At 38.6% G+C, this 57671-nt stretch carries 50 protein-coding genes and 2 pseudogenes; 33 read left to right on the top strand and 19 right to left on the bottom strand.

Going from position 1 to position 57671, the window contains the following annotated elements:
• Window positions 1-211 precede the first annotated feature (211 nt).
• On the top strand, window positions 212-1303 hold the full coding sequence (serC, locus tag AB4140_RS12855) for a 3-phosphoserine/phosphohydroxythreonine transaminase (protein WP_372001199.1): 1092 nt from the start codon (window positions 212-214) through the stop codon (window positions 1301-1303).
• Window positions 1304-1412: 109 nt separating this feature from the next.
• Here the strand turns inward: serC and AB4140_RS12850 are convergent, their stop codons facing one another.
• Window positions 1413-2603 carry an amino acid aminotransferase gene (locus tag AB4140_RS12850; RefSeq protein WP_303412704.1) on the bottom strand — a complete coding sequence of 397 codons (1191 nt, stop codon included), beginning with the start codon at window positions 2601-2603 and terminating at the stop codon, window positions 1413-1415.
• A 423-nt stretch (window positions 2604-3026) separates the two neighbouring features.
• Here AB4140_RS12850 and aroA point away from each other — a divergent pair, with 423 nt between their 5' ends.
• From aroA to AB4140_RS12795, 11 genes are all read left to right on the top strand, one after another.
• Entirely contained in the window at window positions 3027-4307 is a 1281-nt protein-coding gene (gene aroA, locus AB4140_RS12845) for a 3-phosphoshikimate 1-carboxyvinyltransferase (protein ID WP_102439822.1), read from the top strand.
• Window positions 4308-4482: 175 nt separating this feature from the next.
• Window positions 4483-5160 (top strand): (d)CMP kinase, encoded by a 678-nt coding sequence (cmk, locus tag AB4140_RS12840; protein ID WP_102439823.1) that lies wholly within the window; start codon window positions 4483-4485, stop codon window positions 5158-5160.
• A 92-nt stretch (window positions 5161-5252) separates the two neighbouring features.
• Window positions 5253-6941: a 30S ribosomal protein S1 gene (gene rpsA, locus AB4140_RS12835; RefSeq protein WP_277869102.1), complete on the top strand. Its 1689-nt coding sequence runs from the start codon at window positions 5253-5255 to the stop codon at window positions 6939-6941.
• A 72-nt stretch (window positions 6942-7013) separates the two neighbouring features.
• The gene (gene ihfB, locus AB4140_RS12830) at window positions 7014-7301 is read left to right on the top strand and encodes an integration host factor subunit beta (RefSeq protein ID WP_076536501.1); all 288 of its coding nucleotides are present in this window, start codon (window positions 7014-7016) and stop codon (window positions 7299-7301) included.
• A gap of 122 nt (window positions 7302-7423) precedes the next feature.
• Window positions 7424-7723, top strand: coding sequence for a LapA family protein (locus tag AB4140_RS12825; RefSeq protein ID WP_102439825.1), 300 nt, complete (start codon window positions 7424-7426; stop codon window positions 7721-7723).
• Between the two features lies 1 nt (window position 7724).
• A complete protein-coding gene (gene lapB / locus AB4140_RS12820) occupies window positions 7725-8885 on the top strand; it encodes a lipopolysaccharide assembly protein LapB (protein ID WP_102476829.1) in 1161 nt (386 codons plus the stop codon).
• Between the two features lie 27 nt (window positions 8886-8912).
• Window positions 8913-9608, top strand: a complete 696-nt coding sequence (gene pyrF, locus AB4140_RS12815) for an orotidine-5'-phosphate decarboxylase (RefSeq protein ID WP_102439827.1) — start codon at window positions 8913-8915, stop codon at window positions 9606-9608.
• Between the two features lie 86 nt (window positions 9609-9694).
• Window positions 9695-10498: an SDR family oxidoreductase gene (locus AB4140_RS12810; protein WP_372001196.1), complete on the top strand. Its 804-nt coding sequence runs from the start codon at window positions 9695-9697 to the stop codon at window positions 10496-10498.
• Window positions 10499-10525: 27 nt separating this feature from the next.
• Window positions 10526-11077, top strand: a complete 552-nt coding sequence (locus AB4140_RS12805) for a DUF2058 domain-containing protein (protein WP_102439829.1) — start codon at window positions 10526-10528, stop codon at window positions 11075-11077.
• Window positions 11078-11189: 112 nt separating this feature from the next.
• On the top strand, window positions 11190-11990 hold the full coding sequence (locus AB4140_RS12800; RefSeq protein ID WP_102439830.1) for a CLCA_X family protein: 801 nt from the start codon (window positions 11190-11192) through the stop codon (window positions 11988-11990).
• A gap of 215 nt (window positions 11991-12205) precedes the next feature.
• The gene (locus tag AB4140_RS12795; protein ID WP_372001194.1) at window positions 12206-13963 is read left to right on the top strand and encodes an acyl-CoA dehydrogenase C-terminal domain-containing protein; all 1758 of its coding nucleotides are present in this window, start codon (window positions 12206-12208) and stop codon (window positions 13961-13963) included.
• Window positions 13964-14029: 66 nt separating this feature from the next.
• On the opposite strand, the gene dacB is transcribed toward AB4140_RS12795, so the two are convergent.
• On the bottom strand, window positions 14030-15481 hold the full coding sequence (dacB, locus tag AB4140_RS12790; RefSeq protein ID WP_303412719.1) for a D-alanyl-D-alanine carboxypeptidase/D-alanyl-D-alanine-endopeptidase: 1452 nt from the start codon (window positions 15479-15481) through the stop codon (window positions 14030-14032).
• Window positions 15482-15941: 460 nt separating this feature from the next.
• Between dacB and pssA the strand changes: the two genes are divergently transcribed.
• The 5 genes from pssA to AB4140_RS12765 all read left to right on the top strand — a co-directional run bounded on the left by pssA (window position 15942) and on the right by AB4140_RS12765 (window position 20937).
• Window positions 15942-17255: a CDP-diacylglycerol--serine O-phosphatidyltransferase gene (gene pssA, locus AB4140_RS12785; protein ID WP_372001192.1), complete on the top strand. Its 1314-nt coding sequence runs from the start codon at window positions 15942-15944 to the stop codon at window positions 17253-17255.
• Window positions 17256-17332: 77 nt separating this feature from the next.
• Window positions 17333-18103 (top strand): tRNA-uridine aminocarboxypropyltransferase, encoded by a 771-nt coding sequence (locus tag AB4140_RS12780; protein ID WP_372001240.1) that lies wholly within the window; start codon window positions 17333-17335, stop codon window positions 18101-18103.
• 44 nt (window positions 18104-18147) lie between these two features.
• Window positions 18148-18471 (top strand): hypothetical protein, encoded by a 324-nt coding sequence (locus AB4140_RS12775; RefSeq protein ID WP_102519894.1) that lies wholly within the window; start codon window positions 18148-18150, stop codon window positions 18469-18471.
• A 179-nt stretch (window positions 18472-18650) separates the two neighbouring features.
• The gene (locus tag AB4140_RS12770; RefSeq protein WP_372001190.1) at window positions 18651-20657 is read left to right on the top strand and encodes an ATP-dependent DNA helicase RecQ; all 2007 of its coding nucleotides are present in this window, start codon (window positions 18651-18653) and stop codon (window positions 20655-20657) included.
• Between the two features lies 1 nt (window position 20658).
• Window positions 20659-20937 carry a hypothetical protein gene (locus tag AB4140_RS12765; RefSeq protein WP_102439836.1) on the top strand — a complete coding sequence of 93 codons (279 nt, stop codon included), beginning with the start codon at window positions 20659-20661 and terminating at the stop codon, window positions 20935-20937.
• Between the two features lie 112 nt (window positions 20938-21049).
• Here AB4140_RS12765 and eco read toward each other — a convergent pair whose 3' ends face one another.
• A complete protein-coding gene (eco, locus tag AB4140_RS12760; protein ID WP_372001188.1) occupies window positions 21050-21613 on the bottom strand; it encodes a serine protease inhibitor ecotin in 564 nt (187 codons plus the stop codon).
• A 202-nt stretch (window positions 21614-21815) separates the two neighbouring features.
• On the opposite strand from eco, the gene AB4140_RS12755 reads away from it, so the two are divergent.
• Window positions 21816-22790: a GGDEF domain-containing protein gene (locus AB4140_RS12755; RefSeq protein ID WP_372001238.1), complete on the top strand. Its 975-nt coding sequence runs from the start codon at window positions 21816-21818 to the stop codon at window positions 22788-22790.
• Here the strand turns inward: AB4140_RS12755 and AB4140_RS12750 are convergent.
• Both AB4140_RS12750 and AB4140_RS12745 read right to left on the bottom strand, forming a co-directional pair.
• Complete coding sequence (locus AB4140_RS12750; protein WP_303412728.1) at window positions 22787-25531, bottom strand: bifunctional acetate--CoA ligase family protein/GNAT family N-acetyltransferase; 2745 nt, start codon at window positions 25529-25531, stop codon at window positions 22787-22789. The genes AB4140_RS12755 and AB4140_RS12750 overlap by 4 nt on opposite strands.
• Window positions 25532-25550: 19 nt before the next feature.
• Window positions 25551-26348 (bottom strand): LysR family transcriptional regulator, encoded by a 798-nt coding sequence (locus tag AB4140_RS12745; RefSeq protein ID WP_102439839.1) that lies wholly within the window; start codon window positions 26346-26348, stop codon window positions 25551-25553.
• 195 nt (window positions 26349-26543) lie between these two features.
• Here AB4140_RS12745 and AB4140_RS12740 point away from each other — a divergent pair, with 195 nt between their 5' ends.
• Together AB4140_RS12740 and AB4140_RS12735 are read left to right on the top strand one after the other, a co-directional pair.
• Complete coding sequence (locus AB4140_RS12740) at window positions 26544-27029, top strand: magnesium transporter (protein WP_102439840.1); 486 nt, start codon at window positions 26544-26546, stop codon at window positions 27027-27029.
• Complete coding sequence (locus tag AB4140_RS12735; RefSeq protein WP_102439841.1) at window positions 27026-28099, top strand: HlyD family secretion protein; 1074 nt, start codon at window positions 27026-27028, stop codon at window positions 28097-28099. Before AB4140_RS12740 ends, AB4140_RS12735 begins: the two co-directional genes overlap by 4 nt.
• A 138-nt stretch (window positions 28100-28237) precedes the next feature.
• Here the strand turns inward: AB4140_RS12735 and AB4140_RS12730 are convergent, their stop codons facing one another.
• The 3 genes from AB4140_RS12730 to AB4140_RS12720 all read right to left on the bottom strand — a co-directional run bounded on the left by AB4140_RS12730 (window position 28238) and on the right by AB4140_RS12720 (window position 30895).
• On the bottom strand, window positions 28238-28894 hold the full coding sequence (locus tag AB4140_RS12730; protein WP_241901023.1) for a YgjV family protein: 657 nt from the start codon (window positions 28892-28894) through the stop codon (window positions 28238-28240).
• Between the two features lie 296 nt (window positions 28895-29190).
• Window positions 29191-30447, bottom strand: coding sequence for a Y-family DNA polymerase (locus AB4140_RS12725; protein WP_102439842.1), 1257 nt, complete (start codon window positions 30445-30447; stop codon window positions 29191-29193).
• A gap of 40 nt (window positions 30448-30487) precedes the next feature.
• Window positions 30488-30895 carry a LexA family transcriptional regulator gene (locus AB4140_RS12720; RefSeq protein ID WP_102476820.1) on the bottom strand — a complete coding sequence of 136 codons (408 nt, stop codon included), beginning with the start codon at window positions 30893-30895 and terminating at the stop codon, window positions 30488-30490.
• A 407-nt stretch (window positions 30896-31302) separates the two neighbouring features.
• Between AB4140_RS12720 and AB4140_RS12715 the strand changes: the two genes are divergently transcribed.
• Window positions 31303-31707, top strand: coding sequence for a hypothetical protein (locus AB4140_RS12715; protein ID WP_102531371.1), 405 nt, complete (start codon window positions 31303-31305; stop codon window positions 31705-31707).
• Window positions 31708-31873: 166 nt separating this feature from the next.
• Window positions 31874-32686 carry a RecX family transcriptional regulator gene (locus AB4140_RS12710; protein WP_303461292.1) on the top strand — a complete coding sequence of 271 codons (813 nt, stop codon included), beginning with the start codon at window positions 31874-31876 and terminating at the stop codon, window positions 32684-32686.
• Window positions 32687-32720: 34 nt separating this feature from the next.
• Here the strand turns inward: AB4140_RS12710 and AB4140_RS12705 are convergent, their stop codons facing one another.
• Window positions 32721-32900: a DUF6435 family protein gene (locus AB4140_RS12705; RefSeq protein ID WP_102476817.1), complete on the bottom strand. Its 180-nt coding sequence runs from the start codon at window positions 32898-32900 to the stop codon at window positions 32721-32723.
• Window positions 32901-33181: 281 nt separating this feature from the next.
• Here AB4140_RS12705 and AB4140_RS12700 point away from each other — a divergent pair, with 281 nt between their 5' ends.
• The 3 genes from AB4140_RS12700 (at window position 33182) to AB4140_RS12690 (ending at window position 34917) form a co-directional block, all read left to right on the top strand.
• Entirely contained in the window at window positions 33182-34153 is a 972-nt protein-coding gene (locus AB4140_RS12700; protein ID WP_372001184.1) for a bile acid:sodium symporter family protein, read from the top strand.
• 35 nt (window positions 34154-34188) lie between these two features.
• Window positions 34189-34608, top strand: coding sequence for a DUF4937 domain-containing protein (locus AB4140_RS12695; protein ID WP_372001236.1), 420 nt, complete (start codon window positions 34189-34191; stop codon window positions 34606-34608).
• Between the two features lie 174 nt (window positions 34609-34782).
• Complete coding sequence (locus AB4140_RS12690) at window positions 34783-34917, top strand: hypothetical protein (RefSeq protein WP_372001182.1); 135 nt, start codon at window positions 34783-34785, stop codon at window positions 34915-34917.
• 51 nt (window positions 34918-34968) lie between these two features.
• Here the strand turns inward: AB4140_RS12690 and AB4140_RS12685 are convergent, their stop codons facing one another.
• Window positions 34969-35397 carry a hypothetical protein gene (locus tag AB4140_RS12685; protein WP_102438617.1) on the bottom strand — a complete coding sequence of 143 codons (429 nt, stop codon included), beginning with the start codon at window positions 35395-35397 and terminating at the stop codon, window positions 34969-34971.
• A 365-nt stretch (window positions 35398-35762) separates the two neighbouring features.
• On the opposite strand from AB4140_RS12685, the gene AB4140_RS12680 reads away from it, so the two are divergent.
• From AB4140_RS12680 to AB4140_RS12650, 7 genes are all read left to right on the top strand, one after another.
• A complete protein-coding gene (locus AB4140_RS12680; RefSeq protein ID WP_102438619.1) occupies window positions 35763-36515 on the top strand; it encodes a hypothetical protein in 753 nt (250 codons plus the stop codon).
• A gap of 43 nt (window positions 36516-36558) precedes the next feature.
• Complete coding sequence (locus AB4140_RS12675) at window positions 36559-37248, top strand: pseudouridine synthase (protein WP_102438621.1); 690 nt, start codon at window positions 36559-36561, stop codon at window positions 37246-37248.
• Window positions 37249-37447: 199 nt separating this feature from the next.
• A complete protein-coding gene (locus AB4140_RS12670) occupies window positions 37448-37750 on the top strand; it encodes a YkgJ family cysteine cluster protein (protein WP_102438623.1) in 303 nt (100 codons plus the stop codon).
• Window positions 37751-38053: 303 nt separating this feature from the next.
• Window positions 38054-38437 (top strand): STAS/SEC14 domain-containing protein, encoded by a 384-nt coding sequence (locus tag AB4140_RS12665; RefSeq protein WP_102476814.1) that lies wholly within the window; start codon window positions 38054-38056, stop codon window positions 38435-38437.
• 182 nt (window positions 38438-38619) lie between these two features.
• Entirely contained in the window at window positions 38620-39843 is a 1224-nt protein-coding gene (locus tag AB4140_RS12660) for an EAL domain-containing protein (protein WP_102531237.1), read from the top strand.
• On the top strand, window positions 39830-43216 hold the full coding sequence (locus AB4140_RS12655; protein ID WP_372001179.1) for a PAS domain S-box protein: 3387 nt from the start codon (window positions 39830-39832) through the stop codon (window positions 43214-43216). The genes AB4140_RS12660 and AB4140_RS12655 overlap by 14 nt, the downstream gene beginning before the upstream one ends.
• A 111-nt stretch (window positions 43217-43327) precedes the next feature.
• A complete protein-coding gene (locus AB4140_RS12650; protein ID WP_102476811.1) occupies window positions 43328-44617 on the top strand; it encodes a site-specific integrase in 1290 nt (429 codons plus the stop codon).
• Between the two features lie 518 nt (window positions 44618-45135).
• On the opposite strand, the gene AB4140_RS12645 is transcribed toward AB4140_RS12650, so the two are convergent.
• Together AB4140_RS12645 and AB4140_RS12640 are read right to left on the bottom strand one after the other, a co-directional pair.
• Window positions 45136-46284 carry a PcfJ domain-containing protein gene (locus AB4140_RS12645; protein ID WP_372001177.1) on the bottom strand — a complete coding sequence of 383 codons (1149 nt, stop codon included), beginning with the start codon at window positions 46282-46284 and terminating at the stop codon, window positions 45136-45138.
• A gap of 65 nt (window positions 46285-46349) precedes the next feature.
• Window positions 46350-46736, bottom strand: a pseudogene (locus AB4140_RS12640) (HNH endonuclease family protein); the annotation flags it as partial.
• 145 nt (window positions 46737-46881) lie between these two features.
• Here AB4140_RS12640 and AB4140_RS12635 point away from each other — a divergent pair.
• Window positions 46882-47019 (top strand): annotated as a pseudogene (locus tag AB4140_RS12635) (IS481 family transposase); the annotation flags it as partial.
• A gap of 118 nt (window positions 47020-47137) precedes the next feature.
• Here the strand turns inward: AB4140_RS12635 and AB4140_RS12630 are convergent.
• The 7 genes from AB4140_RS12630 to AB4140_RS12600 form a co-directional block, all read right to left on the bottom strand.
• Entirely contained in the window at window positions 47138-47716 is a 579-nt protein-coding gene (locus tag AB4140_RS12630; RefSeq protein WP_372001175.1) for a hypothetical protein, read from the bottom strand.
• Window positions 47717-48175: 459 nt separating this feature from the next.
• Window positions 48176-49332 (bottom strand): IS3 family transposase gene (locus AB4140_RS12625; protein ID WP_372001173.1). Its coding sequence is split into 2 segments (ribosomal slippage): window positions 48176-49074 and window positions 49074-49332, totalling 1158 coding nucleotides; the frame shifts between segments, so codons are not numbered across the junction.
• A 60-nt stretch (window positions 49333-49392) separates the two neighbouring features.
• Entirely contained in the window at window positions 49393-52869 is a 3477-nt protein-coding gene (locus AB4140_RS12620; RefSeq protein ID WP_372001171.1) for a TM0106 family RecB-like putative nuclease, read from the bottom strand.
• Between the two features lie 297 nt (window positions 52870-53166).
• On the bottom strand, window positions 53167-53679 hold the full coding sequence (locus AB4140_RS12615) for a hypothetical protein (RefSeq protein WP_372001169.1): 513 nt from the start codon (window positions 53677-53679) through the stop codon (window positions 53167-53169).
• A gap of 491 nt (window positions 53680-54170) precedes the next feature.
• Window positions 54171-54470, bottom strand: a complete 300-nt coding sequence (locus AB4140_RS12610) for a hypothetical protein (protein ID WP_372001167.1) — start codon at window positions 54468-54470, stop codon at window positions 54171-54173.
• 512 nt (window positions 54471-54982) lie between these two features.
• Window positions 54983-55774 carry a hypothetical protein gene (locus tag AB4140_RS12605; protein WP_372001165.1) on the bottom strand — a complete coding sequence of 264 codons (792 nt, stop codon included), beginning with the start codon at window positions 55772-55774 and terminating at the stop codon, window positions 54983-54985.
• A gap of 446 nt (window positions 55775-56220) precedes the next feature.
• Window positions 56221-57396: a WYL domain-containing protein gene (locus AB4140_RS12600; RefSeq protein ID WP_372001163.1), complete on the bottom strand. Its 1176-nt coding sequence runs from the start codon at window positions 57394-57396 to the stop codon at window positions 56221-56223.
• Between the last annotated feature and the right edge of the window lie 275 nt (window positions 57397-57671).

Below are 57671 nucleotides of genomic sequence, written 5' to 3'. Positions count from 1 at the left end.
TTGTTGTGTAATTTTTCTCACTTTACTAGTGATAAATAGCACTTAGTTTTTAAAATAGCGTTGTCGTTTATTGTCATTAACTAGCAATAAAGCTCGACAGAATCAGCATTGATGATTAATTTTCATTTTAGCTGCCAAACAGTTGCGATATACTGCTGAGAATTCGATACATTATGAATGTGTTAACTAAAAACGATATAAGGACAATGCTGTGAGCGCTATTTATAATTTCTGTGCTGGACCTGCCATGTTACCTCAAGCTGTGATGCAAAAAGCGCAGCAAGAATTAATTAACTGGAATGGCTTGGGTGTGTCCGTAATGGAAATTAGTCATCGTAGTAAAGAGTTTATGGCGTTAACCCAACATGCCGAGAAAACCTTACGTACCTTGATGGATATTCCAAAAAACTATCACGTTTTGTTTATGCATGGCGGCGGACGAGGTCAATTTACCAATGTTGTTAATAATTTCTTAGGTGACAACGGTAAAGCCTTGTATTTAGTTAATGGCCAATGGTCAACGGCTGCGGTAAAAGAAGCGATAAAACTGGTTGGTGAAAACAACATTGATCAAGTCAATATCATTGAAAATATCGATGGTTTAAATCAGGTGGTGCTGCCTGACTTTAGCGCGCATAGTGACGATTATCGTTATTTGCACTTTTGCGCCAATGAAACCGTTGATGGCATCGAAATTTTTGATGAAATTGAGTGTCCTTGGCCAGTCGTGGTTGATTTGTCTTCAACCATTATGTCGCGAAAAATCGATGTCAGTAAGTATGGTTTGATTTACGCTGGCGCTCAAAAAAATATCGGCCCTTCAGGCTTGTCTATCGTGATTGTCAGAGATGATATGTTGCAGCTACCCAGTTTGCCGCAGTCATCGATTATGGATTACCGTATCGCACAAGCCAATGACTCGATGTTCAATACGCCACCCACGTTCGCCTGGTACTTAGCTGCCGAAGTGTTTGACTGGTTAACATCAGTAGGCGGCGTAGCTGCAATGGAAGCATTAAATCAGCAAAAAGCGCAAAAGATGTATGACTGTATTGATAACAACCCGTTTTATACCAACGGTGTTTGTAAGCAAAACCGTTCACGGATGAATGTGACATTCCAATTAAGCGATAGTAGCTTAGATAGTGAGTTTTTAGCCCAAGCTGAGCAAGCAGGCTTGGTCGCCTTAAAAGGTCATAGAGTAGTAGGCGGCATGCGTGCCAGTATTTACAATGCTATGCCGTTAGCGGGTGTGCAGGCGCTGGTTGACTTTATGCAAGCTTTTGCTAAGCAGCATAGCTAAAGCGATACCAAGTTACATTGTTGAGCTTTAGTTCTACAGAATAAAAAGCGAATAATGAGCAGTCATTATTCGCTTTTTTAAACGCAATTATTGGCTTACAACCAGATAGTTAAAGAATTATTGCGATTGATTTTGCAAGGTAACCAACATTTGTTTCGCTTATACCCGCAATACTCATACGGCTTGAGCCGACCATATAAATGCTATGTTCTTTTTTAAGGGTTTCAACTTGCTCAGCATTAATCCCTAAGAAAGAGAACATGCCTTTTTGGTTAGCAATAAAGCTGAAATCTTGTTTAACCCCTTGTTCTATTAATTTGTTGACCAACATTTGTCGATTGCCATTAATGCGGTTGCGCATAACGGTTAACTCATCTAACCATTGCTGCTTTAATTGTGCGTCACCTAAAATGGTTTCAACAAGGGCAGCGCCATGAGCTGGCGGCATTGAGTAAATACAACGCACTACATACAAGAGTACAGAAAAAGCAATATTCGCCTTAGTACTATCTTTAGCCATAATGCTACAAGCACCAATTCGTTCACGGTATAAACCAAAGTTTTTAGAACATGAACTACATAAGATCATTTCTTCAACTTGAGCGGCCATTTGACGAACGCCGTAAGCATCTTCATCAACGCCATCACCAAACCCTTGATATGCCATATCAATTAATGGGGTAAAACCTTGCTTAGCGGTAATGCTAATGACTTCATCCCACTGGGCATTGGTTAAATCCATGCCGCTTGGGTTATGACAACATGCATGTAGTAGTACCACATCGTTACTACCGATCTTATTTAATGCCGCTTTCATTTCATCAAATTTTAGAGTTTTCGCATCGTAATCATAATATGGGTAAGTTTTTACAGTGATGCCAGCGGCTTCAAATAAGCCAGTATGGTTAGCCCAGGTTGGATCGCTCACCCATAACACGGCATTAGGATTACAGCTTTTAATAAATTCAGCAGCAACGCGCAGGGCACCGGTGCCACCAGGCGTTGATACCGTTCGGATACGGTCAGCAATTAATGCACTGTGAGCTTCGCCAAATGCTAGTTCTGTCATCAAAGTATTAAACTGAGGAGAACCAGTAGGGCCAATATAAACCTTAGTCGTTTCAGACTCAGTGCGCAGTCGCTCTGCTGTCTTTACACAATCAAGAATAGGCGTATTGCCGATTGGGTCTTTGTAAACACCAACCCCGAGGTCAATCTTCTGTGGGTGAGTGTCTTGGCGGTACTGAGTAAGTAAACCAAGAATGGGATCTGCAGGCATTGCAGTTAACGCGTTAAACATGGCCATTGACCTTATAGTATTAAAAATAAAAGTAGGGTTTTGTTTAGCATAACGTGGTTTAAATACTGATTGAAATGGCTATTTCTAGAAACTACCTAAAATAAAGATTTTACTTAGTTTAAAGTTTACACTTTTACCAAAAAAGTCATTTATTTGCTTAATGAAGTTGGCTGTTTGGGTCATATAAATGGCCGAGTTGCGCTTTTTTTACGCAAATAATTCAAGTTCAGCGTAAAACTGTCATTTAATTTCAGTTATCCCTTGAATCATTGGCTGCAATCAGTAAATTTGTATTCAAGAATAATTTATTAAGTTTATACCATCTAATTCGTATAGATAAATTGACAAAGACGTCATTTTCTCTTTAGCCCATACACATTTATTCTTCCGTAGCAGGGAGAAGACATTTAAGAAGAACTTGTAATGAAACAATTGCGTCTTGATCCGATCCAAAAAGTAAATGGCGTTGTCAATATTCCTGGCTCTAAGAGTATTTCGAATAGAGCGCTGTTATTAGCAACCTTAGCCGAAGGCAGAACCACGCTAACAAATCTGCTTGATTCAGATGATATTCGCTATATGTTGGCATCATTAAAGCAATTAGGCGTTGATTACCAATTATCTGAAAATAACACCGTATGTGAGCTACAAGGCTTAGGTAAGCCTATTACGGCGGAACAAGCGCAAAGCTTATTTTTAGGTAATGCGGGGACAGCAATGCGGCCTTTATGCGCGGCATTGACACTGGGCAGTGGCGAGTTCACCTTAACGGGCGAACCACGTATGGAAGAGCGTCCTATTGGCGATCTTGTTGATGCACTACGTCAACTCGGTGCTGAAGTGAGCTATCTTAAAAATGATGGTTTTCCACCGCTGACGATTAATGCCAATGGTTTAAATGGCGGTGATGTTGAGATAGCGGGGGATTTATCCAGTCAGTTCCTCACAGCTTTGTTAATGGTAGCGCCATTAACCAAAGACACGGTTAATATCACCATTAAAGGTGAGTTAGTGTCTAAACCATATATTGATATCACTATCGCACTAATGGCCCGTTTTGGTGTTGAAGTGATCAATCATGACTACCGCCGTTTTGAAATACCTACAGGTCAGAAATATGTTTCCCCAGGTAAAGTGCTAGTTGAAGGCGATGCATCCTCTGCTTCATACTTTCTTGCTGCTGGCGCAATTCAAGGCGGTGAAGTCAAAGTGACCGGTGTCGGTAAACTCAGTATTCAAGGCGATGTTAAATTTGCTGATGTACTCGAAAAAATGGGCGCAGACATCGAGTGGGGCGACGATTTTATTATCGCGCGCCAAGCAAAATTAACCGCGGTTGATTTAGACATGAATCACATTCCAGATGCGGCAATGACCATTGCAACTGCGGCATTATTTGCCGAAGGCACCACACGTATCACAAACATTTACAACTGGCGCATTAAAGAAACCGATCGTCTTGCAGCAATGGCCACTGAATTACGTAAAGTCGGTGCAACCGTTGACGAGGGTCATGACTATATTACCGTTACGCCACCAGCTGTTTTAAATACAGCAGCAATTGACACTTACAACGATCACCGAATGGCGATGTGTTTTTCAATGCTGGCTTTTGCTGATTGCGGTATTACCATTAATGATCCAGATTGCACCTCTAAAACCTTCCCAGCCTATTTTACTGAATTTGCACGTATCGGTGAGTAAAGCGCTTGGTTTAAGTCTTAAATATGACGGCAGTCAATATACTGCCGTCATTTGATCTTGATTGAATATCGTAAATTTTCTCCAGTATTTTGCTGTAAATTGTTGTACAATGCCGCCCGCTCATTTTGATGAACCTTTTTATATTCATGGAAGATTGTTTTTTTCGGAGGAATTTATGTCTGAACGTGCTCCAGTAGTCACAATCGACGGACCAAGCGGTGCAGGAAAAGGGACCATATGCCAACTCGTCGCTGAGCGACTTGAATGGCACTTACTAGATAGCGGCGCTATCTATCGTGTTTTAGCCCTTGCAGCCATTCATCACGATGTTGAATTAGAAAATGAAGAGGCGATCACCTTACTTGCTTCTCATTTAGACGTGCAGTTCTTAGCGGGCAGTGACCTTGTAAAAGTCATTTTAGAAGGTGAAGACGTTTCAACCAGTATTCGTACTCAAGAATGTGGTAATGCAGCATCTAAAATCGCTGCTTTACCTCGCGTAAGAGAAGCATTACTGAGACGACAACGCGCTTTTTGTACTGAACCGGGTTTAGTCGCCGATGGGCGTGACATGGGAACAGTGGTTTTTCCTAACGCACCCGCAAAAATATTCCTAACTGCATCCGCAGAGGAAAGGGCGCAGCGACGCTATAAACAGTTGCAGGACAAAGGCTTCGATGTTAATATCGATCGCCTTTTATCTGAAATCATTGAGCGTGATGAGCGCGATATTAATCGCTCTGTCTCACCTTTAGTGCCTGCAGATGACGCGCTAGTTATTGATACTAGTGGCATAGGTATTAATGAAGTGCTTGAGCTTGTGCTTGAACACATCAATAAAAACTTAAGGTAATTTCTTAATTCTGAGAATTTATCAAACAACATTTATATCACGGAAGATGTAAATCAATTAATTGACTCCACATCTAGGATGGATGGTGGTTTATAAAAGAAAGTAATCATAAAATGACTGAATCTTTTGCTGATCTATTTGAACAATCCCTAAATGAACTTGAGTTCCGTCCTGGTTCTATCGTACGTGGCGTAGTAGTACGCATCGAAAACGGTACTGTACTTGTTGACGCTGGTCTTAAGTCTGAAAGCCCTATCTCTGCTGACGAATTCAAAAACGCTCAAGGTGTTTTAGAAATCGCTGTTGGCGATGAAGTTGATGTTGCACTTGACTCTGTTGAAGACGGTTTCGGTGAAACTCAATTATCTCGTGAAAAAGCTAAGCGTCACGAAGCTTGGATTGTTCTAGAAAAAGCGTATGAAGATGCTGAAACTGTAATCGGTATCATCAATGGTAAAGTTAAAGGTGGTTTCACTGTTGAATTAAACGGTATCCGTGCCTTCTTACCAGGTTCTCTAGTAGACGTTCGCCCAGTTCGCGATACTGCTCACCTAGAGTACAAAGAATTAGAATTCAAAGTTATCAAACTTGACCAGAAGCGTAACAACGTTGTTGTTTCACGTCGTGCTGTTATCGAATCAGAAAGCAGTGCCGAGCGTGATGCTCTTCTTGAGAACCTTCAAGAAGGTCAAGCAGTTAAAGGTATCGTTAAGAACCTTACTGACTACGGTGCATTCGTAGACTTAGGTGGCGTTGACGGTCTTCTACATATCACTGATATGGCTTGGAAGCGCGTTAAGCACCCATCTGAAATCGTTAATGTTGGTGACGAAATCAACGTTAAAGTTCTTAAGTATGACCGTGAGCGTACACGCGTATCACTAGGTCTTAAGCAACTTGGCGAAGATCCATGGTTAGAAATCAGCAAGCGCTACCCAGAAAGCACACGCTTAACTGGTCGCGTAACTAACCTAACTGACTACGGTTGTTTCGTTGAAATCGAAGAAGGCGTTGAAGGTCTTGTTCACGTTTCTGAAATGGATTGGACTAATAAGAACATTCACCCATCTAAAGTTGTTAACTTAGGTGATGAAGTTGAAGTTCTAGTATTAGACATCGATGAAGAACGTCGTCGTATTTCTCTAGGTCTTAAGCAATGTAAGACTAATCCATGGGATGATTTCGCTACTCGTTTCAACAAGGGCGATAAAGTTTCTGGTAAGATCAAGTCTATCACTGACTTCGGTATCTTCATTGGTCTTGACGGTGGCATCGATGGTCTTGTTCACCTTTCTGACATTTCTTGGAACGGAACTGGCGAAGACGCTGTTTCTGAGTACAAGAAAGGCGACGAAATCCATGCAGTAGTACTTTCAGTTGACCCTGAGCGCGAGCGTATCAGCTTAGGCGTTAAGCAAACTGAAGACGATCCTTTCAATGCCTACTTGGCAGATAAGAAGAAAGGTACTATTGTAAATGGTGTAGTTACTGCTGTTGACGCTAAAGGCGTTACAATTGAACTAGCTGAAACTGTTGAAGGTTACCTTCGCGTTGCAGATATCTCTCGCGAGCGTATCGAAGACGCATCTACAGTATTCGCTGTAGGTGACAAAGTTGAATCTAAGTTCATGGGCGTAGATCGCAAGAATCGTTCTATCAGCTTATCTATCAAAGCGAAAGATGAAGCAGATGAGAAAGAAGCTATGGCAACTATTAACAAGCAAGAAGATGCTGTTATTAGTAATGCAATGGCTGAAGCGTTCAAGGCAGCTCGTAAGTAATATATCGCCTGTTGTTTGGGGAGTTCGCTCCCCATTAGGCGACTGTTTTGGCTTGATTATAGAGGGTAAAGGATGACTAAATCCGAACTGATCGAAAAGCTTGCCACTGGGCAGTCGCAGTTGTCGGCTAAAGAAGTGGAAAGTGCTATTAAAGAAATGTTGGAGCAAATGGCAACAACATTAGAAGGCGGGGATCGTATTGAAATCCGTGGCTTTGGTAGTTTTTCTCTTCATTATCGTGCACCACGTGTTGGTCGTAATCCAAAAACTGGAACCTCAGTTGACTTGGAAGGCAAATATGTACCGCACTTTAAGCCAGGCAAAGAACTGCGTGAACGTGTCGATGCGGTTAATGTTTAATTAACGCTTGATTAAAAAGCCTCCTTTTGGAGGCTTTTTTGTATCTATTGCACTGCAAAGCTGGTTACTTTAGCAAATATCTTGGATAATCAATTATATTGCGACGTTGAATGGAGACTCACGTGAAATCATTTATTGCCATTGTTATTGTTGGTTTATTCTTTGTCCTAGCTTTACTTTTTGGTGCTAAGAATGAACAAATTGTCACTGTAAGTTATTTTATTGCAGAAGGTCAGTATCGTTTACCCGTCGTACTCGCTGTTGTTTTTTTCAGTGGTTTTGTCATAAGCTGGTTATTTGCTGCTTATTATATTTTAAAATTCAAAATCATATTAAGAAAAAACAAAAAGCAAATTGCCCAATTAACAGAGCAACTGTTAGAACAACAATCTCAACCAATGTCACAGGATACTGTAGCGTAATATGCTTGAAATCCTCTTTCTGTTATTACCTATCGCGGCCGGCTATGGCTGGTATATGGGTCGAAGAAGTATAAGACAGAATCAAAAACAACAAAGTAAAAAACTAAGCCGTGATTATTTTACAGGGCTTAATTTTTTGTTGTCTAATGAATCAGATAAAGCGGTTGATTTGTTCATTACCATGCTAGATGTTGACGATGAAACCATAGATACCCATTTATCTTTAGGTTCATTATTTAGAAAGCGCGGTGAAGTAGACCGCTCCATTAGAATACATCAAAACCTCATCGCTAGACCAAGCCTGACCACAGAGCAACGCGATATTGCCATGATGGAGTTAGGTAAAGACTATTTAGCCGCCGGCTTTTACGATAGAGCTGAAGAAATCTTTATTAATCTTGTTAGTCAAGATGATCACAGCGAAGAAGCTGAAACTGCATTAATATCAATTTATCAAGTCACTAAAGAATGGCAAAACGCCATTAATATTACTAAACGCCTAAGTCGCAAACGCCAGCAAGTTTTAAAACATGTAACCGCTCATTTTTATTGTCAACTCGCTGATGAAGAATCTGGAAACGCTGAAAAAATCAAATATCTCCAACAAGCCATTAAATTAGATGATAAATGTGGCCGTGCCTGGTTAACGCTAGCGAAGATATATCTTGATGCTAACCAAGTAAGCCTATGTAAAAAAAGCTTAGTCGAGTTAAAACTTGCCGATATAGAGTTATTTGCTGATGCCATTGGTATTGCTAAGCAAGTCTACCGCGACAGTAACGATCTTGAAGGTTACCAAACCTTGCTTCAGCAAGCTTTACAAGAAGGCGCTAGCGCGTCAGTAATTATTGCGTTAGCTCAGCATAAAATTCAGCAAGGCTTTAGTGAAAATGCCGAAAAAATGGTGCTCGATCATTTGTATCGACATCCAACAATGAAAGGTTTCCAACATTTAATGCAATTGCATATCAAGCAAGCTGAAGATGGCCAAGCGAAACAAAGTCTTTCAATGCTTGAAAAGTTAGTAGAACAACAAATTAAATTTCGTCCTAGTTATCGTTGTAGCTCATGCGGTTTCCCTGCACACAGCCTTTACTGGCATTGTCCATCATGTAAAGAGTGGGGAAGTATAAAACGCGTAAAAGGGCTAGATGGCGAATAACTGATTTTTTATATTACTGGAGTGAACATGGCAGATAAACCGATTGTAGTGGCCTTAGATTATGACAATAAAAATGAGGCGCTTGCTTTAATCGATAAACTTGATCCTACTATGTGTCGTTTAAAAGTAGGCAAAGAGATGTTTACTTTATTCGGCCCACAACTGGTTAAAGATATCCATGACCGTGATTTTGATTTATTTCTGGATTTAAAATTCCATGATATCCCTAACACTGTGGCTAAAGCGGTATCAGCAGCTGCCGATCTCGGTGTTTGGATGACCAATGTCCATGCAAGCGGCGGTTTAGCCATGATGCAAGCTGCTAAAACGGCATTAGGGAATTATGGTAAAGATGCGCCATTATTAATCGCCGTGACAGTGCTGACTTCTATGAGTGATGAAGACCTCGCGCTATTAGGGATCAATGTGCCAGCTTCAGAACATGTTAAACGCCTAGCAGCGCTAACACAGCAAGCAGGCCTAGATGGTGTAGTGTGCTCAGCTCAAGAAGCAACTATGCTAAAACAAACATTTGGCGGAGACTTTAATTTAGTCACTCCCGGCATTCGCCCCGTTGGCGCTGATGTTGGTGATCAGCACCGTGTTATGACGCCACCAAAAGCAATTGCGGCTGGTTCAGATTATTTAGTAATCGGTAGACCCATTACTAAAGCGACAGATCCATTAGCGTCGTTACAGGCAATCGTTAACTCGCTTAAATAGCAGTTAATAGCGAACATTTTCGCCAGCACTAGCCTATAGCAGCGCAACTTTTAAACTGATTAATAACACACATGCAGGAGCATAAAATGTTTAATTATCAAGGAAAGAATGTCGTTGTTGTAGGTGGCACCAATGGTATCAATTTAGGTATAGCGTGTGCTTTTGCTAAAGTGGGGGCCAATGTGGCTGTTGCCAGTCGTAACATGGATAAAGTCAATACTGCGCTAGCTTTACTGCAGCAAACCAATCCCAAAGGTAAGCATATTGGGGTCAGTTTTGATGTCAGAGATTCAGACGCAGTTGCATCTGGTTTCAATAGCATCGCTGATCAATATAACACTATTGATATACTCATCAGCGGCGCTGCGGGTAATTTCCCTTCAAGGGCAAAAGATCTCTCCGTTAATGGTTTTAAATCAGTGATGGATATTGATTTATTAGGTAGCTTTCAAGTCATTAAGCAAGCTTACCCTTTGTTGACTAAAGGCAATGCGAGCGTGATACAAATCTCTGCACCTCAGGCTTACGTGCCAATGGCTTTGCAAGTGCACGTATGCGCTGCTAAAGCCGGCGTTGATATGTTAACTCGCACTTTAGCAATGGAGTGGGGCGTTGAAGGGATACGGGTAAACTCGATTGTACCTGGCCCAATCGAAGAGACAGAAGGTTTTGATCGCTTAGCGCCCAGTAAAGCTTTAAAATCAATGATAGCAGACAGTGTGCCATTAAAGCGCAATGGTCAAAAACAAGATATTGCCAATGCAGCGTTATTTTTAGCTTCTGACATGGCCAGCTACATCACAGGCACCATTTTGCCCGTCGATGGCGGTTGGTCTTTAGGTGGCGCAGGCGCTGCAATGGATGCATTAGCAAAACATTTACCACAGTAATATGAACAATTTTTATAGGTGATTTAAATGGCAAACGCATTACAAGAGCAGCTGCTAAAAGCAGGACTTGCCAGTAAGCAAAAAGCGCGCGATGTGAAAACACAAAAGCGTAAACAAAAGAAAGCGAAAATTGATGATGGCAGTGCAGCGTTAAAGCAACAAATTGCCCAGCAAAAACTTGAACAAGCAGCGAAGGACAAAGCCTTAAACGAGCAGCGCTTTGCTGAAGCGTCAGAAAAAGGTCAGGTACGTGGTTTAATCACTGAATTTACTAAGTTTGCGATTAAAGCACCTGCAGGCGGCGAGATAAAATTTAACTTTACAGTTGAGAATAAAATTTTATCTGTTTATGTGGATGAAAAACTACAAGGCCAATTACAAACGGGTGTTGTTGGTATCGTGCGTTTTGAAGACAAAAGTTATATTGTGCCCCATAAACTTGCTGAACGAGTTAACTTGTTGGTACCTGAGTGGTGTGGGTATTTATGGCAAGAATCTGCTGATAATCAAGTTGAACAGGCCAGTGAAGAAAACGATCCTTATGCTGATTACGCTATTCCTGATGATTTAATGTGGTAAGGTTTTTTAACCCAAGCTAATGCCTGGGATAAAACAGAAATAAATGCCTCATGAAGAGGCATTTTTTATTGCAGATATTTACATAGCTGTAGAATAAATTTTGAGGTGATGTTTGTTAAAAACAGCCCGCTATTTTCGAAATGGAGCCGATTACCGCTCTGGTGAACAAGCTAATTTTATTGATATCAAACAGTGTTTTGGCCTCAATCATATCAGTGTGGGTAAATGGGTAACCAAAGAAGAATCTGATCTTGCCGCTAATTTAGTATTTGATTCAATGGCAGATTTATCGCAAATACTGCAAGTACCCACAGAGCTTATTGGCCTTCGTAAAACGCTAAATTTGTTATTCGGTCGTGGTGGTCAAAAAGGTGTGCAGGCCCATTATTCTCCGCTAACTCGCGAGTTAGCTCTTGCTAAAAATGCGGGCGCGGGGGCTTTAGCCCATGAGTTTTGGCATGCATTTGATCATTATATTGTCGATAAGGCTTTTGATGTATCACCCCGGTTTTCATTTAAAAAATATCAATGCGCCAGTGACTTGTGGCTAAATGATTCACTATTAAAGTCTCATAAGCTTAATGACAATTTATCTGCTTTGTTTAAAGTGGTGTTGTTGTCTGATGATGGCGAACAGCCCAGTGAGTATGTCACTAATGCAATCAAACTTGATAAGCAGCAAGGCTATTATTATTTTTCTAAGCCCACAGAACTGATGGCACGGGCATTTGAATCGGCGATTGAAGCTTGTAGTGATATACAAAACAATTACTTAGTCTCTGGTACATTAAAAAAGGATTTGGCGACACAATTGATGTATCCAGCAGCGCAGCACAGATCGCAAATATTCTCAGCGATGATCGATTATTTTGCTTTATTAGGCGCAGCCTTTGAGCGCAAGCTTAATAATTAAATCGCTTATTTGTAAGATCCAAATCTTTGCCTATAAATTGTACTCTTTGTAGGCGTTCTTTATACTAAGTTACTTATTTATCAGTATTTAATATGCTTTTATGTTTGTTCTATCACTAGAAATTAATCAATAACAATACTAGATTCATCTTGTATTTAGTGCGGTTTTTGTATAAATTGAAACAACTGTTTTAATTATCTGTTTAAGAGCATTCTATGAACCCTTACCAAGCCCCTTTAAAGGACATGCAGTTTTTGTTAGAAAACGTATTCGATGCGACGAATACTTGGCAGTCGATGCCAAATATCGCTGAGATGGTTGATATGGACACTGCTGTTGCTATTTTAGATGAAGCAAGCAAGATTAGTCGTGATTTGATTCATCCTATAAATAGAAGTGGTGATGAGCAAGGGGTTAGGCACCAAGATGATAAGGTCATCACACCAGATGGCTTTAAAGAAGTTTACCAGCAGTTTTCAGAAGGCGGTTGGGTAGGTTTATGTGGCGAACCTGATTTTGGTGGCATGGGAATGCCAAAAATGTTAGGTGTTTTGGTTGATGAAATGAATTACAGCGCATGTAACTCATTTACCCTGTATAGCTCATTAACTGCTGGTGCTGCGCTGTGTATTAATGCACACGCGACAGATGAATTAAAAGCTAAATATTTACCTAACTTGTATTCAGGTCAGTGGTCTGGTGCCATGGACATGACAGAGCCGCAAGCAGGTTCTGATTTACGCAATATTCGCACCAAAGCCGAACCACAAGATGATGGTAGTTACTCGATTACTGGTAGCAAAATTTTCATCACAGGTGGTGACCATGATCTTACTGAAAACGTTATCCACTTAGTGTTAGCGAAACTTCCTAACTCTAAAGGTATTTCATTATTTCTAGTACCAAAAATCACGGTTAACGATGATGGTAGCTTAGGTGGGGCTAATGGTGTGACGGTCGGCTCTATTGAACACAAAATGGGCTTAAAAGCATCAGCGACGTGTGTAATGAACTATGATGGTGCCAAAGGCTTCCTCGTTGGACGTCCTGATCGCGGCCTGGTTTGCATGTTTACCATGATGAACTACGAACGTTTAGCTATTGGTATCCAAGGCCTTGGTAGTGCTCAAGGTGCTTATCAGATGGCTGCTGATTATGCTAAAGAACGTGTGCAAGGTATTGCAGCAGGTGGTTCGCCAACAGGCAGTGCGGCTGACCCCATTATTGTTCATGGCGATGTGCGCCGCATGTTATTAACCATCAAGTCGGTTACCGATGCTGGCCGTGCGTTATCAGTATTTACCGGTAAACAATTGGATTTAGCAAAGCATGCTGAAGGTGATGTTCAGGCAAAAGCAGCCAAGTATGTGGGCTTACTGACACCGGTTTCAAAAGCGTTTCTAACTGACCGCGGATTAGACGCCACTATCATGGCGCAACAAGTATTTGGTGGGCATGGTTATATTCGTGAAACTGGTATTGAGCAGTTTGTGCGTGATACCCGTATTGCACAAATTTATGAAGGTACGAACGGTATCCAAGCAATTGATTTCTTAGGCCGTAAAGTCACTGGTGATAACCTTGCTACTTTGAATGCGTTTGTGGAAGATATCAATGCTGATTTAGCGGGCTTTGAGCATGTTTCTGAAGCTGACAGAAAAGCTATCAGTTCACGCTTTGATAATTTGCTGACATTAGCAAACTACATCAATGACAACAAGCTTACTCAAGCAGCATTAATCAACGCCAGTGCGGTAGATTTCTTAGATGCCTTTGGTTATATCCTATATGGCTATTACTCATTGCTCATGGCAGAGCGTGCAGTTGGTCATGATGACAGCAGCTTTAGTGAGCAAAAGCGTTATGTGGCTAAATTCTATATGGATAAAATTTTGCCAAAAGCAGATTTTCATATTGCTCAAGTCAGTCAAGGTGATGATGCAATAATGGCTATGCCAGCAGAGTTATTTTAAACACCAATTGGTTCAATTTTCTGCTTGAGAAAGAGAGTTAAAGCGCATAGTTTACAATGCGCTTTTTTATGGCTGTAAATCATATAATCTTCGCAGTAATAGCGCGCTAAAAGGGGCTAGTCTTGTTTGTTTTGCATCAGGAGTGAGTCCATTTTCTATAATCACAAAGGCATAGTGTTTACCATTTTTTGCCTGAATAAATCCCGCTAAGTTTTCAACCCCTAGCATGGTGCCTGTTTTTGCTGATATTGCCGCTTTCAAAGGCGGTTTATTGAAATGTTGTTGGTACTTTAAGGTGCCGCTTTTACCAGATATAGGTAAAAACTCAGTTAGGTATTGAAAACGTGTATCGCTGTCGATGAGTTGCAGCACAGATAACATTTGTGCTGAAGTCAATAAGTTATAACGAGACAAGCCTGAGCCATCAACGAGATTGGCATCATTAAATGGTAAGTTCAATTCGATTAAAATCGATTGTAATGCTTTAGCGCCCATAGTAAAGCCGTTAATATCAAGACCCTCTATGTTATCGCTGTTAAACGTTTGCCGGTAAAAATCTTGGCCAATGTTTTTTAATAAGCTATCGGCAATTAAATTATCTGACTTTTCCAGCATGATCTTTAATAATTTGGGTAACTTTTCAGACTGATGCGTGGCTAACAACTGCGCGCTAGGCGGGATGCTTTGCTTACTTATGATCAAATTAGCGTAATTGACTTGCTTGTCATTGAGTATGGCTTTGACCACATCTTTGGCATAGCGAGACGGATCATTAACAGCAACGGCTAAACTTATAGTTTGATTGCCTGGGTAACAACCTGAAATTCGATAGCGATTGCCGTCAAAGCGTTGCATGTGTAACTCGCAAAATTGCGCCTTAGCTTGAGTAACGTCTATATTAGGTTTAAAAACCGCCTTGGTGCTGATTTCAACTGGGTATTGTGCATCTATTATGATTTCAGATGCGTTATCTGCTAGTGGACTTAGGCTTGCTCTGACACAGTTTTTATCAATAATAAAATCGGACACTGGCGCTGCGTAACAAATACCGAGGTCATCCCATACCCAGCCAGGTGCTCTAAGACTTTCACTGGTCGGTGATACTAAGATCACATTGCCATTTATATGTTGTATATCCTTAGTTTTAAGTGTGGTGAGTAGTTGTTTTAGTTGTTCACGAGTAAAGCTAGGATCACCACTAAATTTAATATACACATCACCATTGAGTTGCTGCTGTACTACAACTCCATCAATATATACTTGGGTTTCATAATAAAAATCAGTACCTAATTGCTTTGTAGCTGCAACGGCAGTAAGTAGCTTTTGGATGCTCGCGGGTTGCATTAATGTCTGCTCATTAATGCTGTAAACACTGCTGTTTTTTTCAATATCCCATATGTTTATAGCCAGTTGTGATTGAGGAGGCGCAATATGTTGCATCACATTGGCTAAGTATTCATCGGCCCACACAGGTAAGCTAAATAAAGAAACAATTAATATACGTATTAGTAAATACATAACTAGCCAGTAGTAAAAGTTTGAGTCTCTCTAAAATACGTGATCTAACGGATTATTACAGTGATGAAGCGATAAAAATTGATGTTAGACCTTAGCGTCAGTTTTTGTGTTTGTTTTTTGCTCAACATAATTGATTTTTATTTATTCAAACAAGATAGCGTAGGTTGTTTTTTCCACAGGCCTTAACAATCACTTTAAAAGTTTGATCCAAAATCGTTCACTTGAGCCTCATAAACCCATCAAATAGGGCTATAACATCAGAAAAGCCTTGCTCATAAGCCGCTAAGTCGGTAATTTCTATCTCCTAATATTTTTTGTTATTCAGTTTAAACGATGACAAAGTATAAATTTTAAGTGACAGTATTTATTATTCAAAATTAGAAACAAACGATAAATACTTACCTAGTCAATTTATATCGACGTTAATAGCATTTAACTGTTTAAGTTCAAGGAGGTTGCCTTGCTGGATAAGCTTGGTGGTATCGCATTACAAAATGAATCGTTAAAGTGGTTATTAACCCCGGTTCAATTTAAACAAGAATTGTTAACTCGCATCGCGAATGCTACGAATGCGATATATATTGCTGCGCTTTATTTAGAAGATGATGAAGCGGGCCGAGAAGTTCTTGAGGCGTTACTTGCAGCTAAAGCTGCTAACCCAGAGTTAAAAATAGTTGTCCTAGTGGACTACCATAGAGCTAGGCGTGGCCTAATTGGCCATAAAGGTGATAGTGGTAATTACATCATGTACCGCAAAGCCATGGCTGCTGCGAAGGCACCTTTTGACATCTTAGGTGTACCAGTTAAGTCTCGCGAGTTTTTAGGGGTATTACACCTTAAAGGCTTCATCATTGATGATGCAGTAATATTCAGCGGCGCTAGCATTAATAACATTTACTTTAAACAAAACGATAAGTACCGTTTTGATCGTTATCATGTGCTGGAATCTGCTGAGCTTGCTCGCAGTATGGGTGAGTTCATTGAGCAACATCTAATTAGCGATCCGGCTGTTTGTCCGTTGACTCAAGACAGCAGCGAGGAAAAATGCCCTGATAAAAATGACATGCGCACCTTTAAAACTCGCTTATCACGTTCAGATTATCAGTTTGAAAGTACCCGTATTGGCAATCGTGTTACGCCGCTTGTAGGCTTAGGCCGCAAGAAGAATAAGTTAAACGAAGTGGTGATAAAATTGGTTGATGAATCAACCGAGTCACTGTTTATCTGTACGCCGTATTTTAACCCACCAAACTCTTTAGTGAGAGCGTTGACGCGTCATTTACGTAATGGAAAGAGTATTGATATCGTGGTGGGTGATAAAACCGCCAATGATTTTTATATCCCACCAGAGAAAGATTTTTCTACCATTGGTGCATTGCCTTACATGTACGAACAAACCTTACGTAAGTTTGTAAAACGTCAGCAATGGGCGATTGAAAACGGTCAGTTACGGATCCACTTATGGAAAGACGGTATCAATAGTTATCATTTAAAAGGGATTAGTGCTGATGGCAAAAAGCATCTCATCACTGGTTCTAATTTAAACCCAAGAGCGTGGGCGTTGGATTTAGAAAATGGTTTGTTATTGCATGATGACAGTGGTGTGTGGAAGCAAAGTTTTGAGGCGGAACAAGAATTTATTCTGCAGCATACCGAAAAACTGTTCCATTATAGTCAAATTGAAACCGTGCAAAAGTATCCGGCTCCTGTGAAAAAGATTATGACCAGGATAAAGCGCTTAAAAGCTGACCTTTTACTAAAAAGAATTCTATAGTAACTTCATCACCCAATTGGGTGATGAATTTTTTTGAACGTTATAAACTATAACGTGTAACCGAGAATAATCCCATGTTGGCGTTACCTCCTGAGCAGCAACACGCAGTTCATCGTTTGTATCAATACCGAAAATCTATTTCAACTAAACCATTTGCTGCCAGAGGGAAAAAACTCATTCGCTGCCAGTGGTGTTTATTAGGAGAAATTTTCTGTACCTGTCAACATAGACAATATATCAATACTGAAGCCCACTTCATGCTAGTCATGTATGATGATGAAGTGCTAAAGCCAACCAACAGTGGCCGTTTAATTGCTGATTTAGTCCCTAATACTAGCGCTTATTTATGGTCTCGTACTGAGCCCAATAAACAAATGATTGAAGCGATCAACGACCCCAAATATCAGCCAATGCTGATATTTCCTGAGCAGTATGCCCAAGAAGGGCAAATGGTGGTTAGTCATCCTAGTCAATGTGACAATGCCGCCACTGGTAAAATACCGCTGTTAATTTTATTAGATGGTAGCTGGCGTCAAGCGATCAAAATGTTTCGTAAAAGCCTTTATTTACATAGATTACCATTGTTTTCTTTTAGTCCTGAAACCTTAGCTAATTACGAATTAAGAAAAGGCAGCCATGATTTTCAGCTATCAACTGCTGAAGTGGCAGCTCTGGCTCTTGAAGCCATCGACGAGCCATTAAACTCCAAAGCATTGAGCTCGTGGTTTAATTTATTTGTTGAGTCGTCGTTACTGGGTAGAAATCGTCGTTTAAAAGAAGATATCATTCCGATTGAAAGTTATATTCAGCAGTTTGAACAAGCAATGCTAAACGCAGCGGCTAAATAGCGTTTAAATACCATCATAAAAGCAGCGGATGCGAGTGTTACTCTATGTTAGAAAGTAAGTTGATTGTGTTATATCGTCTAGAGCCCGGTTGTTTGGGCCCCGATGGTATGGAGCACATACAAATATTTTGTGATTTAGCACAGCAAATGCTGGCAAGCCTTGATACTGCAACATGTCAATGGTTTTTAGAGCCACGTTACAACAAACAACTCGATGAAATGGCGTACTGTCTAGCCAATAACATGTTATCTCGTGAGCAAGCCACTAAATTTATGGTTCGCTTTGGCGATGATTTAGAGCAAGCTCAAGAAGCCTTCGAAGACAAATTAACCTTGTTAATCAATCAATACCTATCACGTAAAGGCTAACCGACCTTGTTTATTTCAACTTTATGCTCCGATATTACTGTTCATTCTTTTGATGAATAAAGCCGTGTTCACCTCGGGTAAGTATTTTATAAGTTATTGTTTTATAAGCTTCAGAGTTTCAATTTTATTCGTGTTAGCGTATAATTGCCTTCGCTTTAATCATCAATCTAGGCTCCAGTATGCAAACTCCATCGTTTGATAGTCCTTCGCCATTACTACATGACAACGCAGATTTAATTCAAAAGCTCGAGCAGCAATTTGGATTTAATCAGTTTAGAGAAGGGCAAATTGATGTAATTAAACATATTTTGTCAGGAGCATCTTCTTTAGCCATTTTTCCTACAGGCTCAGGTAAATCACTGTGCTATCAATTTAGCGCCTTACAACTGGCTAATGTCACCTTAGTGGTATCGCCATTGCTTGCGTTAATGAAAGATCAAATCGCTTTTTTAAATGCTAAGGGAATAAATGCCGCCAGCATAGATTCAAGCTTAACCTTTGAGCAAACACAGCAGGTTATGCGTGATGTTCGCCGCGGGCATACAAAAATTTTAATGGTGTCAGTTGAGCGTTTTAAAAATGAACGTTTTAGGCAGTTTCTTAGCAGTATTGATATTTCATTATTAGTCGTTGATGAAGCTCATTGTATCTCTGAATGGGGCCATAACTTCAGGCCTGATTATTTAAAAATCCCATCTTATGTGCAGCAATTTAGTATTGCCCAAGTGTTGTTATTAACCGCCACAGCCACTGAAAAGGTAAAGCTGGATATGGCCAACCGTTTTGCTATTTTGCCTGAGCAAGTGGTACAAACGGGTTTTTATCGCAGTAATTTAGATATCAGTATCAAACCTGTTGTTGAAGCCGTTAAGCAATCGGAATTAGTCAACACAGTATCGCAATGCACAGGTGCTGGGATTATCTACGTGACCTTGCAAAAAACGGCAGAAGATATCGCGGCTTTTTTAAGTGCTAACAATATTCAAGCCACCGCTTATCATGCAGGACTTGATTCAGAGCTCAGAAATCGCATCCAACAGCAATTTATGGAAGGCCAAATCAACGTAATTGTTGCCACAATTGCCTTTGGTATGGGAATAGATAAAAGCAATATCCGTTTTGTGGTTCATTACGATTTACCGAAATCTATCGAAAACTACAGCCAAGAAATCGGCCGTGCAGGCCGAGATGGGCAATTATCTCATTGTATTACGCTAGCTAACAAAGATGGCTTAAATACCATTGAAAACTTTGTTTATGGCGATACGCCAGAACCCTCAGCGATTACCAACTTAATAGAACATATTAGCGCTGAAGTTGAACATGGCCGCTGGGAAATGCAAGAGTATGCGATTTCAACTAGCTGTAACATTAAACAGTTGCCGTTAAAAACCCTGTTAGTTCAACTTGAATTAGCCAACGTGGTGCAACCAAGCTTTGCTTATTTTGCTGAGTTTAAGTATCAATTTTTGATTGATAAACAGCAGTTGCTGGCCAGTTTTGATCCCCAGCGCCAAGCGTTTCTTCAGCAAATATTTGAGCATACTCGTTTTAAGAAAATATGGGGGCAACTAGATTTCGATAGCTTATATCAGCAATATGGTGCAGACAGGCAACGGGTAGTGGCGGCGTTAGACTACCTAGCAGACAAACAATATATCCAGTTAGAAACCAAAAAAATAACCCAAGTGTTTAATGTTGATATCAATGCTTTAAGTAATCCAAATCTTATTGCAAGTTTGTCTGATTATTTCCAAAGTAACGAAGTCAAAGAGATAAAACGTTTAAATCAGCTCATTAGTTTTTTTGAATCAACTGAGTGTATTACTGCTAAGTTGGCGCATTATTTTGATGATCAGCAAGCACCTAGTCATTGTGGCCATTGTAGTGTCTGTCGTGGGCAGATAGCATTGTTGCCGCAACAGGTATTAGCGCCAATCACTCAATTAGCGTCATTGCAGCAGTATCTTAATGAGTTTTGCACTCATATGAACGCAAAAGGCATTATGCTGATATCTGTAGCGGTTCAAACTAAATTTTTAGCGGGTATTAGTGTGCCGATTTTTACCCGCAACAAAGTAAAGCAACTGTCAGGTTTTGGTTATTGCAGTCAGTATCGATATCAAGACATCGTTGATTATATCAATCACATAAACGGTAATAACTCAGATATGGGACCAGGTTAATATGAAGAAGAAAGCCGTAGATGCATTACTTAAAAAGCATGAAAAACTTAACCATATTGAAGGGGTTAAAGTTGTTTCCCATACTCAGCGTGAAAAAGAAGAGTGGGTTTACCATACCTTGATGTTAGCGGGTTACGATGTAGCATTTAAATTTAAGCGTACTAAAAAATATAAGAGCTTGCAGGATCAACTTGTGAGTTTAGTGTATTACCCTGAAGAGCATACTGTGGCTGGATTTAGCGTAGAGATTATGCAGGTTGTTCGGGTTAAACGTTGTTAAATTATTACCTTGGATCCAGTTAAATATTAAACAGCGTTAGCAGATGAACCATGGTTATTTGGGTTATCTGCTGACGCTTTGTTATAACGCTGTTTAGCCATGGTCCCACACATTAATTTGAATAGTGGTAATCACCTTTAGCTTGCCAAATACGGTATCTTAACGTTGCATCTTCAGGTAGGTAAAATATTTTTGGTAAACGGCTATCATAATTGATGCTCAAGCTTTGTCCCATTGGCACAAATTTAGCCGTTTTAGGTTCATTACACATCATCATCGTACTTGGCCCTACCGTTATACTATCGACGCTATAAAACGGATATCCCCAGCCTGATAAATTCTGCTCGACCAATTTGCCACTTAGTCTATGGTGATTACAATCTACCAGCTTATTTTGGCCAATTTGAATTTCAATTTTATAACTCGCCTCATCATCACGCTGTGCTAATTCAAGTATATGTTGCACTTGCTTAGTCGCTGGCTTTGGAAACATCTTTATATTGTCAATTAGCTGATAATTTTCATGAGTATTTTTATGCATGGTTATCATTGCGGGTTGACTAAATTGGTTAGGCACAGGGCTAGTGGCATAAGCGGGTACTATTACTGTCGCCGATACGCTTAATAACGTTGCCATAGGTATTTTATTTAATTGGTTTTTTAGTAAAATTTTCATATGGTTTCTCTTATGTAAAATGTTATTGTTATGCTTGTTATTGTTTTAAACGTATCAAATGCGTAAAAGGGTTATATTTTTTTAAATTTAATTTTTTAGCATTTAAGTATAGCGTCACCTTTGCTGGGCTTACATTGACTTATATAAATCATAGGACGTGAAATTGAAGACGAGTTTAGAAAATTCTGCACAAATACTAAGAATGGCAGTGCCGAAAATGTCCGCGCTGCATATACCGGTTACCCCAGAAAATTATGCCATTTGGTATCAGTATTATGCGGAAACAAATTTAGACTTAAAACGTGCGATCGATGGTTTAATTGCCAATAAAGTTGAGTTTACCGCCGCGGTCAATCAAGGCCTTTATAACAACTTTATTCAAGAGCAGTCTCCAGAAGTCATTGATAATGTTCAAATTGAAACCAAATTACTCATCAATAGCTTATACAGTAAGATCAGTCAGCTTTCTTCTGGTACTAGTGACTTTTCATCGAGCTTACATTCTTTAAACGAGGAACTGCAGTCAAATCCAAGTCCACAATTACTTAACGAGTTAATCGTCAATATTAGTTTTGAAGTGGAGAAGGTGCTATTAAACAACGATTTAATGAAAGCCGACATAGACTCTCTGGGTAATGAATTAACGACTTTAAAAGATGAAATGACCAGTTTAAGTAAAGTGGCAATGACCGATGAATTAACCTCGTTAAATAATCGCCGTGCCTATGAGGTGTTTGCTTTAGAGCAAGTCAGTTTGTTTAGCCATAGCAATATACCTTGTTGCCTATTAATGATAGATATCGATTTCTTTAAAAAATTCAATGATACTTATGGTCATCTAGTTGGCGATAAAGTGCTGGCATTTGTGGCTTTTGCATTAAAACAAACGGTAAAAGGTAATGATTTCGTTGCCCGCTATGGCGGTGAAGAGTTTGTGATTTTATTGCCTAATACTGAGCTACAAGATGCCTTAACGGTGGCTGAGCAAATTAAAAATCGTATTGCAGATAAGCAGCTCACCATTGGTAAAGAAAAAAAGCAGCATTTAGGCAATATCACAGTATCGATAGGGGCTGCTGAAATCCACCCTGGAGATGATAGTGATACCTGGTTAAGTCGCGCTGATGAAATGCTGTATCAAGCGAAATCATCAGGTCGCAACTGTGTTAAAGGCTAATGTTTATCGGCAGAGTCTATACCCGCTTTAGCTTGCGGGTTAGCTTCACATTGGGGCAAGTCCATATGCATCTTAATCAGGTGCTCATCCATATCAAAAGATACCGTAAAGCCAAGCCCTTTGGCGAGGTTTGCCATACTGCGGTTTTCAAACATGGTAAAGCCCGCTAACACAGGAGTATTAGTGGTTTTATAATAGTTAATCAGTTTTTCTAATAGCATTTTACCTAAACCAATTCCTTGATAGTCGCCGCGCACCGCCATAGCAAATTCTGCTTCTGTATTATCAGGATCAGTCGATGCTCGCACCGCACCTAAGGTGATTGCCTCACCATTTTCATCTTCTGCAGTGGCGATAAATGCCATTTCTCTGGCGTAATCTATTTGTGTTAAAACCGCCATTTCCTCATGGGTCATTTTCGAACGAACGCCAAAGTAGCGTTTATAGCGATCTTCATCACTGAGTGAGTTATCAAAGGCTAAATGCTTTGGCTCATCCTCAGGAAGAATGGGCCTGAGCATGACCTTCAAGCCATTTTTCAAGGTGGCCTTTTGTTCTAACTCTTTTGGGTATGGCATGATCGCTAAGCGCGCTTTGGGATCAATATCTGTACAATTTAGCTTCATGTTAACGTCAAGCAGGGTAATGATTTCACCTGCGGCGAGCACTGGGTTAAGGTCTAAAGAAGCGATTTCAGGGCAATCGATAATCAGGTGCGATATTTGGGTTAGCATCACACACAGTGCGTTCATGTCTAAACCAAGGGGTAAATGTCTGTCTCTAAGTTTGTGAGTTTTCAACGCCTGAATGACCATATAGCGCGCCAGTGCCATATTAAGTGGCGGTAGGGCAACTGCAGCATCACGTGTCGGGTCCCATTCTGAGCCGCCTTCACCAAGGCAAATTGCAGGGCCAAAAACAGGATCATTAATCACAGAGACCCGCACTTCTTGAGCGCCAGCGGTTAATGCCATTTTTTGCACTATCATGCCATTGATTTCAGCGTCAGGGTTGGTGTCCTTAACTCTGGAAGTAATGGATAGCGCTGCCTGATACACTTCTTCAGCATTATTGAGGTTTAGTACCACACCGTGCACATCAGATTTGTACATCAAGTCAGGGGATTGGACTTTTAGTGCCACAGGAAAGCCCAACTTGGTGGCGATATTAACGGCTTGCTCTGCGCTACTGGCAAACTCTGTATCTATGGTATTTAAACCGTAAGCTTTTAAAATGTCACTGGCTTCATGGGTTTCGAGAATAAAACGATTATTGGCTTGGGCTTTTTGTAATAAATTCCGCGCTGTATTAGTGTCAGTGGGAATATTATCTGGAATAGATTGCGGCACTTCTTGCAATAGTTTTTGATTACGGCGGTATTCGACCATATGCATAAAGGCTTTTACTGCGCCTTCAGGGGTTCGATAAGTCGGAATCCCGGCTTTACTAAATCGCTTTCTTGCGGTGTAGGCTGAATCCTCACCACTCCAATTGGTTAAAATATTTAACTTGTTTCGATTTGGATGGCCCTTGATGACATCAATTAAACTCTGGGCGATTTGGTCACTTTCTTCTAATGCTGATGGTGAATGCAGCACTAAAATAGCGTCCATTTCTTGGCTATCCATCAATATAGTTAGTGCTTGGCTATAACGTTTACTGTCAGCATCACCGACAATATCTATTGGATTTTGACCAGACCAGGTTGTTGGCAATATGCGATTTAATTGAGTGATGGTGTCATCTGACAACTGTGCCAGTTTACCGCCTTTAATAATGAGTTCATCAGCGGCCAATACTGCAGGGCCGCCGCCATTACTGATTATGGCGACTCGCTCACCTTTTAATGGCGTGGAGTGGGCCAAACTTTCAACTGCGGCAAACAGTTCAATTAAGTCATGCACCCGCAACATACCACCACGCTTAAAGGCGGCATCGTAGACGGCATCATTGCCGCCTTTACCGCCTGTGTGCAACATAGCGGCCTTAACGCCTTCAGCACTGCGACCCGATTTAATCACAAATATGGGTTTATTACGGGCTGCTGCGCGCGCTGCGGATAAAAAATGACGCTTTTCACTAATAGAATCAATATAAAGCATAATGGCGCTGGTGCGGCTATCACGACCTAAATAATCGAGCAATTCATCAAAATTTATATCAGATGCATCACCTAAAGATATAAACGATGAAAAGCCGATGTCTTTATTATTAGCCCAATCCAGCACCGTAGTACAAATGGCGGCAGATTGTGACACAAACGCAATTTTGCCTTTTTTAGCGCCGGTATGCGCTAGGCTCGCATTAAGACCAATGGTGGGAATAATCATCCCTAAACTATTTGATCCCAATATTCGCATGCCGTAACGTTTTGCATTTTGCAGCGTTTGAGTTAACAGGCTAACACCATGTTCATCAAACTCATCAGCCATGCCTGAGGCCATAATTATCGCGATTTTACAGCCAAACTGCGCCAATGTTTCGACGATATCAGGTACACGACTGGCGCGAGTACATATCACGGCTAAATCGGGTTTAATGGGCAGCGATTCAATATTGGGATAAGCCAATACGCCCATAACGGCGGAATATTTAGGGGTTACGGGCATAATGGGCCCTGAAAAGCCGCTGGCCAATAAGTTTTTCATCAACACGCGCCCCGCGCGCTTTTCACTATTTGAGGCACCAATAACGGCGATGGAAGTGGGTTTAAATAATGTGTGAATACTTCTTTGGCTCATAATACCCTCAGCATAATCATTAACGCGTGGTAATTGCTTGTAATAAGACGTTTTTACATATCTCTGATAGCCATACTATTTTAGCTTCATGGCGCCGCGATGAACTACAAATAATCGCCATGTCTATGGCGACTTCTTTTTTGTGCAATTCAGCATCGATTTTAAAATTATAGGAGTAATGATCGGCCAGTAATTGGCGATGTAAACTATAGTTGTCGGTAATGATTGTCGGATTATGGTTTTCATTTAATTCACGAAAATATTCAACATGTTCATTTAAATCATCAACTAATAGCTTTACAAATTCCCCTTGCTCATTGCCCACTTTAGTAACATAACCAGAAGCCACTTTTTTCTGATACAGCTGCTGCGGTCTGTCTCGCAATGATTGCACGCCGATATCAATGGAGCCATCGATCAAGCCATCATTACTGGATTTTCGCCATTGTCTTAACTCTATGGTGGCATTGGTTTGTTTGCGTAATTCATTGATTAGGCTTTTACCCATTAATACCATCAAGGGTTCGCCTAAGTGCACCGAAATGAACTGCAGGTTTTTAGGGTCAAAGTATTCTGGTTCTAGGGCTAAGCTAATTTGCTCGATAGAACTTTGGATTTGCGGGGCGATTTTATCGGCATAACTGGTGGGTTGTAGGCCATTAGCGGTGCGAATAAATAACGGGTCGCTTAGTTCTTCACGTAATTGAGCCAATACTTTTGAGACAAATGATTGTGAGCGGCCCAGTTGCTTGGCGGCTTTTTGGGTCGATCCTGATCTATACAGGGTGACAAACACATTCAGTGCATTCAAATCCATGAGATACCGATAAATAAGTGCAATTTAACAATATATTACACTATAAATTCGAATCGTACATTGGGACTAAAGTAAATAGTTCATTTGGAATATCGGTTATTCCGTTATCACAGTGAGTTATTGCTAGTATTCAGCTCATATACAGCGAGACATTGTTACTCTCCCTGTTAAATATCTCATGTTTTTAGGATCTTTATGACTGAATTACCTGATATCGACACGGTTCAACCATCATTGAGCAATAAGTTATCTTTCTATGTGCGAAAAATGACCACATTTATTTTATCGTTATCGGTTATCGGACTTTTAAGTTATGGCTTCTCATTACTCACTCAAATACACGGTAAGCAATTACCTGAAGGCTACTTTGTTAATGGCTACCCCAGCATTTTAACCCTATTAGATTCTGAATTTTTTATGGGCTTTGTGTTTGTGGTCACCATTTTGATCATTTGCTATGTACTGCTGTTATTTTGGAAATTACATGAAGTTGCAGTTCATAAGGCAGAAGCCATGTCGAGTGCCCATACCCAAATTGTGTTTGCTTTATCTTTATGTGGTTTGTTTATTGATAAGACCTGGTGGGTACTGGCGATAATCATTGCTTTTGGGCGCTGGGATGTCCTATCTAAACGGTTATCAAGCATCATTAGTAATGGCATCAAAGGAGTTAAATCATGAAAGAGATCATGTTGCCTTATGTGTTAATTATATGGCTCTTAGTCAAATTAGGGGTCATTCAATGGAACCTTACTAATGCGGTACGCACCATTGGTTTAGGAATGTTTATTGCTTTTTCATTGTTTACTGGCCATCGCTTTTGGTCACCCGCTGATTTAACCGATAGCTCAACCATTAAAGCGCCTCATGCAGTGCTAAGTCCACTCATTGGTCAGGAAGTTGAAAACGTCTATGTGACTCATAACCAAATCGTTAAAAAAGGGGACTTGATTTACACCTTAGTATCAGTGGATAGCACGGAACAAATCAAAGCCCTTGAAGCCAGTAAAAATGCAGTACAAGCGCAGCACGCTGCCGCAATCCAACAAATTAACGCTTTAAATGTCAGTATCAATAATGATGAGCGTAATTTAGCGCGTCTAACGGCCTTAAAAGAGCATGCAAGTCAGGTGGACCGCGATAATTTACAAGCGCAGATTGATGCCAATCGTGCCCAAGTGGCTGCCAATATTGCCCAGTTGGGCGCGCAAACAGCGCAAATGCAAGCTATTGAGGCTGATATTGAATCGGCTAAATGGACAGATTCACGTCGTGAAATACGGGCTCAATATGATGGGCAGCTTGCCATTACCAATGTAACTGAAGGCACCCGCTTGGGTAATATGCACTTGTTTGATACCAGTAAGAAATTTTTAGAAATGCGCATTGCCGATCAATCATATCGCTATATAAAACCTGGGCAGTTTGCCGAGTTCTATGTGGATGCTTATCCGGGAGAAATCTTTAGAGGCAGAGTGCACAGCATTACTTCAGGTACGGGCGAAGCCATGATTAACCCCATGAGTGGCAGTCAACATGTGCGCCAGCATGTGGGTAACAATGGCGGCTCTCATGGTCGTACAGTCGTTATTGAGTTTGAAGAACCTGAAGGTTATTCATTACCGATTGGGGCAACCGGCTCAGCTTGGATTTCTGCTGAGAAACCCCATCCAGCATTGGGCTTTATGGATATCATTGGCGCGGCGACTGTTAGGCTTAAAGCGTTAAAGTCGTACCTTAATGCGCTTTAGTGAATGCGTTCTAGTGAATGTGCTTTCGTTGCGAGTCATTGGTATTAGCATTAGCAGAGTGAGTAATATGACTCGCTCTTAATTGCTTATTACCACAGGGTTTACTCATCCTAACTGAATTGATTCAAGCTAATTACTTTAACCTTTAGACAGTGCCACTTGTGTTTCATTACAGCTTTCAAGGGCACTATTTTGCTCAAAGTTTTGGTTGAGCTGGTCGTTATAGTAGTCGCTAAATTCGCGCATAAGCCCTAGTGCCAATATTGCTATTGTCATTACTTGGTAGAGTATTCCTGACCATGACATCAAATATATTGAAAGCATCAGGTTTAATCCATTACTGGCAACCATAGCTAACCTTAGTTGACTGCCCGCTAAGAAGAATAAACTAAAGCTCATTACGACTGCAGCGATGACCGCACACCATTCACTCCAATGCTCAGCCCACAGAAAACCCTGCGTCATGGCAATAATACTAAAGCTGAGTGACATGGCTAAAGGCGATGTTAACCAGGCAGTCGATGCAAGATTTTGCTGGTTATTGCTATTCAAACTTTGACATAAACGAAAGCGAATAACATTAACTAGTTGGTTGGCCATGCCGAGAAAGCTGCCTAATAAGCCTAAATGGATTGCGGTAAGTACTGACGCTATCATATTGCCATGAATAAATTTGCAGTCTTGTTGTTGGCTATTTGCCCACCAGCCAATGGCCATTGAGACAAAGCCAATAAGCTGAAAGTAAAATAGGGGCTCGGCAATAAACTGAAAATCAAATGCGGAAAAATCTAACACAGGCAAGCACAATCCAAGAAAATTAAGGATGCGTATTGTCGTTTTTTTCAGCAATAACACAATGGCTAAAATCGCATAATAGCCTCGCTCATGTGATTAGATATAAAACTGTGAACTGGAGAGTGTTTTTTGAACAGCTAGAGTTGACTAAGTTGTATTTTTGTTGAGCTTAAGATCGATTAATGTACTGTTTGGGTTTGATATTAGTTATCCATTTTACGCTAATTTAAAGCCACAACTAAACCTGAACCAAGTCAGAATAAAAACCAGCACACGCAAATCAATTTATCACCAATTTAGCCACAGTGGATTTGCGGAATATCTTGCCAACAGCTGGTGTATTGCGGGGTTAATAGCTCACGGCGCATATGCCATTTACCTCCAATACCTTGGGCGGCGACAAATATTGCATCACTACCGTAGCGTTGATTTAACTTATCAAAAACCTGCATCAAGGCAGGATCTTTTACTGGGGCAAACAAGTCTGTTTGCAAATGTTTGACCGGTGATAAATCTAACAATCCAATCCCGATTTTATAGTAGCGAGTATTGGGGTTATAAAGCTTACGGGCAATTTCTGCTGCGTAACTGATGATTTCACGGTTGTCATTAGTTGGATATGCACAGCGGTAATGATATTTAAAGCCATTAGGCTGTTCATCATAAGGGGAGTTACTGGCAAAGATCAGTATGGTGCTAGCCACAGAGCCTTGCTTTCTGGCTTTGGCTGCCGCGATACCAGCATGCTTACTGAGCGCCTGTAATAATGAGTCTATATCGCTAATACGTTCACCGACACTACGAGTTGAAAAGATCTGCTGTTTATCTGCTCTGGCGCTATCCCAGCCTTTACAAGCCTCGCCATTGAGCTCTCTGACTGTACGCTCGATTTCAATACTAAATTGGCTACGAGCAATGCCTGGTTGTAATTTAGCCAGATCCAGTGCGGTGGTGATCCCCATGGCATGTAATTTGTTACCGATCCGCGAACCGATCCCCCACACATCGGTGACTTTCATTGTCGCTAAAATGGCATTTCTTTGCTCAATGGATTGGATATAACATACCCCGTTATAGCCCTGGAGCTTTTTAGCGGCATGATTGGCCACTTTGGCAAGGGTTAAGGTGGCAGCAATACCGACACACACAGGTAAGCGGGTTTCTTTCCATACCGCACGGCGGATCATAGCGGCATGGCTTAATAAACACGGGATCGCAGGGTAACAATGTTTAAATGACAGAAATGACTCATCAATAGAGTAAATATGTTGCTCAGGTGCAAAGCGGCCAATCACTTCCATCATAGAGTGAGACAAAGAGGCATAAAGCTCATAATTGGAGGAAAGCGCAATCACGCCTGCTTTTTCACAAAAATCGCGCACTTCAAAGTAAGGACCAAATTTACCCACTCCTAATGCTTTTGCCTGGCGGTTAGCCGCCACAATGCAACCATCGTTATTGGACAGCACCACGATAGGACGGCCACGCCACTCTGGGCGAAACACTTGCTCGGCGCTGCAATAAAAAGAGTTGGCATCAACGAGTGCATACATAATTTAACTGTCCGTTAGTCGTTAGTTTAATCAGCTAACATTAGTTATTAACTAATATAGGGCTTTGGCGATGACAACGGATTGAACGGATCACCACGCCTTCAACACTGAAGTTGTCATACTCTTGTATCGTGACACTCTGGTGAAGATCATTTGCCGATAATAATAATCGCCGCTTGATATCAATGAGCTTACAGACAAAGTTGCCGTTATAGTTTGCCACTATCACATCATGGTTTTCGACACTGACATGGCGATCCACAATGAGAATATCCTTATCAAAAATGCCGATTTTCTCCATAGAGTCGCCGCTAGCTTGGCCAATAAAAGTGGCACTGGGATGTTCAATCAATAGCTCATCTAAACTTAATGGCAGTTGCCGATATTCAGCAGCAGGACTTTCAAAACCAGTAATACCGGCACAAGCAAAAATAGGAATAACCTTCATAACAATCGACACTCAACGGTACTGTATGTTTATACAGTATTATAGCTGTCCCCGTAAAATTGGCAATAAATTCCGTAAGGTTGTCGAATAAGTGTGCGAATTGTTGGTTATTTAATCTGTTATGGGCATTGAGGGAATGCTTTGCTGAGTGAGCTGAACTAAACAGCATTGCTAAGTACTAAATTATGAGCAAGGTAAGCGTGAGTGTTTAAGATTGAATGGCGACTATTATCGAGCTGCTGTCGAACCATTAGCCGAAAATAACCTAATAAGCATTCTTTAAGGAAAAACGTTAAAAGTTAATTGTTTGTTCAGCTTACGTTTAGCTTACGTAGGTAAAATAGAGGCAAGTTTAAAGCTTATTATCAGTATCAGAATTCAGTTGTTCATCAACGGGAGTAAACATAATGAAAAAAGTATTTATCATTTCAATGTTAGCAATATTATCTTTTGGCGCGAGCGCTAGCCCATCGACTCAAAAGCCCGTTGTCATTCAAATTCAGGATTCATTCACGCAAATCAATAGTGCTTTAAGCTGCTCAATTGTATATGCCCACACTCCGATGACTTCACAGGCCGATTATTATAAAGGAGTAGTCTACGAACGCTATTCAGATCTTGTTGAACAACTCGTGTTATCAGGCCAGTCAGAAGAGGGCGCAAGACAAACAGCGATTGAAAAAATTGTCATGCAAACACAAACCATTGAACAACAAATCAATGATACTAAAAGCGGTGGAAAAACAGAGTTAAAACAACTGCTGCAACAAACGGCTAAAAAGAATGATTGTGTCCACTACGCAAATAATTAAGATGTACGGTCACAATTAAGATGTACGGGCATAGTTAATATTCATAAAGCGATTAATATTTACCACGAATAAAGCAGACATTTTACCGTGGCAAGAACTTCTAGTTCTGAACAGAGTAGTGGTCTGCTAAACTGCCTTTGTCATTTCTAATCAATTAAAATTTTTTATGCAAAGTAAGCCACTTCGTCAAGCCAAAACAATCGAGAATGTTTTCAACAGTGCCTATTGGCACCTTGGTCAGCAAGATTTTACTATCAATGAAATTCGCACCAAGCTTGAGCGTAAAACCGATAACCAGCAATGGATTGACACTGTTCTCGCTAGACTCATTGAAAGTGGCTATTTGAAAAATGATTTTGATTTTGCCGTTCGCTATTGCGAACTGGCCTTTAGTCATGAGACGGCTAAAGGCGCTATCAAACGTAAATTACAATTAAGAGGCGTATCAGTTGCTGAAATTGATACCGCAATTGAACAAGTCATGCATGAGCAAAATGTCGATTCATTTGAAATGGCGACAGCACGATTGCAAAACAAATTTGAACACTTTCATGGCACTAATAAAGAAAAAGTTTATTCACAGATGACCACCAAAGGGTTTTCTCGCGCTGAAATTGATTACGCACTATCACAACACCCTCAAGTTGACACCCTGCGCAGTAAATTAGCCATAAAAGCAGACAAGGCTGACCTGAAGTCTGAAATTATCAAGTTGTATAATAAAGGCAAAGGCAAAACGCTGATCTTGCAAGAATTAAAACAGCGGCTTCTTGATGTCAGTGATTTCGAAGAGCTGATATACCAACTAAGCCTAACAGAAGAGTTAGACTTTTATCTCAGTTGTAAAAGTCAGCTGGCTAAAAAGCGTTATGACTTATCCGACTATAAAGAAAAGTCCAAAGCCTATGCTTACTTATCTCGAAAAGGCTTTGATAGTGATGAAATAAAAGAGGCCATGACTTTAGATGATGATGCATAGCTTCTGTCTATTTAAACTATTTGGAGTTTTAAAGCTACTTACTAGCTTGTCGTTGTGCTAATTCAATCTGTTGCCAAATACTCTCTGCTGCAGAGGAAAGGCTAGCATAACTTTTTATATCCCCCTTTCTTTGTGCCTGCATGGCTTGTTCTTGCGTTAAATCATATTGCTTGCGTAAGTTTTTAATGGGATCTCGTTTGAATATGCCAAACATAGGTGAATCCTGTTAGAAAGAAGATGCATAGTTATACGCCTCAACGAGGAAATAGTTTATAAAAGTGCAATTTTAATGGTCGTAAGTTTATATATTGGCTGTTAAATTAAATTGCTGTTGGTCATGCTTGCTAACAGTGTTTGAGCCCCTAGGTTCGCTTTTCATTCGGCACATCAAAAAGTCGTGAAAAAAATTCAACCTAAGAATCATTGCAGTAAAGAGATTTTTTAATAAGTTTACGTTTTTAAGTTGTTAAGGTTAAATTTTTTGATATGAATATAATGAGTAAATTAAAACAAGAATGGTTTTTAGTCGCTATGGTTGCAGCGATTGCATTGGCTATGGTGTCAGCTGATGTGGGCAAGTCTGGCGGGATATTACAGCTTGATCAAGTTACGGCTATTGGTATTGCCATGGTGTTTTTTTTACATGGGCTTAACCTGTCACCTAAGGCAATAAAAGCGGGCGTTACTAACTGGCGACTACACCTTTATATTCAATCGGCCACTTTTATTGCTTACCCGATCCTGTGGCTACTTTTTGGGGATTCACTTTTAGCCTTTATGCCTGCAGCGCTAGCGTTTGGTTTTTGCTATTTATTCGTATTGCCAAGTACCATATCTTCTTCAGTAGCAATGACAAGCGTAGCCAAAGGCAACATACCTGCGGCAATTTTCAATGCATCGCTTTCAAGTATTATAGGCGTTTTTATAACGCCATTATTTATTCAGCTGTTTATGAATCTCGATGGCGCTGAATTAAACCTGATGGATTCGGTGTTTTCTATCGCCAAACTATTATTAATTCCAATGATTGTTGGCCAGCTTTTAAGGCCGTTATTACTGCGCTTTATAGAGATACATAAATCCGTGATAAACAAAGTAGACAAAATCGTCATCATCTTAATTGTTTACAATGCCTTTTGTGATTCGGTTATTAATGGTATTTGGAGTGAATTTTCAGCTTGGTTACTGCTGTATTGTATTGCCATTTGTACCCTAGTGCTGTTGTTGATGGTGCATGGGGTCCAATGGGGCGCTAAGCGATGTCAATTTAATAAGGAAGATGAAATCGCCGCGGTGTTTTGCGGCACTAAAAAAACCTTGGCAGCTGGAGTACCGATGGCGCAGGTTATTTTTGGATCTGATCCCGCATTGGGAATGATTTTGTTACCCATCATGCTGTATCACCCAATACAGATTTTTTATTGTGCACTGTTAGCTAATCGCTATGCAAAGCGATTAGCAAAATAATGTAACTGATTAAATTCAATGCATAAGGATGGGTAATCACAATTTTAAAACTAATTAGCTGCACTGTAGATGATGATAATGTTGCCGCTTTTACAGCAAGCCAATGTGCTTGGCAGCAATTAGAAAATTGTAGCGGATTTTTAGCACAAGCGGGTGGCTGGCGCGCTGATTTAAATAAACTACCTTTGCAAAATTATGCTGCACCGTTGCATGATAAAAACATAAATACCGCCGTGGTTTTCGGGTTTTGGCAGTCAGTTGAAGATGTTACTGCCTTCATGCAAACTACGCACGATCAAATATTTACCACTAATCATCAGGGTAAAACCTACCAAACCTGCCAGGTTAAGTATTTTGAAATGTTGCCAACATCGTCAAACTTAGTTGTGGCTCACCTCAACTCAGAGATTATCAGCATTAGTCATTATGTGGCTGATTTAGCGCAAATGGCGTAACTGCAGCAACTTTACTTTGACAACTACTCATCAAAGGGGTTGATTGATTGCCAGCTTTTAAGGCTTAGTCGCTCACTTAAGTCACAAGCTAGTGCCCAAGAAGATACAAACGTAGAAGCAAAAGTTGAGTTCATGCTGGTTTGCTGGTGGAGCAATCAACAAAAAGTTGTTTTAATGCAAAATAAAATCCAGCCAAAGCAAGAACAACAAGGGCAGTTAACAGCGTTATCTGAACAGGTTATTAAGCTAGAGGCGAAATGGAATGTGCAAGCAAGAGCTATTGAAATAGCTAAGGATATAGCAGACTGATATTCAACAGCCTGCCTAATTTTAATAAAAAGTCACCGGTAAATAAAAAGTCTATTTGTATTCAATAATACGAGCGATATAGCTAAATTTACCAGAGTCATTGCGATAGTTTCGGTACAAATCAACTGAGAATGCCTTTGGTTTATCTTGATCAATTTTTACGGCAATTTTATCACTTAACTTATCTATATTAGATTCATTATAAACATAGAATTTGTTCACTTTTTCAAGCCCAAGCTGTTTAGCTTTGTGGCTTGTGGTATAAATTTCGCTATAAACGTCTTTGACAAATCCTTGATAGGTAACGCGTTCAAAATTAGCATTTTTATCAACAGTGATAAGAATATCAGTTTGCTCATCTAATGTTATTAACTGCTCCATTGCTGAGTCTAATTTATGATGGGCTGCTTCGTTCAATGTTTCTGCAGAAACACCTGCAGATAGTGAAATAAGTAACGCTGCAACCAATGTCTTTTTCATTCTATTACCCTAAATTTTTAATTCGTAAAATATGTTTAAAATCACCTAAAATTAGGCCGATAACTACTGTTTTAAGTTTTTACGATGATTTGTTTAAATACATCATAATCAATCATTAACGCTGTGCTGAATGCCATATGAAGGATTGAATCCTACATATATAGGCTGTGTTTAATGAGCTGGTTGATATTTAGACCATAGGAATTAAACGTTAATGATGTTGGAGCTGAAATAACCATGAATGTTGACTTAATTTTAAAGCTTTGAAAGCAAGCATGATGAAGCTAAGGTTTTACTATTTAACCTATAAAAACAATGCTATCGTGTCAAAATGAGGTGATATTAGATATTGGAGTAGTAGTTAAATGGATTCAAAAATTAAGCTCGTTGCTTTTAGCGTGTTGTGTTTGAACCTTGGCGGTTGTGATCTCATCGACGGTATTTTACATCCCGGAGACGATGATGAAGACTCAAAAATAGATAAAAACTTTAGCAGTAATGCTCAACAACTAGGTTTATCAGAGACAACGGTTAAACGTTTATGTAATGCTACCGACAACATAAGCATTCATTGTGTCAGCAATTACAATGACGAAAGTGCCCTTGAACTAAGAGTAGAATACACGTTTAATGATGTGTTATTAAAAAATAGTTATGCCAAAAGTACCAATGCTAGCCGAGTAATTTTTCATTTGCCTGCTGATGGTGCTATAGCAAAAATCGAGTTTGAAAATAGTCGAATTTATGATTTTGATAGTGGTTATAGCTACACATGGTCTGAGCCTGAAGATTATAAAATCGCAAACTTAGCAGACTCAAGTGAAGATTCAGTACTTGCCTTAGACAATGCCACAAGTATAGAAGAAGTTTCAGATTCAGAGCTATCGATTTTGTCTAATGCCGCATTCTCTAATGATGAGTATTCACTAACGGAAGCACAAGATATCGTAATCAAATCTAAAACGATGTTGTTTCCAACTTTAAATGTTGATGTAACGAGCACAGGTATTGTAGAACCTATAGATGCTTCTTTTGCCATGTTTACCGCTGGCCACACTGCAATTTTATCAAGTTACTCTTCTGCGTTATCGACCGCAATTGAACAAAGCTGGAATTAAACGAGTTATTTGAAGCGATTATTGGCAATTGTATTAGGACCTTATGCGTTTAGATAAATTTGTATTAAGAAGTACTGCACTGACTAAAACTCAGGTGATAACCGCAATTGAAGCAGGGCAAGTTTGTGTCAATCATGGGGTTATCAAGGATGTAAAACACCAAGTCCATGAGAATAACCTCATACAGTTAAATAGTCAGACGTTAACTCCAAGGCCATTTCGATATCTACTTTTGCATAAATCGGCAGACAAGATTTGTTCAAATGTCGATGGACATTATCCTTCATTGTTTAACGATATTGATATCGATAATAAAGACGAATTACATATTGTTGGCAGGCTTGATGCAGATACAACGGGCTTAGTGCTCATTACTGATGATGGCAGATGGTCTTTTAATATTACTCGCCCTGAAATGAGCTGCGCGAAACTATACCGGGTACATTTAGCTAAATCGCTATCAACTCAAGCGATTAAACAGTTAGAGCAGGGGATTTTACTGGACGGTGAAACCAAACCGACATTGCCAGCTAAAATCACAACAGTAAACGAAAGCCAGGTACTACTAAGTATTACTGAAGGTCGCTACCATCAAGTTAAACGTATGTTTTTTGCTGTGGGCAATAAAGTAACCCAGCTTCATCGTGAGCAAATAGGTGAGATAAAATTAAATACTTCCAGTAATCAATGGCGTTACCTTACTGAAGCTGAGGTCAATTCGTTCAATAGCTGATGGATGTTTCATCACCTTGGCTTGTCAATGATAAAACATCACTAAATTGAGTCTTTAAATGACAATTGCGATAGTGAATAACACTTCGTTAAGCTATTATCCGCTGTATATTTAGGTTTAACACTCTATGCTTTACCAAAACGTAAAACATAACCTCAAAAGCCACTTCAAACTTGCCATTACTTATAAGCTGTAAATTATGACTATTGATATCACGACCATTGTTGATCCAGAAATCACCTGTTCAAGTTGCCAAGCATGCTGCTGCAAACTTGAAGTGATGATTATTTCTGACACCGGTGTACCAGAGCAATACATCAGTGAAGACAGCTGGGGTAGCCAAACCATGAAACGATTAGATGATGGATGGTGCGCTGCAGTAGATAGAGAAACGTTAATGTGTACTATTTATGAAAATAGACCGTGGATTTGCCGTGAGTTTGAAATGGGGTCTTATGAGTGTGAACAAGAAAGAACCCATATTGTTAAGCTAGACAAATAACTTAATTATAGCTTACGAGGCGGCCACAGCCTCAATGAGTGGGGTTGATTATATAAAAAGACAATACTTTTCAATGAGTAACCCGAAGTTCTTCTATATTTCTAACTTGCCTTAAAAATGATATAACCCTTAACAACAATCACAGATTTTATTGTTACAGCTGCTAGATTTTTACAAGTGTTAAAGTCAGTTCTTAAAATAAACCTCTATCAATCAGGTGCTCATTAAAAGCTAACAAAAGCTTTAATTATGCTTAAAAGCTGCTAAATTTAATTATACCCACAATAAACTAAGGGGTTTATTATGTCATCTGTAAAAACACATGGATTGAGTATTGGTATAGAACGGGTTAACGACGATGTGTACTTATCATTAAAGGCGACTGGCACTTTAACTCATAACGACTATTTAGTCATAACGCCATTACTCGATGCGGCGTTAGCTGAGGTAAAACACCCGAAAGTAAACGTGTTTATTGATGGAACTGAACTTGATGGCTGGGAACTTCGAGCAGCCTGGGATGATTTAAAACTTGGCCTGCAACATAATAATGAATTTAAAAAAGTGGCTATTTGGGGTAATAAAAATTGGCAAAATTATAGTGCTAAAGTTGCAGCTTGGTTTATGAGTGGTGAGGTACAGTTTTTTGAAGAAAAAGCAAAGGCGTTAGCATGGTTAGAAAAATAAATATTTAATAACATGCAGTTATTAATAATGATTATTTAAAATTCGTTAATTAATTTAAAGAATACTCGGGTATGTTTGCTGCCTGTAAAATACTAAAAATATAGAAATTAGTTTATCTACCTGTTTTGTTTAAGTGGTCTATACTCATAGTAAGAAATGGACATTCGATAGGTGAAATCTGAGTGAAAAAGCACATTAACTCAATTTTAGTAGTAGATGACCAGCCAATAGTTAGACGAATTTTCACAAGAAGTCTAGAACAACTAGGGACTTATGAAATTATCGAGGCGGCTGATGGATTAGAAGCATTTAATTTAATCAAACAAAAACATTTTGATTTGATATTTTGTGACTTAAATATGCCCGTAAAAGACGGATTATATTTACTTCAACGACTCATAGAAATTCAATATACCAGTGCTATTGTATTATTCAGCGGAGAAGGTGAAACTTTACTTAATTCTGCTAAAGTATTAGCCACTTATTATCATCTTAATATTCTTGGTGTAGTTCGTAAACCCATCACCGCAACAATGCTGAGTGAGTTTTTGGTTAAAGCCACTAATGCTGATAGCATGCCTCAAACACAAGTCATAGCAACCCTCACATCTAAACAATTAGAGTATCACTTAAATAAAGGTAATGTTCGCGCTTACTTACAACCACAATATAATCTTGACACCATGCAAATTTGTGGCTTTGAAGCATTAGCTAGAATAGTTGATGGTGATAAAGTGATTTCGCCTTCTCAATTTATACATGCAGCAGAAGAAAATAAATTTATTCTACGTATTACCAAAGCTGTTGTTGAAGATGCCATAAAAAACTTTGCTAAATTGGATGTAAAATATCGTTCGTTGAGTTTATCAATTAACATCTCAGGTAAAGTGCTTGATGAAGAGGACTTACCTTTTTGGTTAGAAGAAGTAACCAGTAAAAATAAAATATCTTGCAATTCGATTACTTGCGAGCTAACTGAAACTGCAATCCCTTCAAACCCATCAGTGATGATTGTAGCTTTACTGAGATTACGCATGATGAAATTTAAACTATCAATCGATGACTTTGGTACAGGCTTTGCCTCACTAGAACAATTACATATGTTACCTTTTCATGAACTGAAAATAGACAGATGCTTTGTTGAAAATATTGTTACAAATACTAAGTCTCAAGCTTTGTTTACACGAAGTATTTTACTTGCCAATGATCTTAAAATGACAGCGATTGCAGAAGGTGTTGAATCAAAAGAAACTGTAGATGTAATTAAGAAACTGGGGTGCAATATTGCTCAAGGATTCTATTTCTGTAAACCTTTTCCAGCCAATAAAATAATAACGGTTATTAATAAGGAGGGGCTTGATTACGGGGTAAAATTTCAAAGGGAATTAACATGTGAACGGACTTAAAAGGGTTGGTTCCATTTTTATAATATATGGGGTTTTGTTACTTGCTGCTATTGTTGTTTTAGCTGGCCATATGATAACACTCACTTTTTTCGCTACATGTTGGCTGCTAATCCTTTATCTACATTTAAGTAAATTGAATAAGCATGAGCTAGCTATTATCGAAACTCCAACTACCCATTGTAGGAAAGAAGTCATTCCTGAAAAACTGAATAACGACCTAATAGAGAAAATATTTTATGTTTTTAATAAAAATGTTTTATCACAATTAAGTAAAGACGGTTATATTCTAATAGACAAAGACGGTGTTATTTTGAATGTTAGTGAACGAGTGGAAAGGATTTTGGTCTGTTGTAAAGACGACATAATAACAAGCCATTTATCACTATTTTTGTTTTTTACGGAACCTACTCATCAAAAATCAACTGACAATATGATTGAGCGGATTAAAAAATTAGTGAGTAAACCTGAAAAGTTATATTTTTTAAATAAAGTTGGATTATATATCCCTATAGAAATTTCAATTAGTAAACTACCACATAAAAATGAAACATTGTACCTCGCACTAATAAGAGATATCACCGCGGAACAAGAACAGTTACAACGCGAAATAGATTTGTATGTAAAACTATTTAATAAAGAAATGATTTACAAATCAGCTTTTAATCAAGCTGCAATTGGTATCGCAAGAGTAAATGTTGATTCATACATTGTTGAAGTTAACCCAATGCTATGCAAAATTTTTGGTTACAGCGAGAAAGAGTTTTGTAAGTTATCAATAAAAGACTTGACTGTTGATACTGATATAGAAAAATCAGAGATGCTAATTAGGCAACTGCTTCGTAAAGAAATTTATTTTTTTAACCTAGATAAACAGTATGTTAGGAAAGATAAAAGTGAGTTTTGGGCTAACATATCAGTATCATTAGTGTGTGATAATGTCACAAACCAACCTATTTATATGATCGCTGTAATTGAAGATATATCAGATAGAAAAAATATAGAAACAGCGCTAATAAATATAAGTAAAGAAAGAGAAGAGCTATTAGCCGGACTCACTATCGCATCAGAGGCAGGAGGTGTAAATAATTGGTCGTTAGATTTAGTTACGAATAAATTAAAGTGGGATGAAGGTACGCGACTGCTATATGGGATCAATTTAGACCAACAGCTTGTTTACCAAGATTGGCTTAATGCTGTTCACCCAGAAGACGTTGAAGAAATTAAACATCATATCTTAGCTGCTATTCATAACATCTGCTCTTTTAAAATTGAGTTTAGAGTTTTTAACCTTGAAACCAATGAGTTAGTTTGGGTTCGGTGCGCGGCGAATGTATCTTGTAATGAAAATAATAAACCCACAATGATGTTTGGCATCAATATTGATATTACCCATGAAAAATTAATTCAAATCGAGTTAGAAAAAGAAACCCAAGCGGCAAAACATGCTAACGAAGCCAAATCTAGATTTCTAGCAACTATGAGTCATGAGATCAGAACACCAATGAATGGTGTAATCGGTATGATTGATTTACTCAGACAAACTCACTTAGATACAGAACAAAAGCGTATGACGGCAACCATAAAGGATTCTTCGTTTTCGTTATTAGATATTATTAATGACATTTTAGATTTTTCAAAAATTGAATCGGGACAAATTGAACTAGAACTGACATCAGTAAGCATTCTTTCTTTAATAGAAAGAGCTGTAGATGCACTCTGTATCAATGCAAATAATAAAAATATACAGCTATATATTTGTCCTGATTTAAAAATCCCAGATAAAGTTAAAATTGATGCCGTACGCTTCAGACAGATAATTCTTAACTTGGTAGGCAATGCGATAAAATTTTCAAGCTTAGAAAGAAAAGGTGTTGTGATTATAAAAACAAGATTTGATTGGATTAGTGTTTCTTTGGTTGTTGATGTCATAGATAACGGTATTGGGATCTCAGAGTTACAACAAAAAAAATTATTTACACCTTTTATTCAAGCTGACACATCGACTACAAGAAAATTTGGTGGCACAGGTTTAGGGTTAAGTATTTGTAAATCATTTAGTGAATTAATGAGTGGTGAAATTAAATTAACAAGTCAATTAGGAAAGGGCAGTTGTTTTAGACTGTCAATCCCTATAACTAAAAATAAAAATACGAAATATGAATTTGAACATTTAGATTTTAGTGAATACCGTTTTTATATTATTCATGAATCAAAAGAACTTTCGAAGTGTTGTCAGGACATTATAGCCCAATTAAACCCTTTACATGTCAGCCAAGTTGGAATTGATAAGCTAGAGAATTTGTGCGCCATAAAAGATGAACAAGTTGTAGTGATTACATCTGCAGTCGATAAAACTAATATTTTAGAATCAACAAGCTTAAAAACAATAATTTTAAATCCACATCAGATAAAAAATAATGGCTACTTTGATCCACTGACCTATGTCGTCAAGTGTGAGCCGTTAAAACCCAGCGACTTAATCCATGGTTTAGCTATTTTATGTGAACTTGAAAGCCCAACACTAGATCTAAACAAAGAAATAGAGGAAAACCATAGGGTAGAGGTAGCGCTTAAAGTAGATAAAAAGCGAAATCGTAATCTGATTTTACTCGCAGAAGATGAGCCAACGAATAGATTAGTATTAAGTAATCAATTGGAAAGTCTAGGATATGAACATGAAATAGCAGTAGATGGAAATGCTGCATATAAATTATGGATAACAGGCAGGTTCAACTTAATACTTACTGATTGTCATATGCCTAATATGGATGGATTTGCGCTAACAAAAAAAATCCGTAAAGAAGAAAGTCGCAAAGGGCTAAGCCCAACGACGATTATTGCAGTAACTGCCAATGGGCTTGTAGGTGAATTTGAAAATTGTATTAGGGCAGGGATGAATGATTATATTGCTAAGCCTGTTGAATTAAAAATGCTCAAAATTGCCCTAAGTAAATATATGAGTCGGGACAAAAACACACAAGCTATAGGGGAGGTTGTAGATTGTACTGAGCGCCATAAGGCTAATGATAGTATTGATTTTAAGCACTTAATTAAAATTATCGGTACCAATGATAAAACAATAACTGACGAAATTTTATTAATGTATTGGAATAGTGTTACCCAAGACACTAAAAAATTGATTGAAGCAGTAGAGGAAGGGCAATCTGATTTGATAAGAACCAGAGCGCACGCATTGAAAGGGATATCGTTTTCGACAGGTGCTGCTGTTATTGGGGAAACGTTTAAATGGATTGAGCAAAACGCATCAAAAATTGACGATATCAAACAAAAACTGCATACAATTGAGAGTGAAACACTAAGAATAAAGGACTTATTAGTTAAACGTGGAATTTTACAAATCAAAGATTCGTAAGCAAATAATGGGATTGTAGTAGTAAAATATTGATTTTAATGCCGATAAATAACGTTATCGGCATCATGATAATGCTAGAATAAGTACATGTTTTAATTAGATATAAAATATATGGATTACACTCTACCACCAGTATTACCGCTTTTTGACTCTGCTGACTTCTTACTTGAAGGTAATAGTGTCGTTAATCAATACATCACTCAAATTTCTCTTGATAATGTAACTGATGCCGGTTTAATTATTGAACATTGCTCTGATTGGTTATATGAGCAACGGCATAGTGAAAATAACTATAAAGCCTACCGAAGTGAATTAACCACATTTCTACATTGGTGTTTTGATGTGGCTGTAATATCGCCAATAATGGTAACTAGAAAAGATATCGCCAGGTATATTGCATACTGCGAAACACCTCCCAACGAATTTATTGGTTATTTTAATGTGCCACAATTTAAGCTAGAAAAAAGCATAAATGAAAGAATACCAAATCCACAATGGCGGCCATTTGTAGGTAAAAAAATACTTGGAAAACCACAACCATATAGTTTGAGTGATAACGCACTAAAAACCAAAATAGCAATAGTATCATCTATGTATAGCTATTTAATTAGTGAAGAATACACAGAGAAAAACCCTGCACAATTATGGCTCAAATACAGTCGTTTTGCTGTTAAGAAAAAATACATAAAAGATGACGATGATAATCATCATGCTTTTACTGAACTACAATGGTCATACGTGGTTTCTACAGTTTCTGAGTTAGCAATATCGCAGCCAGAAAAACATCAACGTAGCTTGTTTTTAATTAATTTACTCTATAGTTGCTATCTTAGAATTTCTGAAATCAGCGCTAGAGCTGGATACTCGCCATTAATGAGTCAATTTAAAAAGAATCCGCATACTGGTATTTGGTATTTTTATGTACCATTTTCTAAAAGTGGCAAAGCAAGAAATATTGCTATTTCGAAATCACTACTAACAGGTCTTAAATCCTATAGAGAATACCTAGGCCTGTCAGCATTACCAAGTGCCAATGAAACGCATCCGATTTTTGTTAGACATAAAGCCGCTGGTCATGGTCGAGATTCTGGAATGCTAAATGCTAACCTAGGGATAAGACAAATTCGTGAAGAAATTAATACCTTAATAAATCTCGCAGCAGATAAAGCGTTTGAAGATGGTTTTGATTATGACAGTCAACTCATGAGGAAACTAACCGCACATAATATTCGTCATACCGGTATAACTCATGACATCAATTTAAACCAAAGACCATTATCACATGTTCAAGCTGATGCAGGCCATGAAAGTATTGATACCACGTCACAATATTTACATACTAGCCAGACAGAACGTGATCAAAGTGCACAAAATAAACCATTTAATCATTTAGCTAATTAATGTCACCAAATATGCATATTTAACAGGCAACGCTATGTGAAATCTGAAGATATAATCAAGGTAATATGGCTCAGAATTTAAAATAAGGTCATATTTAAAAGCTATGTTAGTTGTCTAATGTAGCTTTAAAAGCATATAAAAATACCCACACTCAACTACGCACAATGTATATTATGTTAAATAGCATTTAAGCGTTTAGTTATAATAAAAAATTTTTGTGGTTTTTCATACCAAATGAGTTTTGTGTCACTTCGTGACTTTGGTGTTTTAGTTATTATAATCAGATAGCTAAGTTGAAATAAATAATTTTATCGCACAACTTTGGTGCAATATTCTATTCAGAGCGCTTTTTGTTGTCAGTTATACCAAATGACTTTTTTAAATCCTGTGGCATTTTTTTTAATGAGTTTTTCTCAGTTGGTGATATTGATAACTGACGTGTATTATTCCTTTAATAAAGCCTACAAATGCAAACAGACTTTTGTAAGGCCAGATCCATTTCGTAATTTTTTAAGCCTTTATTCAGACTCAGGGTTAAATTTTTGCTTATAGGTTTTCTTAACTCTCTCAAACCACGTATAGACTATCTCTCGAGTTTCATTTGTTGCGATTGCATTACGTATCCCGGAGATTTGATCCAATTCAAGCATGCCAATGCGTTTATTGACTTTCACTCCAATGGTCACTCTTTGTGGGCGTTCCATTTTAAATGCAAAATAATGTCCTGAGACAATCCGATTGTGATAAACAGCAATACAATGCTTTTGAGTCATCCCTTCATGAATAAGCGCATCATAATTATCTATCGCGACAAAGTTTGGCTCACTAGCAATAAATTGTGGATATTGCACATCAGCGTCGACTGGTCTTGATTCAAGTCGGTCAATATCATTACGAAGATCTATCCATCGTTGGTGCAATCCTTCAAGCTCATCAAATGACGAAAGCTGGCCAATTCTGTTCGCAGGCTCATTTATACCGAGCGCTAAACCCAGTGCTATGGTGTCGGCTAAACAAGCACGTAACGACCCTCTTTTGATACTTTTATCATTTGCTATGGCATGGCCTAATTTTGTGCAGGTTAAAAATGGGTATCGGTTATCCAGGCTTATGGTCAAATAGTTTATTGTTTGGTGATGTTTAAAAACTTTGTAGCGACACATTGTTTTATCTAACAGCTTTTTCAAAAACTTTAACTCTACATCTCGCTCAAATTTGAGTGTTAACTTGTCTATAAATTTAAGTGTCGCTTTTGCGTTGTCGTAGCCGAGTTCTTTGAGAATGTCGCGTTGTCCGAGATGACTTAACGCTAACGCTTTGTCATTATCAATCGGGTATTGCTCACAAATAAGTACCAACAACAATGGTCGCATTAATAACAATTGAGCCGCTTGCTGACTATTAGCTGCAAGCCACAACAGCTGATATTCATGTTCGGAAAAAGTATTTGTAACTGCTAAATATTGTTTAGGGATCTGAGCTAACCATTCATCGCCTGATGAAAACTGGGTGATGAGGTTTAATCCTAATCCCAGTCCTCCCTCTAACCGTTCTTTAGGCTTAGTACCGAATACTCTAAAGGCTTGTAGCTTTTGCTGCCAGCTATGTAGTTCTAGGTCATAGTCAAAGCCTAGATCGGAAGTTTGTATTGTCAGTTGTAAATCCATTTTGCTACCTGCTGTTGCCAAATCGATATTATTTCAATAAAACTAATTGATACCTTATAGCTAACTTATACTTTTCTATCCGATAAAACATTTAACATGAGTGTTTCGTGTTTTTCGATATTTATTAGTCCTTCCCCTTCTGGGCCCCAGTCAGTGTAATTCATCATAATCGCTTGCTTTAAGCTCTCCGCTCGATTGTTTTCTTGATAGAACGTCTTCTTATCTTGCGGAGAATAATTGCTAAGTCTTGAGTTACTGCTAGGCGAAATTAAACACAGATTGCCAAAGCGGTCTACATCCTTCATTTTGCTAGCACCTGATGGATCGGTTTGTGGGAAGTAATGCTCAACAGAGGTTCTGAATGCAAATTGAAAGCTTGTAAAGTGCCCCGCTAGATTCTCTTTAGTAATGCCGCCAACTGGTTTACCCTCTGATAGAGTTCGCCACAGTAGGTAGTCTAATCGGTTAACGACGAGTTAATTGCTCAAAACAGCCTGTTCACCTTCCAAATGACTTCAATGGTTCATTTACAACAGCAACCAAGGCTATTTACCATAATCACGAATTGTACGCTTATGACTAATATCGAAGTAGCATAAAGATCTAGACGCATGGATAAATTACTACAACAATGATCGAACTCATCAAGGCAAAATGTGCTGTGGTCGAACACCACTTGAAACATTATTGGATGGTAAACAGATTTGGGCGGATAAACATCTACCTCAAATCTAAGCTGACAGACACCATATAAAATGGCTAACTGTCAGATCAAGTCTGAGCTACTACATCAGCACACTACTACATCAGCACACTACTACATCAGCACACATCGAAAAAGCGTACAGCAACATTACCCTTCATTGAGCTTGCGTAAAACTTGGGTTCGTATTAGCGCAATTTCTGGTGTTTTTTCAACTAATTTCCAATGGTCGCTCATAGTCCAATCCTTACAGGAAATTTTCTCACCGAAGTGAGTTTCAATTTCTATCTCTGCTATATCGTAACGCAGAAATGGTCGTTGAAGATCATGGCCCGACTTCGTGAGGCCTAAGCGACCAAACCGCTGGTCTGAAACTCTACTAATAAGTGCTACCGGATAAAACACCAACTCTTCAAATGGTATGTTGCTTTCATATAAGGATACTAGTGCTGTGACCGGAATAGCGTGCTCGCAAACCAGCGCGGCCTCGGGGTCTAGATTCACCTCTCTATACAGACAGCCAAATTTTCGAGAACCCGCCATTCCCATAAAATCGTGACAGCCCCTAAGCCTACGATTTATTTCGTCTCGCTTTTCTCTTGGCTTACGAAAAACAGCAACTTTATCAATTGTAAGCAAGTTTGCTTTACAAAGTGCGATTTGCTCCGCAACCACATCAGCTGTTGTTGCGCCATGTTCATTCCTGATGCCGGGTATTGATATAGTCATTTCATCTAACGCTTATTGAACGGTTCGCTCAATAAAGCCGACCATTAAGTTATTGATTAATATCATCCTACATTTACTATCTTACTAATGTAAAGCAGTTTTATTTAGTTGTAAAAGTAACAGTTGCCACTGCTGGCTTGTTTTGTAAGTTACATCACCTGATCTAAATTTATCAATGAACAGGTATCTTTAAATAGTCAGGTTATTGATACTGGGTGTGACTTGCTAAACGTATACAGTGTAGTGGCTTATTAAATCTGGCCATTCTATTGGTGGGTGTATTATATTTTTGAAGGGAAACAAAACCAGTTTGACCTAAGGTATATCAATCTTAAAAACGTTTTGGGGCATAAATAATTTAGCCGCCCTAACCCGTTTCTGGACAAAGCCGAGGCCAGTTTTGCTGAACCACTACAAGCTGACCTGGTCAACTGAATTCGGACAACCTAGTTAAGCTCCTTAAGCTACATCTTTCAAATCCTTACCCACACGTTCAAACTCATTGGGACTTTGATAATTGAGGTAAGAATGCATTCGTTGGCTGTTGTACCACATCGTGATGTAATTCAGGACATCTTGCTGAGCTGCATACCGCGTTCGATAATTGCGCCAATCAACTCGTTCTTGCTTCAAGCTACCGAAAAAGCTTTCTGCTACTGCATTATCCCAGCAACAGCCTTTTTTGCTCATACTGCCTACAAACTTATGAAGCCTTAGTATCCGTCTGTATTGATGGCTTGCATATTGAACGCCTTGATCTGAGTGTATGATCAATCCGGCTTTTGGCTTTCGTTGCCATATTGCCATAGTTAGGGCATCACAAACCAACTGTGCTTTCATTCTGCTGCCCATACTCCAACCAACAACTTTACGCGAATAGAGATCGATTACGACCGCTAAATACAGCCATCCTTCAGAAGTCCATATGTACGTAATATCTTGCACCCACGCTTGACTAGCGCGCTGAACGTCGAAGTCCTGCTTAAGTTCATTATCATATACAGGCTTCTTGTGGTTGCTGTTGGTTGTTGTCTTGTACTTCTTTTTATAGCGCACCCAAACGTTTGCTTCTTTCATCAACTGCGCTGTTTTCTTACGCCCAACAGGATACAAAGCCTTTTGAATACGCCTTTGTCCATAAGTGTTATCGCTAAACTCGGCGATATTCTTCACCCACTGCAACATCTCTTGATGCTCTGTATCAACAGGGGCCAGAGACTTCCGCTTTTGATAACTGTAGTAATTATTGTTTTTCACACCCAACACGTGACACATTAATATCACTGGCCAGCTCTTCTTATTGTGGGCAATAAACGCGTATTTTATTTCGTTTCTTTGGCAAAGAAGACCGTCGCTTTTTTTAGTATTTCACGCTCCATTTCTAAGCGCTTAACTTGTGCTTTTAGCTTGCGGATCTCTTCCTGCTCAGGCGTTAACTTGCCGTTACCTCTAAAAGCATGGACATCATCATTTTCTGCTTCTTTTATCCATCGGCCAAGAAGCTGAGGTGTTACTTCTAAATTTCTAGCAGCTTCAGCAATACTGTACTTTTGCTCTCTAACTAATGCGATAGCATCAAGTTTGAATTCTTTTGAATAGGTTTTACGTGTTTTCATTTCAATCTCCAGTTAAATCAATTATGTCTTAACTGGGTTAGTCGTATCAATTAAACCACGTCAGTCTTGATGACTCATATCTACTCCTAATTCTGTATATTTAGCCAACTTAGCCACAACATTGACCTTAGCCATTTGTTCAACGCTATTAGCGTTTGTTGAAAATAGTTTTGGATTTCCAACAATTATCGCCAATGCTTGTGCACGTGAAATGGCGACATTAATACGGTGTTTATCAAATAAAAAATCTAACCCGCGTGCGGATTCGTTAGCATCACTTGAACACATACTAAAAATCACAATTGGTGCTTCTTTACCTTGAAACTTATCAACACTACCAACTTTAGCATCAACGCCTAGTGCTTGTTGTAGCTTACTGACTTGATGATTGTAAGGTGCAACAAACAGTATATCTTGTAAACTAATCTTGCGAGTATTAGAGTGGCGGTCGGTGAAATTACGGCCAACAAGCTGTTGGACAATGATTTTAATTTCATCAATTTCTTCTTCACTGACTTGATTATTGCCTTCATGTTCAACGGGAATAAAGCGAATTCCAGCTTCAATATTTAATGGTCCTTCATAATCACTTGGTACTGCAATACTTTGTTGACTTGTAATCGCTGCAGAACCTAGTTTACTTTGATAAAACGCCTCACTAATAAATTCATTTACCTTTGGATGCATACGGTAAGTCGTTTCTAAGAACACCCCCATATTAGAAGGCACTATAGGCGAGTTTTGCAGCAAATAATCAAGCGTTGATAGACCACTCGACTCTGGATGTGTTGCTTGCGATGGCTGACCTAGCTGCATTTGATCTCCAAGCAATACAATATTGCTTGTACAGCGGCTCATGGCAACCAAATTAGCCACTGCTACTTGCCCTGCTTCATCAACAAATAAATAATCAAATTGATCTTTTAACTCCTCACGACTAAACCCCCAAGCGGTTGTGCCAACGGCTTTGGCACCAGCTGGTGCATTAATGATAAAGTCAGCAATTTGACCATTTGTAATTATATTTACACTGCAATCAGCTAATCGAGTATCGGTTTCCTTAGTACAGTAAAAATTACTCGCGATATCTTTTTCACGGCAGTATTCGGCCGTAGCAAGCAGTAAATTATTTAATGCATTATGACTATTACTTGTCACTCCAACTTTTTTGCCTTGCTTTAAAAGTTCAGCAATAATGTGCTTACCAGTAAAGGTTTTTCCTGCTCCAGGAGGTCCTTGAATAGATAAATAGCTGTTATCTAATCCCTTTACTGCAGTAATTGTTTGACTAAGTGTCGTTTGTGCAGAACTAGCATCAATAATGGCTTGATTACCATTTAATCGACCATTAATTCTTGGTGGTAACCTAAACATAAAATCATAAATGGCTGTGTTGCTAAGTTGCTGTCGTTCGTAACGAGAGACTATATCAAATATCGCCTCTGGGATTGGCCCTGGGGCGACATACTCATCAGGTACAAGTACGACACTTTCAGGTAGCTCTGTGGTACTGGCAATAGCAATAATACCGTTTGCACTGTCGCAATCGTCTTTATGCAATGACACTTTTAATGGGTTTCCATTTCTATTTTCCTCACCAACGACATAGTACGAGTTAGCTAATCCCTTGAACTCTTGTTCAGTATCAAATAGATATTGGTAAACCAATTTTCGAGCCTGTGGAGAGGGGCGATATGGCTCGACATTATTACGTACACAAAACGCTAAACAGTCTGCATCGTCAACCAATTCTTGTTCAGATAAGCCTAAACGATCGAACAACTTCCAAAATACAGGTTTACTTTCACGACGGTGAAAATCTAATAACCACGCCATGTTTTTGGTCACATGCGCAATGTCAGGCTGTTCAAGTTCAGCTTGCGCTAACAGTTGATCTCGAAGTGTTGTTTTCTGGTTCGCTTCTTCTGAAATTTCAACCTCAACAACTTCTGTTTTGCCTAAGTAATTAATATTGTGTTTCTTTTGTAAACCCCACAATAACTCTGCCAGCTCCATGGTAGAGTCGCAATCATCTATATTGTAAGCACGAATCTCTTCTAATATTTTAGATGTTTGCCAGTTATACCCTTCTTTACTGCAAGCGTATTTTTCTTTCCATTCTTCATATACTACAACCGAAGCCGCGCCATTTTTAACCACGGTTTGACGTCCCTGCGGCCGATAAATCAGCTCAACATTTTTGATTGAATATTTAGGTTCGCCTAAAACAATAGCCCCTTTAACGACTTTATAAAGATCGACAAACACTTCGTTACGGAGTAGTTGGTCTAACTCGGATTCACACACGCCATAACGGTTCATTAACTTTCGACAAGCGGTAATTTCATAGGGAGCATAATGATATATATGCATTTGAGGGTCTTGCAGCCAGCGCTGGTACACCCAATGAATAAAGTCACTAAATGCCTTTTTTTCTTCTTCGTGATTGTGCGCCCAAAAGTCAGTAAAGCACTTCTCACCATTATCAATATGAGTATTACCCCACAAATATTCTAAGCCATCTTGATGAAGTGGGTTACCTTCAATATCAAAAAACACATCCAAAGACGAGCGCGGGGGCAGCATAGCTAACCCTGTCATTTTACCGTTTAAATGAGTTTTTACTTCAAATAATGGTGGAGTTTGACCGTTACTTTGTAACTGTATTTGTGCTTGTTTTTGTAAAGTTGCGACAATGTCACTGTTAATACAGCCTATTGACTCAACATCCCTAAGTTCAGTTAGTTGCAAACACGTGGTAATACCAGCAGCATTGAATTTTTTAATTTGCGTTTTAGTAATACCTGCAACTTTTGATAAATGATCTTTATTGGCCAATAACTCTTGAGCGTGAGTTGACCAAGCCCCCCATTCATTCGAGTCTTCTGGTTTAGGTGGGCATTCAGGGGCAAAAGTAAGCTGTTGATTGATAAAATCAGCTTTTGTTGTCAGGTAATAATCAAAATAATCACTGGTACGTAATTTTTCACGCTTACCATTACCCAATGCTACAGTGATAAAGTCAGCCTTTTTATGTTGAATTTTATTCAACATATCAACATAACAACATAGTTGAATAACATAGGCAGGTTTTACAGAGTTAGCTAATTTGCTATCCCACACTTCATAATGATAATTACCCAGAGCGCTCTGCCCCGGTACTTTAATGAGAAAATCCGCTCGCCCATAAAATTGACCATTGGTTAAAAACGCTTGATAAATAACCTCATAACCCTCTTGCATAGCTGCAATAGTTCGTTCAGCTAATGCTTCATCACTTAATTGTTGCCCACCATCAAAATCAACAATTGAGATAAGCTGGCTATATTCTTTAGCTAACTCCTCTAATAGTTTGAGTTCGTGCTCATTACCCTTCGTCGAAAGCAAAGTTAAATATTCATCTGGTTCATCTTTCTCTGGAGCTAAATGTGGATGAGTTAGCGCTAATCGATCCATCCAGGATGCAAATTGACTAATCACGAAAGCAGTAATATCTGATGGTGAAAATATAAGTCCACCCGATGCGATTAATTTCATAACTTGCCCTTATTAACTAATATTGCTCTAAATGCCTGAAAGCTCTCGATGATTTAAATGATGTTAAGCTCCACAATGCCTAATCCCAAACCTACTAATAATGAAAAATCCAATTAATAACTAGCAAATTAAATTGAAGTCATAGCAGCTGGCCAAATGGCTACAGTATCTTTGATTTGCTTATGAGACATTTCGACAATGGCAGCAGCAAGCATTTCTATTGCACTTATGGGAATGTCGGCAAACCAGATTAATATCTATAATAGAATATGACTTAGTGGAGCACTAATCCAAAATTTACCAAACGAGTGCTCCATCACACCTTGCCAAATTTAAACTTTTTTCTTGTTGCTCACTTATGTATAACTCTACATTTGCTTGCATATTAGTAACACCAAGTTGTTTTGCACAATCATAAATATTTTGTTTAGCTTGGTTTGTTAACTGGTTGTTGTTTTGTCTAATAATTAATGAGGTCACAATAGGTAACTTATTTTGTACACAGTAATAAACTACAGCCCCCAAATCTTTATTAAGTTTTTGCTGAGAGCCATTCCCAACCCAGTCAACTTTGTGCAAACACTTAAACAATTGACCGTAGGTTATAAAACCTGTATCGGATTGTCTTGCCAATTTCAAAATTGTTTCAAAGACTGTTTTTCCATCAAAATTGCCACCTTCCCTCCGTTGCAATTCTCGGCGCACCTCAACTAAACTATAAATCCCTCCTGCAGTTTGGTTTAATCTTTGGTAATTATTTTCAAGCGCATTTAATTCTCGCTTAGTAAGTTCAGTAATTGGTCTTGGCATAATATGTTCTCCTAAAAAAATTCTTGTTTAAAAGCTAAACAACCAATAAGACAAAAGTGTCGTAATCAAATTTTGATAATTTTGCTTGTTCACTTCTATTTTGGTGTACATCCGGTTCAATCATCTCCTAGCCGCCATCAGGATTTGGTATTGTCAACTTTCATGCTTAGTCGAATATATTCAACTAAAAACACCTTAATTTCATTTTTAGGCACCACGATATTGGTACCCATACTCTAATGGCACGATCGTGAAAAATCTGATAGTTATACTGAACAGTTGAGAGTTCGCCACTGACTACTAATTAATTTATTACCACAGAATGGCTTGCCACTTTATCCGTCATAACCTTAAATGATGTCAGCGCCTGCTCTTTTATCGTCCGCTTTCACACCCCCAATAGCGATTTTCTCACTATCTTCTTTTACACAAGTCAAAATGTGTAGCCAATGTTCTGCCAGTTTTCTAAGCATGCCATGTCACTACGTAATTTATAAAATTCTTCTTCTTAGCCAATCTGCTATCGCGCCACTGCCCAGACCAAAACCAACTAGGAAAGCTAATATGCCTTCTTTTGTAAATATCCAAAATATAAACAACATCGTTACTGAGTAAGTGATGTAAGTCTGAAGTTGGGTTATACCCTCATCATAAGGTGTGATTCGATCCCAATTGAGCATAAAGAAAATAAATGTAAAGATAGTTCGCTTAGGCATCCTAAATATAGATACCACTATTACGATGATCTTAAATAATACTATTATCAATGATGCAAAGCTTTCTGGTGTCATATAGAGTGCCTCGTGTGTATCTGTATATTTGTATAAATACGTTACTTATGCTTTGCGACAAATCGTGATCGGTTTAGTAACCTAAAGCTCCGTTAAGCCGCCATTATATTGTTTATATGGTCATGCGATGTGGGTATTGAAACAGAAGGGTCGGACTTTAAGGTTCCGATATAAGAATTTTTTTAAAGTAAAACAGAACCTGACATGGATAGCTTGTTACATTGAAACTTTAATAACTAGTTATTGTTGATTAGACAACTACTTAAATCCATCAATGTATAGTGGAAAAAGAAACTCGCCTTTGATAGTAAATTTGGTTGACCTAGTTTTCTTAGGCAATAACGCATAACAAATCAGTGCTCACAGGTTACTGGGAGGGAAAAATAATCATATTTAAGCCAGAGTATGTAAAAGCCTTTTTTGATGTTGTTACTTCCCAGTGTATTTATTAGAAAACAGATACTTTGCTTAATGCTGCCTTATTCATCGACAATCTACAAATATAACTACATTTATATCAAGATAATGATAAATGCTCGACTGGTCACTTGTTGAACTGTATCTATTGTAAACGCGCCAGTTTGCGTATAGTTATCATGAGATTGAGTTAGAATACCACGAGTATGTATTGGCTTGAACACCGATTCTATAGCAGAAATTTCTACATCCCAAGAATTAGAACTCATAAGGCATAAAGACGATAGTGGGACGTCTAAGTTAGAAAATTCAGCTTGCCAATGCGCTTTGATGTATGATTGAAAATCGTTGAAATTAATATCATCAGAGTAGAAATCTATTATTGCCAAAAGCTTTCTTTTTTTAGTGAAGACTCGTAAAACATCATACCAATCAATACCTACAAGTCCAATATTAGAAAAAATAGCTAATATTTTTTCCATCATTAATAACTTAATATTCTCAATGTTTGCGGCATTACCTTGATTGCAAAAAATCTTAGTTTTTTCATTTAATGATGGCAGCATTAAAATGTCATGGTTATTTTCTAATATTGTTCTAAAAATGTTTAGTTCTTCATTGGTTTGTTGCTCAATTAAATCAATGACTTTAAAACGATGAGATAAATACAATATTGATAAGCTTGCTACTTGGCTAATATCCGACAAGATCGCGATATAAAATTGCTCTTCATCTAAGTTTTCAGTTGTCGCTTCCGCTGTATGTAGTGGAGCATAATTGACCAGATGGCTCAAAAGGTTTATTTCATAAGCAGAATGGGTCAGTGAATTTAGCTTTTTTACAAGCTCCGTACTACAAAAGAGTCTTATTGTGGCTAGTTTGCGCATTGGGTATCCTTATTTATCTGTGCCGTAACTCAACTTAAGCTTAAAAGTCTGCTAATTATTTAAAATGCCACTCTAAGTATATGGTTGTATTCAACTTACACTAAAAATTTTTGGTTGATAAAGTCGAACTTTTGCCAACAAAACCTGCTTGATAACCACCTAGCATCATAATGGTTTTTCTATCGGTAACTTCTGTAAGTGATAAAATTGGATTAGTTCTATTGTAAATATTAATTCACTCGATATTATCAATAACATCACTTGAGCTTACTTATTGTTGACAAAACAAACACAATTGAAGAACTATTAAATACCGAAAAATTCAGTTATTTCTGTAGCAGTAATCGCTGAATTTTTGCTTATTTTGATTTTACCACTGACTATCTAACTGGGGTAATCAATGTTCAAAGGTATTTCTCTATTAATTACATAACCTCATTGTTATTTTAATCACTTTCCAACTTAAAATTAAGATGTGGCGATAAATGAGTATAAATATCGGTAGCTTTTCTTAACCGACTATTTACTTCGTTAACTACTTGTATTGGCGCTAATGGAATAAAATCAGGCCCATATATAGCAATAGTGTTGACAAAAAACCACGCATCCCATTCATCATGATGATCAAGAAACTTACTGGTCAGTTCAATGGTAGCTTCAACTTTTGCCCATTTTTGATCTTTAAAATGGGTAATTTTTTCATATAAAGCTAATTCATCTAAGTTTAGTTGTTCCCAGGGAGTGATTTTTTGATCATCAGATAACTTTACATAAGTAAGTTTATCTCTCACCCACGGGTGAACTAACGCAATAAGTTTAAAGGTCTTTCTTGGTTGATGTTGTATCTTGTAACTTAAATGTTCTGTTTCAGTGATTTCTGATAATCGATTAATATCAAAGTGACGATAAATGTTTTTACCATCAATAGGGTTATGCAAATAGGCAACTACTTGGGTATGTTCGTATTGCAACAAAATTTGTTGCGGACTAATGATTACTGTATCAGGTACTAACCCTGTATGCATTGACGTATATTTAGCACTTATCACTTTTTTGTGTTCAATCGCATCAAAAATACGTGTATAACTAGTAGGGTTAATCGGCTCTTTTTTCCATTGATTACAGAAAGGCAAATATTTACTGGCGTTAATTCTATCGCCTTTAACTAGTTTGAGTTGATTAAGTTTTTTCTCAGCCACTTCAAAATAAGGAGCAAGCATTAACAACTCACTTGGTGGCATTAAATTAGAGAAATGTTCTTTCACTAAACTATAAGCTAACGCTTTTGAAAGCGTCATATTACCTGCTAATTCTTGGTTAAGCGCTATGTTCAAATCATTACTATTTTGCCAATAATAATTGCCATCAAGTCTCTGTTTACACTTAGCTGGCGGTAAAACTTTCACCTTACTATTATTACCTGACCACCAATTAAGTGCAGCTTTAATGCGCTTGGTTTTAGTGTTTCGGTCAGTTTTATCGGTACTGGAAGCTACATATCTAGCATTTATGTCACGACTAGCAATGGCATTTTTTTCACCTACAGGTATACATTTAGCGATAGCTTCCCTAAAGTTTTTCGGTGATAGTGAAAAAATATCTTGTTTTACTTCAAATTTCATTTTGATTAGATCCTAATGATACTGTCGACCTATCCAACTCAGATAATTATAAACAATAAAATTACGACTGTTCCAAAATTTGGACACAAGTAGCATAATCTTATTCTTGTAACTAACGAACGCCGAAAATACGATAATGCTTTGTTTACATGTAATCACGACTAGATAGAAAGAGGTTATAATTCACATCATGGAAGCTAAATAAATTTTAGTTTGTCATTTTTGTCATACGAAATAGGCATATAGCAACCCACTTGAGGCTGTAACTAATTTTG

Source organism: Shewanella sp. 10N.286.51.B2 (genome assembly GCF_041469265.1).
Classification (GTDB): domain Bacteria; phylum Pseudomonadota; class Gammaproteobacteria; order Enterobacterales; family Shewanellaceae; genus Shewanella.
This window is presented reverse-complemented; position numbering and strand designations above follow the sequence as displayed.

Bases quoted from the DNA above. Each gene is read 5' to 3' on its own strand.
- AB4140_RS12620 (WP_372001171.1), bottom strand. From the start codon at position 52,869: ATGAAATTAATCGCATCGGGTGGACTTATATTTTCACCATCAGATATT.
- AB4140_RS12720 (WP_102476820.1), bottom strand. From the start codon at position 30,895: ATGAAGGTTATTCCTATTTTTGCTTGTGCCGGTATTACTGGTTTTGAA.
- AB4140_RS12850 (WP_303412704.1), bottom strand. From the start codon at position 2,603: ATGTTTAACGCGTTAACTGCAATGCCTGCAGATCCCATTCTTGGTTTA.
- AB4140_RS12745 (WP_102439839.1), bottom strand. From the start codon at position 26,348: ATGGATTTGAATGCACTGAATGTGTTTGTCACCCTGTATAGATCAGGA.
- ihfB (WP_076536501.1), top strand. From the start codon at position 7,014: ATGACTAAATCCGAACTGATCGAAAAGCTTGCCACTGGGCAGTCGCAG.
- AB4140_RS12755 (WP_372001238.1), top strand. From the start codon at position 21,816: ATGGCAGTGCCGAAAATGTCCGCGCTGCATATACCGGTTACCCCAGAA.
- AB4140_RS12795 (WP_372001194.1), top strand. From the start codon at position 12,206: ATGAACCCTTACCAAGCCCCTTTAAAGGACATGCAGTTTTTGTTAGAA.
- cmk (WP_102439823.1), top strand. From the start codon at position 4,483: ATGTCTGAACGTGCTCCAGTAGTCACAATCGACGGACCAAGCGGTGCA.
- AB4140_RS12705 (WP_102476817.1), bottom strand. From the start codon at position 32,900: ATGTTTGGCATATTCAAACGAGATCCCATTAAAAACTTACGCAAGCAA.
- AB4140_RS12630 (WP_372001175.1), bottom strand. From the start codon at position 47,716: ATGACTATATCAATACCCGGCATCAGGAATGAACATGGCGCAACAACA.
- AB4140_RS12775 (WP_102519894.1), top strand. From the start codon at position 18,148: ATGTTAGAAAGTAAGTTGATTGTGTTATATCGTCTAGAGCCCGGTTGT.
- aroA (WP_102439822.1), top strand. From the start codon at position 3,027: ATGAAACAATTGCGTCTTGATCCGATCCAAAAAGTAAATGGCGTTGTC.
- pyrF (WP_102439827.1), top strand. From the start codon at position 8,913: ATGGCAGATAAACCGATTGTAGTGGCCTTAGATTATGACAATAAAAAT.
- AB4140_RS12725 (WP_102439842.1), bottom strand. From the start codon at position 30,447: ATGTATGCACTCGTTGATGCCAACTCTTTTTATTGCAGCGCCGAGCAA.
- dacB (WP_303412719.1), bottom strand. From the start codon at position 15,481: ATGTATTTACTAATACGTATATTAATTGTTTCTTTATTTAGCTTACCT.
- AB4140_RS12715 (WP_102531371.1), top strand. From the start codon at position 31,303: ATGAAAAAAGTATTTATCATTTCAATGTTAGCAATATTATCTTTTGGC.
- lapB (WP_102476829.1), top strand. From the start codon at position 7,725: ATGCTTGAAATCCTCTTTCTGTTATTACCTATCGCGGCCGGCTATGGC.
- AB4140_RS12645 (WP_372001177.1), bottom strand. From the start codon at position 46,284: ATGGATTTACAACTGACAATACAAACTTCCGATCTAGGCTTTGACTAT.
- AB4140_RS12680 (WP_102438619.1), top strand. From the start codon at position 35,763: ATGGATTCAAAAATTAAGCTCGTTGCTTTTAGCGTGTTGTGTTTGAAC.
- AB4140_RS12650 (WP_102476811.1), top strand. From the start codon at position 43,328: ATGGATTACACTCTACCACCAGTATTACCGCTTTTTGACTCTGCTGAC.
- AB4140_RS12610 (WP_372001167.1), bottom strand. From the start codon at position 54,470: ATGACACCAGAAAGCTTTGCATCATTGATAATAGTATTATTTAAGATC.
- AB4140_RS12810 (WP_372001196.1), top strand. From the start codon at position 9,695: ATGTTTAATTATCAAGGAAAGAATGTCGTTGTTGTAGGTGGCACCAAT.
- AB4140_RS12740 (WP_102439840.1), top strand. From the start codon at position 26,544: ATGACTGAATTACCTGATATCGACACGGTTCAACCATCATTGAGCAAT.
- AB4140_RS12710 (WP_303461292.1), top strand. From the start codon at position 31,874: ATGCAAAGTAAGCCACTTCGTCAAGCCAAAACAATCGAGAATGTTTTC.
- AB4140_RS12735 (WP_102439841.1), top strand. From the start codon at position 27,026: ATGAAAGAGATCATGTTGCCTTATGTGTTAATTATATGGCTCTTAGTC.
- AB4140_RS12675 (WP_102438621.1), top strand. From the start codon at position 36,559: ATGCGTTTAGATAAATTTGTATTAAGAAGTACTGCACTGACTAAAACT.
- eco (WP_372001188.1), bottom strand. From the start codon at position 21,613: ATGAAAATTTTACTAAAAAACCAATTAAATAAAATACCTATGGCAACG.
- AB4140_RS12750 (WP_303412728.1), bottom strand. From the start codon at position 25,531: ATGAGCCAAAGAAGTATTCACACATTATTTAAACCCACTTCCATCGCC.
- AB4140_RS12690 (WP_372001182.1), top strand. From the start codon at position 34,783: ATGCAAAATAAAATCCAGCCAAAGCAAGAACAACAAGGGCAGTTAACA.
- AB4140_RS12615 (WP_372001169.1), bottom strand. From the start codon at position 53,679: ATGCCAAGACCAATTACTGAACTTACTAAGCGAGAATTAAATGCGCTT.
- AB4140_RS12600 (WP_372001163.1), bottom strand. From the start codon at position 57,396: ATGAAATTTGAAGTAAAACAAGATATTTTTTCACTATCACCGAAAAAC.
- AB4140_RS12805 (WP_102439829.1), top strand. From the start codon at position 10,526: ATGGCAAACGCATTACAAGAGCAGCTGCTAAAAGCAGGACTTGCCAGT.
- AB4140_RS12765 (WP_102439836.1), top strand. From the start codon at position 20,659: ATGAAGAAGAAAGCCGTAGATGCATTACTTAAAAAGCATGAAAAACTT.
- AB4140_RS12700 (WP_372001184.1), top strand. From the start codon at position 33,182: ATGAGTAAATTAAAACAAGAATGGTTTTTAGTCGCTATGGTTGCAGCG.
- AB4140_RS12770 (WP_372001190.1), top strand. From the start codon at position 18,651: ATGCAAACTCCATCGTTTGATAGTCCTTCGCCATTACTACATGACAAC.
- AB4140_RS12665 (WP_102476814.1), top strand. From the start codon at position 38,054: ATGTCATCTGTAAAAACACATGGATTGAGTATTGGTATAGAACGGGTT.
- AB4140_RS12685 (WP_102438617.1), bottom strand. From the start codon at position 35,397: ATGAAAAAGACATTGGTTGCAGCGTTACTTATTTCACTATCTGCAGGT.
- AB4140_RS12605 (WP_372001165.1), bottom strand. From the start codon at position 55,774: ATGCGCAAACTAGCCACAATAAGACTCTTTTGTAGTACGGAGCTTGTA.
- AB4140_RS12670 (WP_102438623.1), top strand. From the start codon at position 37,448: ATGACTATTGATATCACGACCATTGTTGATCCAGAAATCACCTGTTCA.